Source organism: Cystobacter fuscus DSM 2262, from assembly GCF_000335475.2.
Classification (GTDB): domain Bacteria; phylum Myxococcota; class Myxococcia; order Myxococcales; family Myxococcaceae; genus Cystobacter; species Cystobacter fuscus.
On sequence record NZ_ANAH02000009.1, the window covers coordinates 1 to 57,671 of the forward strand.

Consider the following 57,671-nt stretch of genomic DNA (forward strand, 5'->3'; position numbering starts at 1 on the left):
TCGAAGGTCGGTATGCCCAGAGGCCGGGTCGACTTCCCGTCCCCCTTCGGGATGTGCACACGCCTGACGGGCGGCGCTCGGTAGTCTCCGGACTTCGCGCGGTTGAGCAGCAACTGGAGGTTGGCCTCCAGTGCTTGCGCATACTGCTTCGCTGTCTGTCCGTCGACCCCGACTGCCCCGTCCTTGCGCGTGCGCCGGTAAGCCTCCTGGAGCCACTCCAGGTCGATGTGGTGGGCCAGCGTCGTGAACGCCATGTCCGGCCCCTGCCTCGCCAGCGTCGCTATCCGTTGGAGTTTCGTTGAGACGGTTGTAGGGCTCGGTGTCCCCGCCATCTTTCCCTCCCTCGATTCCATGTTCCGGTGCCCCCTTCCCTCCACAGGGTCCGCCCGGGTGCGTTCCCCTGCTTCGGCGGTACTACCCCAGGTTCCTGGAGGACCCTCTTGTCTGCGTGCCCCGCTCTCAGACCCCGGCGAGACCCCAGGACCTGGCCTGTTTCGGCCCTGGGCTGCTGCCTTCCGCTACTCGTACGGCGTCGGCTCTCGCGACGATTCAGATCTTTCGAGGCTCAATCACGCGGCCCACATACTCGCTGTCTACGCTTCGCAGCCCGGGTTGCCCCGGCACCACGCAAGACTCGCTTCCGGCTGGTGGCCTCCTTTGCCGGGCGGGGTTTGAACCCGCAGGGTCCCTTCGTGAAGTTTCCGCTCCTACATCGCTTCCTCCTCACCCAAGCTTTGCCTGGCGCACACGAGTCGTCTGACACCCTTTCGGAAGGTGATGCGCGGCGAGACCCTGAGCGCCATGCCCTACCTGCTGGGCGTGGCGAGCTGCGGCGCGCTCGCGTTCCTTGCCTGGACCGTGCGCCTGCTCGGGGACGAGCGCATCATCTTCGGCCGGTCGTGAGCCTTTGGCGTGCGGGGGCCTGGCGTTTCTTATCGGGAAATACAGGGCTGCGCGGCAGGGGAAACAATCCGGGTCAACACACCCGGAAGCGCGCTGTCAAAGCGAGTGGACGCTGCTCATGCGTTCGAGCAGCGGGGCTCCGCTCTCAACGGACTCGCGGGCGACACGAGCTGCGCTTGGGGATGCACGGGCTGCAACCTGGGCAGCCCCAAGTGCACCAGAAGGGCGCGCACCCCACCAGGAGCCGTCAGGTCCGCCAGCACCCGCCGCCAGCCCCCACACCGCTCGCAAGTGAAGACGTCGAAGCCGAACGTCCTCCGCAGGGTTGCGCCTGGTCCACTCGCGGCGTCCTCTTCTTCTTCGGCTCCTTGCTGGCCGCTGCCTCAGGCGCCACGCTCGCCTCCTCCGCTCCTGCGGGGACCAGAAATGGCCGCGGTTTCGCGCCTGGAGAGCTTGCGCGCCGCCGGGGGCTCCCGGCCGATGAGGCGGTGGAGCGCCTGAGAGAGGGGAGACCCCGAGCCTTCTCTTCACGTCTTCAGTACTTGCACTGGGGCGCGCCCGTGGCCGCGTCGACAGTGTTTTGGTTGGCGGGATCGAAGAAGTTGGTCGTGACGGCCACGGTGCCGGGACGGGTGCCCTTGCTCACGGTGATTCCGCAGCCATAGCCCCGCTCGAACCGGCTGTTCTTGATGAAGGAGCCAATCTCCCGGCTCACGTTGACATTGCCCGAACCGTAGATGCCTTCAGCGTATAGGCGGGATAGAAGCCATGTGGAGGGTGAGGGCTGGAGCGCAGGAGCCGAGGAGGGCCCGGGCCGGGGCCCGCTTCAGATCCTGCGTTGGAAGTCCCAGGTGCTCCACTATCGAGCGCACCCCTGCCGGGGCCGTCACATACGCCAGCACCTTTCGCCTGCCTCCACAGCGGGCGCAGGCGAACACGTCCAGCGCTGAGCAACTCGGCCCAGTCTCCTCGCGGCGTCTTCTCCTTCATCGGCTCCGTGCTGGCCGCTGCCTGGGGCGCCACGCTCCTCTCCTCCGCTCCGGCTTGGGGGACCAGCCTTTTTCAGCTCCCTGCGCATGTAGTCCACCGCGGAGCGCCGCCCGTACGATTCGTCGAAGGGCAGTGAGTCCGCCAGTTCCGCGCCCCAGTTGGGCGACAGGTAGTTCGTCTTGCCACCTGCGTTTACCGGGCCGGACATGGAGCCGTAGCGATCGGTGAAGCCCCACGTGCCGAAGCTCTCGCAACCCGGGCTGGCTTGGAACTGCAGGCACACGGCGAGCTTGTCGGAGAACAGCGTGGGCCGACTGGAAGCGTCCGATACGTCGAGCTCCGACACGCGCACCTTGACATGCGCCTGCGCGATCACCCTCTGCATGGCCGCCCGTAGATCGGCGGCCAGGGCCGGATCGTCGTCGGGGTCGTAGTTGTGTGATTGGAACCCGATGCCGTCAACCAGCTTGCCATAACCCAGGCCGTTGATGTAGCGCACGAAGGCAATCATGTTGTCGAGTTTGTCAGCCGAACCGGCTTGGTCGATACCGAACTCGTTGATCCAGTTCTCGGCGCTGGGATCGATCTCCTTCACCTTGCGCAGCGCGTCGATGTAGATCTGCAGGCCGAACGCCTTGTACCAGACCGAGAGGTTGTTCTCGTCTTCGGCGCCACTGCGTAGGCCGTAGGGTTCGTCGCTTTCGTACGAGAAGATCTCGTTCAGGGTGTCCCATTCGTGCACACTGCCCTTGTATCGCGTGACCAGGGTAGTGATGTGGTCCATCAGCGCTTGCCGCAGCGCCGGGTAGTTGCGGGCGTCGTACAGGCTCCAGATCCACTGCGGCAGCGCCTCGTGCCACACCAGCGTGTGGCCGTGCACGCGCATGTTGTTCTTCGCCGCAAACGCCACCAGCGCATCGGCCTCGGCGAACGCGTACTGGTCAGGCTGTGGGTGGATGGCCTGGAACTTGAAGTGCATTTCCGGCGTGATCATCGAGTAGTTCTCGGCCAGGACCTGGCCGTACTTCGCATCCGACAGCAGCGCGTCGGCGTTCGCGGCCGCGCCGATCCACAAAGGCTTGGGCAGACCTTGCGCCAGCGAGCGCAGCGAGTCCGCAGGCGGGGTGTAGGCCCGCAGCATATCGGCGCCGTTGTCGGCGATCTGCGCGTCTTGCGCCTGGATGCTGGTGATCGAGAAGCCGCCCCCCAATTCGGCGTCAGCGCCGAAATACAGCTTGCCCTTGCTGAACACCGGGTGGTTGTCGGATTCCTTGAAGCGGCCGATCTCCTTGCCGTTGACACTGAAAATCAGCGCCGTTCCCTGCCGGTTAACGCCGAAGGTGACGCGCGGGCCCAGGCCTTGGGCGCTGAAGTCCTGCTTGATCATGTCGACCCACACCTGGGCCACGCCACGAGTCAGGCCCAGGCGCACGTTGCGGCCGTCGATGCGCCATTCGTCGTAGCCGATCGGCAGGCTGCCGTAAAGGTCGACGAAGGCGCCCTTGTCCGGATGGACGGCTGCGTCGACCTCGATCTCGACGGAGAAATTCGCCGTGAAATCGAGGCGCGGCCCCATCAGGTTGATCGGCGGATTCAGATACCACTTGCCGCTGGTCTTCGGGCGGATCTTGCGGTCGAGGGGAACGACCGTGAGGGTCTTGCCGTCCCAGCCCGTGCCCGAGAACTGGCTCCAGTTGTAAGGCGCTTGCAGCAACTCCACCTTCGCGGTGGCGGCATCGTTGACTCGGGTGAGCTTACGAGACTGGACCGCGGTCGAGTCAGCCGCGCTCCCCCCGCAAGCCGCCAGCGCCGCGCTTAGAAGGAACGCCAAACCCAGGGCTGGCAACAGTTTCATGGCCATTGCAGGCATCTCCTTGTCGATCTTGTTTCAGCCATCTTCACTTCCTCCACAGTTGCACATCATTCGCTGCTCGACCAGTCAGAATCGGGCACACGCGGCGCTTTTCCTAGGGAGTCTTGAATTGCTAGAACGTGAGGTCCTTGGAAAGCCGGTCGCGCTATCCGTACTGGAAACATGCCCCAGTTGAGATTGACAACGGCCGCAGCTATTCAAAGCTGCCGCGTCTCGGCCGGCGCCGCATCCCAATCGTCATTGCGCCCGTCGACGTACGTGATGGGCGCCTCCGCCAGCACCGCATCGTCCACGCAATCCAGGCAAGCCACGTTCACCGCATAAAAGGTCCCGCGGCGCGGCGAATCGCCGATGACGAACGGGCGGATGCCGCACACGGTGCAAGACGGATGCTGCTCGCGCTTGCGGCCGAAGCGGTAGGTCGACAGCATCTCGCTGCCGGCCAGCAGGCGGAACGCGGCGGGGGCGACGACGGCGCCCCAGAACCGGGTCTTGAAGCAGATCGAGCAGTTGCAGCGCGTCGTGCCCTGGCCGAGGTTGATGTCGGCTTGGAAGCGGATGCCTCCGCAGTGGCAACTTCCGTTGTAAGTACTCGTCATCGTTTAATTTTTCCCATGGGGAAGTATTGTCGTGGCAATATCTATAAATTGCCACATTTCAAGTAACAGATGGGGCAGTGTTTGGAATCAGGCAACGGCAGTGCCATCGTCATCACGCAATACACCCATGATCAAATCGTTTTTCCAGCTACGCTACCTCGCGCTACGCGAAGCGCTCGCCTGCATCGGACTCGGCCTGCGCGACGTGCGCCATGGCGGCCTTTGGTGGCGCTCTTCCTTGTGCAGCATCGGAGCGGTCCAGCTTGTGGCTTTGGCTGTACTACCATTTCGGGACGTTCTTCCTGCAACTGAACGGCGGGATCACGCTCGTCTCCGTGGTCGGCTTGTCGATCCTGGGCGCGTTCGATTTCGGACCCGGCATCGCATCCGGTCCGGCGGCGCTGTCGAACATGGGCGGCCTGCAGGGCGTGGGCGGTCTCGCCAAAGGGCTGCTGGGCATCGCCCAGGTGGCGCTGTTCGCGTTGGCCCTGGCCGCCGTGGTCTATGCATTGGTATTCTTCATGAGCGCGCTGTTCACCGCCTGCCTGCCGGCGCGCTGCCAGGGGCTGGAACGCGAGCGCAGGGTCGTCGCGCGGCATTATCCGGCCTGGCGGCCCCACGCCATCGCGCCACGTCCCGCGCTGACAGCCTGGGACTGGGTGCAGAGAGGCTTGGGCCTGCTGGCATTGCTGATTCCGCTCTGGAGCGTCGTACTCCTGCTGCGCCTGCTCGCCGCCTGGAATGTGCGCTTCCTGTACGCACCGGCGGCTGCGGGCGTGCTGTCGAAGGAACAGCGGGGCGACCTGGCTGCGGCGCAAAAGCCGGCCATCTTCATGCTCGGCCTGCTGTGACTGCTCATGATGATGGTGCCGGTACTGAATCTGGTGGTGCCGGCGCTGGCGTGCGTCAGCGTGTGCCACCTGCAGCGGCGGGGGTGGACTGACCAGGCGGCCCTTGCCAGTGCCGCCACGGCGGCGCCAGACGTGGCGCCTGCCTGATACCCGGCTATCGCGTCCAGGCGAGGTTGCCGTATTTATGCGGCATCCAACTGGGCCAGCGCGCGACGATATTTTTCCGTCCTGGCCACGTCGGCAGCCGTGGGGGCCGCAATGCGGGACAAGTCGGCATTGTCCCGGAGGTCCGCATACTTGACGCGGCGGCCAATCGCATTCGCCGCCGCGCGGGCGATGAAAGCTTCGTAGGTTTCTCCATCCCTGCGCGTCACCGAATCCAGCGCTTCGAGCAGGTAGCCGGGAAAGCCTTCGGCCGCGAGTTGGTCGAGCGTCAGGCCCGTATCTTCGATGACGTCGTGCAGGATTGCCACAATGCGCTCGGCATCGTTTTCCATGGCCTGCATGACGCGCTTCGGGTGTTCGATGTAAGGGCGGCCTGCCTTGTCCGTTTGTCCGGCGTGCTGCTGCTCTGCTATCGAGATCGCGCGTTCGAGAAGGCGCTCGAGTGGGATGGGTTGGTTCATGGTTTTCCTTGAGGTCTTCATCAGCGCAGTAGCGTTAGGCCCGGCGGCAGGGCGTCGCCGTACATGCGGGTGGCGCTGGCCTGGTCCAGTTCGACCACGTCGCGCACCATCGCCGCCCAGCCTTCCGGTGCGTTGCTGGCCGCCAGGCGCCGCAGCGTATAGGCGGGATAGAAGCCATGTGGAGGGTGAGGGCTGGAGCGCAGGAGCCGAGGAGGGCCGCTGACGGGGCCAGCAAGGCCGCGCGCCGCGCCGGTACACGGGACGGTACAACCCCTTGGGGCACACCCCTGCCCTGGCCGCCCTCGCTTGAGGAGAGCGGCAGGGAGTTACGGAGGCCGGTGTCCAGCAGGAGGTCTCCGCCAGGGAAACACGCTCACCGGGTTGCTGGGCTTTTTCTTTGCCCTCGTTTCCCCATGTGCCCTCAGGGCGAGGGTGCGCACGGCCCGAGCCCCGTCACCGTAGGCCGCGGCCACTGTGGGGGCGGCCAGCGGACCGGTGCCCCGTCGCCGGGTTGACTCCTTCTCCCGGGGGCATGGCACTTCCGGTTCGCATCCAGAGGCTGTCCAGTCCCTTCAGGATGGAGGATTCCACCGATGGAGGCCGCCGGCCCGGCTTCTGCCCAAGAGCCGCCCACCCGCCTCCCGGTGTTCAGCAGGGGGAACTCCGGGCGAAGGTCGAGAGCCTGGCGTCCGCTCTGCGCTTCCTGCGAGGTCGACTGCGGGACATTCCGGAGGGAGTCCCGAGCCTCGATCATCTCCTCGTGTGTCTGGTACAAGCGAAGGCTTGCATCGCTCAGGACGGCAGGACGCTGCGTCGCTGGAGGGACAACGCCCTGTTCTGGATGCATATCCACGAGGTCTCCGCGGATATGCTGCTCCTCATCCCGATGGACATGCTTGCCGACGAGGTCATGTCGCTGGATGCTCACTTCCGGCGCAACATCCACGAGCCCGTCGCACGCGCGACTTGGCAGGGGGCGGACGAGAGGTCGGGCGCATGCGCCTATAGGCGGAATGGGGGCCTTGTTTGAGTGGGAGGGCTGGTGCAAAGGGGTTGAGAAGGGCCGCTGGAGGGTGACGGGCGGGCTGTGCGCCGGGCCGGAGCAGAGGCGGTGCCGCCCCTCTGGTCACACCTCGGCGGATTGGATCCCCGGTGGGCCCACGTTGACGGGTTCCGACCGCGCTGGAGGCGTCTGAAGGACACAACGCATAGGCGCGAGCGGTTGCGTTGCGACAGGCTCGCGGCGGGCCCCGAACCCGGATGCACGGTGGTGCGCATCCGGGTTCCGTGAGGGGACAGGGGTGCAAGACAGCCACGTCTTGTGCCCAGTCAGCCGCTACTCGGCCTTGCCCTCCGCCTCCTTCTTCAGCCTCGCGGTGAGCCCCTGGTCCGCCCGGTCCGCGTACGCGCGGCACGCCCCCGGGTCGATGAAGGCCTGTCGCCCCTCGCGCTCGCTCCGGGCCCGCAGCTCGAAGAAGCGGCCTGCCCCCGGGTGGGTGGGGATCATCACGTCACACGGCAGGGTTCGGATCTTCTCGATGCTGCCGCGGAACCGCTGCACGCGGGCGGCGTCGGCGCCGTGGCGGAAGCGCGGTGCGGCCACAGGCGTGAGGCTCTCGGCATACACCACGTCCACACAGCGCTCCCCCTCGCAGCTGCGCCACGTCCACGTCGTCGCGCCGGGGGTGTGCCCCGGCGTGTGGTGCGCGGTGACGACGACCTTGCCGAGCGTCACCGTCCCGCCGTCGGCCACCGTCACCACGTCCCGCACGGCCGGGTAGCGCATGGAGGCCCCGTAGCCTGCCAGGGGATCATCCGGGGTGACCGACCCGAGGCGCAGCGCCTTGGCCCCGGCTGGGCTCGCCGCCACCTTGGCGCCGCTCATCCGCCGCAGCGCCGCGATGCCCCCGGCGTGGTCGCAGTGCGCGTGCGAGTTGAGGATCCACTTCACGTCGCGCATCTCAAAGCCCAGGGCGCGCACGCCCTCCGCGATGCGCTCCGCGGACTGGGGCAGTGCGCCGTCGACGAGGATGAGGCCCTCCCCGCTGTCGATGAGGACCGACGACAGCCCCGCGACGCCGACGTAGTACGTGTTCCCGTACACGCGGAACGGCGCCTGCGGCCGGTTCCACTCCGCGCAGTCGCCGCACTCGATGGGCGCGGTGTCGGGCGGGACGGAGGGGGTTGCAGCGGTGACGAGCGGGATGAGCAAGGCGAGCAGTCGCATCGGGGTTGGCTCCGAAAGGGGAGGGAGAGGCCGCCCCCCGTGCAAGGAGCCTGCCGCGAGCTCCAGGCCGTCCGCCCGGATTTCTTCCTTCCGAGGTCGCAGCGGGTCCGTGTGCCGGACACCACAGAGCGCCTCCACTCGACCGCACCCGGCGCGGCTTCGTGGACGCGATCCGCGCGGGTGCACCGGATGCACGGCGGGGTGCATCCGGGCTCCGTGAGGCCAGGACGCCTCAGCCCCGGGGCGGGCCGTAGGAAACGGGCCGGACCGCCGAGCCCGAGCCTCCGCGCTCCTTGAGTGCCAGCACGAGCGTGCAGGACAGCCACGTCTTGTCCGTGGACATCTCCTTCAGGCGCAGGTTCTTTCAGCGACTCGAACGAGGCGGTGCGCCCCCGCATCTGCTCCACGAAGGCCTGCGAGACGCGGAGCATGTTCTCCGGCTGCTGGAAGCCCGCCTTGCGCGTGAAGTCCAGGCGCGCGGCCATCTCCCGGGACACCTCGGCCAGCTCGATGCCCGAGAAGAACTGCACCAGGGTGATGAAGAGGCCGCAGAAGCAGGCGATCTGGAAGTCACCCGCCTGGACCGCTTGATGGAAGGCCCGCTGGTAGAGCTCCATCACGGCCGGCAGCGTATAGGCGGGATAGAAGCCATGTTGAGGGTGAGGGCTGGAGCGGAGAGGCCGAGAAGGGCCGCTGCCGGGGCTAGCAAGGCCGCGCGCCGCGCCGGTACACGGGACGGTGCAACCCCTTGGGGCACACCCCTGCCCTGGCCGCCCTCGCTTGAGGAGAGAGGCAGGGGAGTTGGGGCGTGTTGACAGCAGACGGGGGTGCTCACGCAGATCGATCTGAACATCGCGCCCGATACGCGCTTTCTGTCCACCCTGGAGTGGAGGGGGTGGAGTCCCGACGGCCAGATGCTGTGGCAGCACCGCGCTCCCGGCGTCGCGCCCAACGTCCGCAACGGGGAGTTCCCCTGGTATTACGAGGTCCATCCCCGGGGTGAGGGCTTCCTCATCGTCAACTCCTGGGAGCGTGAATATGGCACCACCAGCATCGACTTCGGCTGTGCCGAGGTGCTCGACGGCAAGCAAGCCAACCGGCTGCTTCTGATGGATGGGCAGGGCGCCTGCACCCGCAGCCTGGGCATCGAATACGTGCCTACAGGAGTCGCCACCTCGGGCGAGGACTTCTGGATCTCGCGCTGCCTCTATCATGGCGCGGGAGTCCAGTGGCCCTCCATGCAGCGCCGCGACGCCATGAACCAGGTGCTGACCGATGTGATGGTGAATCCTCCTCCGCCGTACCTGACGCACGTCAGCCAGTCCACGCTGCTGAGCTGGGGAGACGGCAAGCTCAGCCGGCGGTCCGAGTCCTTCGAGCCGCTCTGGTCGCACGTCCTCCCCATCTTCGGACAGGAGAATCCCGCGGAGCTTCCGGATGGACAGCTGGGAGTGGTGGGACGCCGGAGCCGTTCCGAGGGCTTCACCTTCGGAACGAGTGTCATCCCGCTCGGCGATGACTTCGTCATGGTGCGGTTCTCGGGCCAAGGCAAGCCGCTCGGCGCGGTGGCCACCGGGATTCCTACCCGGGAGATCCCTGGTCAGCCCAGAGCCATCACCACGGACGCTCTGGGGATGATTGTGGCAGGAGGCGAGGCGAACTCGGTGGTGGCCCTGTCCTGGACGGGGAGCAAGCAGTGGGAGCGCGCCGTGAAAGACATGGTCCCGGAGCTGTGCCTGCCGAAGGTGCACTCCGTGGCCTCCCACGCCCGATACGGAGTGCGGGTGGTGGGGCTAGGCTACGTGCCTGCCGTGGATGGCACGTGCGAGGAGACACCCCAGAGCCAGCGCATCTTCGTCATGGCCCTCACGCGCTGAGCCGGTAAATACCTTTTGGGTGCCGCTAGCATGCCTTTTGGTTATGCTGCGATCATGGAACTCAGACACGTGAGGTATTTCGCGGCGGTTGCCGAGCAGATCAGCGTGACCCGCGCGGCGCAACTGCTTCATGTTTCTCAACCTGCGCTCAGCCGGCAAATCCGCGACTTGGAGGAGGAACTCGGAGTCGATCTCCTCGAGCGATATCCCAATTCCATCGCTCTGACGGAAGCGGGCAAGGTGTTTCTCGCCGAATGCAAGGTCATCCTCCGTCGGGTCGAAGACGCCGTCGAGAAGGTGCGACGGAAATCGCCTTCGCATCGGTCCATCCTGAGGATCGGATTCGCCGCCACGCCGGCCGTGGAAATCCTGAAGCAAGCGATGCGGGTTTTCCACAAGCAGCATCCATCGATCCAGATCGAGCTCAAAGACCTGTCGAGCAACGGGATCGTCCGCGGCGTGAGGGATCTGAAGCTGGATCTCGGAATCACCATCGGCGTCGCCCCCCAGTCATTCGAGGGGCTGGCGATGAAAGAGCTCGGAAGCTACGGCGTCACCGTGGCTTTCCCCAAAGAGCACCGTTTCGCGAAGCTGAAGCAAGTGCCGTTGGCCGAAGTCGCGAAGGAAGGGCTGATCACCTTCACGAAGAGCGAGCACCCGGAGGCTCATTCGGCGATCCGGAAGATCCTCTCCGGGTTCACCGAGGAGCCGAACATCGTGATGGAGTGCGACGGGATCTCCAGTCTCTTCGCGGCCGTCGAGTCCGGCAAAGGCGTCGCGATCGGCTTCGAGACGATGGCGAAGCTCGCGGGCAGCCGGCTCAACTTCCGTCCGGTGCTGCCGGCCCCGCCCAGGCTGCCCGTCGTGGTGATCTACGATCAAGCCAAGCTGTCCTCGGCAGGGACCGACTTCCTGGCCACCCTGGCCGCCGTGAAGCTGAAGTCGCTTCGTCCGGCGGCAGGTCTGCTCATCGTCTGACGCCTCTCATCGGAACAGCTCGTCATTTCGCGCCAGAGTAGCCGCCGAAGTACTTGATCGGGGACCACGTCGGGATGATCTTCGGCAGTTCCGGAGCGAGTTTGCTGTATTTGCCCGCACCGAACACGACCTTCCCGTCCACGACGGTCATCACGGAAGTGATGTGCTGGATCTCCCCTTCCGGCACCGAGAAGTAGTCGGTGCTCAGCAGCGCGAAGTCCGCTAGGTTGCCCGGCGCGATCCTCCCGCTCTCGTTCTCGGTCTTGGTGAACCACGCGGCACCCAAAGTATAGAGTTTGAGCGCCTCTTCCCGGCTCAGGCGGTTGTCCTTGGCCAGGATCTCCGAGCCCGACACCGACTTGCCGGTGACCATCCACTGGATAGCCACCCACGGGTTGTAAGAAGAAGCCCTGAATCCGTCGGTGGTCATGGCCAGCGGGATCCCGCTGTCGACGAGCTGACGCAAGCGAGGCGTCTGCAGGGCCACCTCGCGGCCGTGGGTCTTGATGAAGCCGTCTCCGTGGAGCGCCATCTTGTCGTCCAGCGCGATTCCGCCGCCCAGTTTCTTGATCCTTTCGATGTTTTTCGGGCTGATCGTTTCGGCGTGCTCGATGCTCCACCGCAGGCCGTCGAAAGGCATTTTCTTGTTCAGCGATTCCAGAGCATCCAGGAATGGAGAGATGTTCTCGTCGTAGCTGACATGCATCCGGAACGGGCTTCGCCGCTTCACCAGCTTGCCCACGTCCTCTTCGACGGTCTTTCGCATGAGTTCCCGATCGATCACCACCGCCGGCCGGTCGAAGTTCTCATGGTCGTGGAGTTGGGCGTTCAGCACTTCTCCGTTGGTTTGGTATTCGTGACCATGCGCCAGGGTTGGGTGCGTGTTGTCCCCGGGGCTGGTCGGAGACTTCTGGGTGATGGCATCGATCTCGGCGTCCACCATCGAAGCGCCGGGCTCGACGAGCTGGAGATCCATGAAAGGCAAACGAACGTTCAAACGCTGATCCTTGATCAGGGCTTCAATGGGCTTGTGCCCTTCCGGGTAGGGGATGATGCTGCCGGACTCCAGCGCTGATACCACTCCGAACCGGTTCAAGTCGTTGATCGCGTAGGCGAGCGAGTTCACCTTCTCCTCGAAGGAAGGCAACGGGACCACCGCTTCGAGCGCCACGAAGGTCCAGGTGAACCCTCGCACGACGCCGGTGTACTTGCCTTGCTTGTCTTTCTCGAACTCCGTGCCGGGCGGCATCTGGAACTTGGGGGTTCCCACGCCGATCTCCTTCATCGCCAACTCGTTCAAGAACGCCTGGTTGTAGGCGTATTGAACGATGTACGGCCGGTCAGGTACCGCGGCGTTCAGCTCCTCCGGGGTCGGGAACCGGTTCTCCTTGAACTGATACGGCGACCAACCCCCGATCACCTTGACCCATTGGCCCTTGGGCGTTCTTTTGGCCTGTTCCTTCAACATCTCGAGGGCGCGGCTCAAGGTGGGAACCCCGTCCCACCTCACGTTGTAGTTGTAGTTGTTCTCATTCAGCACGTGGACGTGGGCTTCATTGAGGCCCGGGATCAGGCGATGCCCCTCCGCATCGATCAGTTGGGTTTTGCTGTTCTTGAGGGCGAGGATCTCGGCGTCGTCGCCCACTGCGTAGATCCGCCCTCTTTTGATCGCGACCGCGGAAGCCGCCGGCTGCGCCAGGTGCTGAGTGGTGATCTTCGCGTTGAAAACGATCAGATCGGCCCCGGGACGAAGCTCGTCTCCACGCGCAGGGAGGCCGGCGAGCAACAGGTGCGAGAGAGCCAGGAGTCGGAGTGCAGACATGGGTCCTTTTTCACGGCAGAGGGTTGCATGGGGAGGCCAGCAGAGGGCCAAGTGATCTGCCTTGGGTGAGAGTCTCGTACGGAAGAAAATCCCGGAACACTACTTGTTGGTAGGGACTAGCATGCCTATCGGGCATGCTGCGGTTCAGAGCTGGGTCGGCAACAAGCTCGCGGCCCAGCCCCAGAGGCGCTCGGCCCAGCTGCGCGCCTTCCATTCGGCAAGTAAACTTGCGAGAGAGCCTGCCGCCGCAGAAGTGACGCTGCGGCGGCAGGTTGTGCTGAGCCGCCACCCTCTATCGCGCCTCGGCGTATAGGCGGGATAGAAGCCATGTTGAGGGTGAGGGCTGGAGCGGAGAGGCCGAGAAGGGCCGCTGCCGGGGCTAGCAAGGCCGCGCGCCGCGCCGGTACACGGGACGGTACAACCCCTTGGGGCACACCCCTGCCCTGGCCGCCCTCGCTTGAGGAGAGAGGCAGGGAGTTGGGGCGTATTGACAGCGGCTGCGCCAGGTTCAGCACCACGCCCGCACTGGGAGGCCTGGAGTGGCCTGGACGTCCTGCCTTCCCTGGAGCCCGCCCTGCTGGTGCCCGAGGGCCGGCGTGCCGTCATCGTCGCGCCCCATCCGGATGACGAGGTGCTCGGGACCGGAGGGCTGCTCGCGCGGCTTGGCCGGCTCGGGCGGGACGTGTTGGTTCTCGCCGTCACGGATGGGACGGCGAGCCATCCGGGGTCCACCTCCTGGCCGGTGGAGCGGCTCGCGCGGACGCGGCCCCGGGAGACGCAGGAGGCGCTGCACCGGCTCGGGCTGGGCGGGGCGCGGGTGGAGCGGGTGGGGATTCCCGATGGCGCCGTCACCGAGAACGAGGAGCGGCTGGTGGAGTGGTTGGGCGCGCGGCTTCGTCCGGACGACGTGGTGCTGGCCACGTGGCGCCTGGATGGACACCCGGACCATGAGGCGGTGGGGCGGGCGGCGTCGCGGGCGTGTGCGGCGTTGGACGGCCGCTGCGTGGAGTTCCCCATCTGGATGTGGCACTGGGCCCGGCCCGGAGACACGCGGGTGCCCTGGTCCCGGGCGCGGCGCATCGAGTTGGACGAGGCCACGCTCGCGCTCAAGCGCCGGGCCATGGAGGCGTACGTGAGCCAGTTGGAGCCGGATTCCACCACGGGAAACCCGCCCATCGTGCCCCCTTACGCGCTCGAGCGGTTGATGCGGCCCTTCGAGGTGGTGTTCACATGAGCGTGCCCATGGCGCACTTCGAGCGCATGTACGCCGACAGCGAGGACCCCTGGGAGTACCGGCGGCGCTGGTACGAGCGGCGCAAGCGGGCGCTGACGTTGGCGATGTTGCCGCATGCCCGCTATGCGCGTGCGTTCGAGCCGGGGTGTTCGATTGGCGAGCTGAGCGCGGAGCTGGCGGCGCGCTGTGACGCCCTGCTGGTGAGTGACGGCAGCGAGGCGGCGGTGCGCGTGGCCCGGAGGCGCCTGGCGCCCTGGCCGCATGTGCGGGTGGAGCAGCGGCTGCTGCCGGACTCGTGGCCCGAGGGGACCTTCGAGCTCGTGGTGCTCGGCGAGTTTGGCTACTACCTGGACGCGCGTATAGGAGGGATGGGGGCGGTGTGGAGGGAGAGGGCAGGAGCCGAGGGGTCGAGGAGGGCTGCGGACGGGTGCCACGAGGGCTGTGCGCCGGGCCGGTGGAGACGAGGTGCAGCCCCATGGGGCACACGCCGGCCCAGAGGCCTTCCCAGGGGAAGGCAGCAGGGGCGTGGGCGTCTTTGGCACCGTGACGGCTCGAGGCTCAACACCCCGCGTGCTGGGGTGGCCCCTGCGCTGCGGCCAGCGGCAGCAGGCCGCGTGGGCAGTGACAGGTGCTCCAGAATGGGGCGTACTGCGTTGGGTGCCGTCAGGTACGCCAACACTCGGCGCCTGCCTCCACACCCGTCACAGGTGAAGACATCCAAGGCGAACGTTCTGCGCAGCAGCTTCGCGAGAGTCCACTCCCGGCATCCGCTTCTTCTTCGGCTCCTTCCTGACCGCTGCCTGGGGTGCCACGCTCGCCCCCTCCTCACCTGCTTGAGGGACCAGAAATGGCGGATAGGAGGGATAGAGGCCGTGTTGAGGGTGAGGGCTGGTGCAGAGGGGCCGAGAAGGGCCGCTGACGGAGGCCGCCCGAGCACTGCGCCAGGCCAGTGCAGAGGCCGCGCAGCCCCCTTTGGGTACACGCCTGCTCAGGCCGCGCTCCCCTTAGGGGCGAGGCAGTGGGCTTGGGCCTGTGGGCAACTGCGGCCTGGCGCTCAACACCACGCGAGCTGCGCTGGCCCCTACCTTCCGCATCGCGGTCACCCTCGTCAACGAGGGCAAGACGACCTTCGTGGGGGGCATGCACTTCATGCTCACGCACGCGGCGGTGGATCCGAAGGGGTATGCGGATCCCACCTCGCTGGAGCCGCCCGTCAGCGCGAGGGCGCAGCTCGGCGCGGAGACCCTGGTGGGAGGCACGCTGCCGACGCTCCGTCCTGGTGAGAGCACCGTGGTCGAGGCCGCCGGCAAGCTCTTCCGCGAGGACGCCAACCACATCCTCACCCTCGGCTTCCATGACGGCGATCAGAGCCTGCTCGAGCCCGAGCCCGAGCCTTGGTATTGGCTGCGCATCCTCTCGCCCCGCGCCAACCCGAGGGCGTTGGTGATCAGTGAGTCCCTGGTGGATCCAACGAGCTCCAAGCGGGAGGGCTACACGGCCAGCCTGGTCCAGATCTCCCTCAAGAACGTGAGCCGGATCGTCCTGGAGGCCGGAACGCCCATCTCCGTGATTCATGGCTCCAGTGGCTCGGCGGGAGGGTACTGGGGACCGGACGACGAGATTGATCCGAACAACCCCGGCAATCCATACGCCAGCTTCTTCCGCGAACTCGTGTACCGGGGCCGCCTGGAGAAACCGCTGTCCCCGGGCGAGGTGATCCAGCTCGAAGTCGAGGTGAATGTTCCCATGGGCGTCACCGCGATCCAGCAGATGACCGTGGCCGTCGGCAACTGAGAGGAGACAATGCCCATGAAATACATCATGACTGTGGTGGGAAGCCTGGTGCTGGGTTTGCTGGTCGGCTGCGGCCCGGTGGAGATGAACGAGGCCCGCGTATCGGAGGAGCTGGTGGTGCCCGCGGACGGCACCGTGCTCTCGCCAGAGCTGAGGGACGCCATGCTCGCGCGGATCCCGAAGCCGTCCGAGGAGATGCTTCAGGCGGCCGCGGTGGCCTGCCAGCCAGCGAAGACGTGCACCGGTTCTCTCTCCTGCGGAAACTGGTCTCCCCTGTTCAATTGCGGCACCCTGTCGACGTGCAAGGCCTCCAGGACCGAGTGCAAGCATTGTGAGTACATGGAGGACGTTGGCCGAGTGGAGTGCGAGTACTTCGGTGTGCAGAAGCAGTCCAAGAACCGCTACCGTGTCTGCTTCAACGCGGCGGGGGCTTCTTGCACGGAGTATGCGTCCACGGCCTCCTCGGTCTGCGGCTGCATCGGTATCCCGTGAGGGCCCCGCGTCGCTGAGGTTGACTGCCCACAGTCGTGACCAATAGCGTGCATCGCCTCCTACGGAGCTCTGGAGGTGGTTTTGGCGATCGTGGCGGCGGACGTGGTCAAGGGACTCCTCGGCGCGGTGGCGGCGAGCGCGGGGGTCAACCCCTTCTTGAAGTGGATCCTCGACAGCGCGATCTTCCCGGGGCTCCTCAAGGACTGGCTGTTCCCCGTGCCGGCGGAGGACGTCTTCAAGGTCCTCGAGTCGCGCATCACCGCGCTCGTGGACAAGCGGGTGGAGGCCGCGGTGGGGGCGGCGGCATTCGAGCGGGTGAAGGCCGACCTCCAGGGGCTCGGGGCCGCGTTCGCCGACTACGCCAACGTCGTGGACCTGGACGAGCGGCGGTACCGGCTTGCCGTGCTGCTCGTCCAGGCCGATGTCTCGGCCGCGAGCGTGGAGGCGGTGCCCGACCGGTACCTGTACCTGCTGACGGATGCGCTGGTGGTCATCGCCGTGGCGCACACCGCCGCGCTTCTCGACCAGGTGCAGCAGCACCCGGAGCGCTACGAGAACCAGATCGCGCTCGACACGGCGGCCATCCGCTACTCCGAGCTGGCGGGCCGGCTGCGCGACCGCTTCCTCTGGTACCGGATGGGACAGATTGCCGGCGGGGTCGGCGAGGTGATCGAGAAGGAGAGCGACCGGCGCCCGAGCGCGACCGGCGAGCAGAAGATCGTGAAGTTCTCCGCCTATGACGACATGGCGCTCTGGTGGATGAGCCCGAACAAGTACCGGACGGAGTTCCTCGGCGGGCTCGAGACGGGCTGGGTACAGGCCGTCGGGATGGATCGCGCTTACTTCGAGAAGAAGCAGGAGGCCGCGGCGCGCGTCGTGGCCTACGGGGAGGAGCAGAAGAAGAAGGTGTACGACTGGTGGGGCGAGCACCTCACCAACCACACCCAGGAGTTCCTGCATCTCGTCGATTGGAAGGGGCGGGAGAGCGGAAGGAAGCCTCGTGACCGGACGGTGGTGCGCGCCTGGCCGCTGGGGCGTGTGGTGGCGCCTGACGCCTCCGCCACGGCGCTCGACCGCATCGACCTGTTCCTCGCCCAGCAGATGGATACCTTCTCGGTGTCGGGTCCGCGCTACGTCCAGACCTACCGCGTGCCCGGCGAGCCGCGGGTGGGCACCCAATCCAACTTGTTCTACCGCGCGGACACGTACGACACGGCCGTCGCGTCGATCTACTTCGCGGCGCGCGGCGATCTCCGGCGCGCGGGCGACCTCGCTGACGGGCTGTGCATCGCCCTGGAGCACGATCCGATCGGCGGGGGCCGCATCGTCGCGGCGACGCACGCCACCGCGCTCCTCGACCGCGCCGAGGGGTACGCCACGTCGATCTTCCCCGCCGACGGCGCCACCCGCGATGTGGGCAACGCGTGCTGGGCCGGCATCGCGCTGACCCGGATGTACGCGGCCACGCGTCAGTACCGCTACCTGCACCACGCCATCAGCATCGCGGGGTGGGTGTACAAGGAGCACGCGTCCAAGGACGCCTGGCAGGGGTACACCGGCGGCGAGGATGCGTGGGGGCAGAAGCGCGCGTGGCGGTCCGTCGAGCACAACGTCGACGCCTTCGCGCTCTTCACCAACCTGTACCGTCTCACCAGCGAGGCGCGTTGGGTCGCGGCCGCCCAGCGCGCCCAACGCCTGGTGAAGGCCTGTTACGTGCCGGAGGGCTATTACGTGACCGGCACCGGCGTAAGCGATGTGCTCAACGCGGGTGTCGTGCCGGCCGATGTGCAGACGTGGACGGCCCTCGCGGGGGTGAATCCGGCTGGCAACGCGTCGAGCCTCCGCTTCCTGCTCGATCGGCTTTCGACCACCACCGCGGGGTTCGCGGGGTTCAAGTTCGCGCTCGCCGGCGAGGGCGTGCAGAACGAGGTGACGGCGGGGGCTGTGATGGCTCTTCACCTCATGGGCGGCGACCTCCGCGACGGCGCAGAGCCCTACTTCGACAGCCTGGTCCGCCAGCAGCTCGAAGCGCCGGGGACCGTTGGCGCGGGGCTCGTCGCGACCCCCGGGGTCGAGGCGAAGACGGGGGCAGGCCTCGACTGGTCCTACTTCAACTGGCCCCACGCCGCGTCCAGCGCGTGGACCGGCCTCGCGCTTCTCGCGCGGGACGATGCGCGCGCCAACCCGTATGCCCCGGTGGGGTAGCGGAACCGGGGTCGGCTCAGCTGCAGACGTCAGCTCAATAAGCGACGGGTTGGTCGAGGAGCGTGGCGAGGGCGCGGTACTCGGGCCGCAATCCGCGTTCGGCCGCGCTGCCGGCCACGACCACGGGCAGCAACACACCCTCCAGCTCCGGATGGGCCGCGAGCCGCACGGCGATGGGTGCCATGACCTTCGCCTCGATGAGCCGCTTCAAGGGCCGGGCCCCCAGTTGGGGCTCGTACCCGTGCCGGGCCAGCCACGCCCGCGCGTCCGGCTCCACCACCAGCTTCAGCCCGCGTCGCGACAGCCCCGCCCGCGACGCCGCCTTCTCCAGCTCCAGGTCCACGATGCGCAGCACGTCCGCCTCCGTCAGGCGGCGGAACGGGATGATGTGGTCGATCCGGTTGAACAGCTCCGGCCGGAAGGCCTGACGGATGGCCCGCGTGAAGTCCTCCGCGCCCCGCTCCGCTCCGAACCCCGCCGGCTCCGAGTGCGAGACGCCGAGATTGCTCGTCATGCACACCACCGTCATCCGGAAGTCCACCAGGCGCCCCAGCCCATCCGTCAGTCTCCCCTCCCCCAGGATGCCCAGGAGCAGATCGAAGACCTCCGGATGTGCCTTCTCCAGCTCGTCGAAGAGGACGAGCGACAGGGGCTGTTGCCGCACCCGCTCGGCGAGGCTGGTGATGCCCGGGCCCACCTCCATCAACCTCTGGGCCGAGCCGGGCAACATGTACTCGGACATGTCCAGGCGGATCATCCGCTGCTCGTCGCCGAAGAGCGTGCGCGCCAGTTGCTTGGACAGCTCCGTCTTCCCCACCCCCGTGGGCCCGGCGAAGAGCAGCGTGCCCACGGGCTTGTCCGGATCATTCAGCCCGGCCTTGAACCGCGCGAGCACTCCGGCGGCCAGCTCACACGCCCGCTCCTGGCCGATGACGCCCTTCTGGAGCTGCGCCGCGAGCGTGTGGCGCTCGGCGGGGACCTCGTCGCTGATGAGCTGGAGCGGCAGGCCTGAGTAGCGCGCATAGGCCTCGGAGGCATCGCGCGGATAGAGCGTCCGGGACTGGCCGCGCTCGCCCTGCTGCTCCAGCCAGTCGAGGAAGCGGAACGCCTTGCCCGGAAACAGGCTGTCGCGTTGGAACGTGTCCAGGTGGGCCACGAGTTGCCGCAGCCCCACGGGATGGATGCTCACCCGGCTGCGCCGCACGGATTGGTAGCGCTGCATGAGCTCGGGCATCCGCGCGGCCGGGGGCTGCTCGATGCGCAGGACGCGGAAGGGCCGCAGCGCCTCCGGGAAGCGCCGCTGGCAGCGCTCGAGCTCGGCCTCGGTGCACTCGGCGATGAGGGAGAGCTCCCCGCTCATCGCGGCCGGCAGGAGCAGATCTCCAATCGACGAGCCATCCGGCTGGGGCGCGAGCAGGGACGTGAGCCGATCCACGAAGAGGTAGTCCTCCTCGTGCGACAGCGCGTCGATGAGATTCAGGCAGCGCTCCTGCCACATGCCCAGGTACACCATGCCGGCCACAATCCGCTCGGCGCTGGTGCGCCAGATGTCGGGCAGGCGCACCGTCTTGTCCTCGCGCCGCCGCTCGGCGATCCGCCGCGCCAGCATCGACACGTGGCTCGTCTTGCCCGTGCCCGTGCCTCCGACGAGCAACAGCGAGGGAGGGGGCCGGCGCTGGGCGAGCTCCAGCCATTCGCGCATCGCCTCGGCGTCGTACACCAGGGCCGGCTGCCGGCCGCCCAGGGCGCGCGACGTCAATTCCTCGCCCACCTGCTCGAGCACCTCGGGGGGTGGGGGCCGCCGCGCGCCACCGCGGACCTCGCGCCGCGCGCCGAGCGGATCCCACGCCCGGACATACTCCTCGCCCTCGTGGCGGAAGTCATAGAGGCCCTTGGGCTTCTCCCCGAGCAGCGCGGTGCTCAGCGCGTTCTGCAACACATCCCGCGCGATGGAGAGATCCTCCACGACGAAGGACCAGCCGAAGCGCGGCACCCGCACGCGCCAGGCGCCGCCCTCCATCCGGCGGATAGGAGGGATAGAGGCCGTGTTGAGGGTGAGGGCTGGTGCAGAGGGGCCGAGAAGGGCCGCTGACGGAGGCCGCCCGAGCACTGCGCCAGGCCAGTGCAGAGGCCGCGTAGCCCCCTTTGGGTACACGCCTGCTCAGGCCGCGCTCCCCTTAGGGGCGAGGCAGTGGGCTTGGGCCTGTGGGCAACTGCGGCCTGGCGCTCAACACCACGCGAGCTGCGCTGGCCCCTGCGCCGAGGCCCGCTTTGCAGGCCGCGTAGGTAGTTCCATGTGCTCCAAAATCGCGCGCACCCCACCGGGTGCCGTCAGGTACGCCAGCACCTGGCGCCTGCCTCCACAGCTCGCGCAGGCGAACACGTCCAGCGCGAACGTCCTGCGTAGCAGCCCGGCCCAGTCCAATCGTGGCGTGCGCTCCTTCTTCGGCTCCTCCACCGTCACGGCCATTGACGGGCGCTCCTCCTCCGGCTCCGGCTCCGCACCTGCTTGGGGGAACAGAAATGGCCGCAGTCGCGCGCCTGGAGCGAAGACGCCGTGGAACCTCGTGAGGTTTGCCCGAGGCGGAGGCACCAGGGACGCCACACGTCGCCCGAGGCCCGTCCCTCCTCCTTCCTGGCTCAGTGGCTGGCGGGAGGGGCGGAGCGGAACGCGCGGCGGTAGGCCTGGGGGCTCGTGGTGACGAAGCGCTGGAAGTGCTCACGAAAGGCGGTCGCCGAGCCAAAGCCCTGACGGCTCCACGTTGAGTGGCCGGTTGGGGAAGCCGGTGAACAACCCTGGTCCGCGGAGGATGGGCGCCCGACCTCCACGGGAGCGAAAGACGGGTGGCGGTGGTACCGCGCCGGCGAAGGCAACGAAGCCGGGCGGGAAGGTCGTCAGGGAGTCGGAGTGCCTCGTAGTACCGATGAAGCGGGGGAACGCAGCGAGCGGACCCCGTGGAGGGAAGGGGGCAGCGGAACATGGAACCGGGGGAGGGAAAGACGGAGGGGACACCGAGCCCTACAACCGTCTCAACACAACGTCCTCGGATAGTGCTCGCGGCGAAACCATGAGCCGAGGAGCCGGATGCGGGAATTCTGCACGTCCGGATCTGTGGGGGGCCGGGGTGGGCAACTGCCCCGGTCTACCCGACTCCGACACCTCGTCTCCTACGAATCGTCTGACACCCTTCCTGGACACCTTTCCTGGCGCCGCGCTCGCTCGTCTTCTCCCTCTACGGGAGGGTCTCGAAGGAGTCATTCGTGGTCAACTTGACGAAGTGGGCACACTTTGTCAAGTTGACCATATGAGCGCGAAGCCAAGTACGGGATGGAGCTTGTCGGAAGTTCCCACCCAGACGGGAAGGACGGTGCTGGTCACGGGCGCGAACACGGGACTCGGGTTCGAGACCGCACGGATGCTCGCCGGCAAGGGCGCGAAGGTCGTTCTCGCCTGCCGTGACACGCGGAAGGGCGAGCGCGCGGTGGAGCGCATCCGCCAGGAATCACCCGCCGCGGACGTCTCGCTCGCCGGGTTGGATCTCGCCGATCTGGACTCCGTGGCCACGTTCGAGCGCGCATTTCGCGAGAAGCACGAGCGGCTCGATCTGCTCATCAACAACGCGGGCGTCATGGTGCCGCCGTTTTCGCGGACGCAGCAGGGATTCGAGCTCCAGTTCGGCACGAACCACCTCGGACATTTCGCGCTCACGGGACGGCTGATGCCCTTGCTGCTGAAGACCCCGCGGTCGCGTGTCGTCGTCCTTTCCAGCGCGGGCGCTAACTTCGGACACATCGACCTGGAGGATCTCCAGTTCGAGCGCCGGAAGTACCGCGCGTGGATCGCCTATACACAGAGCAAGCTCGCCAACTTGATGTTCGCGCTGGAACTCGCGCGCCGTCTCGATGCGGCGGGCGCGTCCGTGATCGCCACCGCGGCCCATCCTGGAGGGAGCGCGACCGAGCTGCAGCGCAACGCCAGCTTCTTCCAGCGGGTCTACAACCCCCTTCTCGCGTCGACGCCCGCCGAGGGGGCCTTGTCGACGCTCCGGGCCGCTATCGATCCGGCCGCGCGCAATGGCTCCTACTGGGGCCCCACGGGGCTCTTCGAGATGCGGGGCCCGCCGGGTGAAGCCTATCTTCCGCGGCGGGCGAAGAATCCCGCCGTCGCACGCCAGCTCTGGAGCGAGAGCGAGCGATTGACCGGTGTGAGGTTCTCGCTGTTCCCCCGTGAAGACGAGGTGGGCTGAGTGGACACCCGGAAACCCAAGGCCCGTTCGACACAACCGGAAGCCATCGCGGCGGCCGTGCTCAACGTCTTCCTGCGCTATGGCTTCAGGAAGACATCCATGGACGACCTCGCCCGGGCCGCGGGGCTTTCACGCCAGGGGCTCTACCTCTACTTCGCGACCAAGGAGCAGCTCTTCGAGGCTGCGCTGGAACACCTCATCACGCGAACGCTCGACGCGGCACGCCGCATCGCGGACCAGCGCGACCTCGACGTGGAGGAGCAACTGCTTCGCGTCTTCCAGGAACTCCAGGGCGAAACGCTCGACCTCTCATCGCGCGAGCACAGGAATGAATTGATCGAGGTCGCACGGCAGACCTCGGGTTCGCGCGTCGCCAACCTGGAGCGGGGCTTCGTCGAACTCCTCGCCGGGATTCTCGTGCGCGCGGGCGTCGCCGCTTCGTGGAAGGACACCGGCGTGACGGCACTGCAACTCGCCGAGCACCTCTTCGACGCGGCCAATGGAATCAAATCGTCCGTCACCTCACGCGAGGCGTATCTCGTGCGGCTTCGGACCTCCATCCAGATCATCACCCGGGGCGCGTCGCGGCGCGACGCCAAGGAGCCAGGGTCATGAGAATCGCGGTCGTCGGCGCCACGGGCGGAACAGGCCGGAAGGTGGTCGAACTGGCACTCGCGCGGGGTCACGAGGTCGTGGCGGTGGCCCGCTATCCCGAGAGGATCCCGCCGGCCCCTGGCCTCTCGGTCCGTCGAGGAGACGTGCTCGACGAGGAGAGCCTCACCAACGCCCTGAGCGACGTGGAGGCCGTCATCAGTTGTATCGGTCCCACCAGGAACCTCGCGCCGGGAACGATCATGTCCGAGGGCGTCGCGAACATGATCGCCGCCTGCGAACGCGCCGGCGTGAGCCGTTTCGTCCTCCAGAGCGGCATCACGCTCAGCGACGGATCGGAACTCTCCCCGTGGAACCGCTGGGTCATCCGTGTCCTGCGCCGCGTCTTCGCGCAGGCGATCAACGACAAGGCCATCGCCGAGCGCGCCCTGAGGCAAAGCCGTTTGGAATGGGTGATCGTGCGGCCGGCGGGGCTGCGCGATGCACCCGCCACCTCGAACTACGTCGCGGGCCCGAGAGCGCGCATCGATCCACTCCTCCCGCTGCCGTTCGCCGACTGTGCCGGCTGTCTCGTCCGCGCGGCCGTCGCTCCGGAGTGGGTGGGGCAGATCGTCAACGCGGGGCGCCGTCTGGCCACTCGCGGCACGACCCTCCTGGACGTCGATCAGAACGTCCTCCACTGACCCCAACCCAACGGCGGAGCCAACCTGTTCACGTGCGAGCAGTGCGTTTATGGCGAACAGGATGTCGATGGGCCGACGAAGAAGACCTTCTTCGCCGAGTCGGGCTCGCTCTTCCTCGCGCTCAAGGTCTCCCCACGGCAGACCGTCGGGGCGTCGAGAAGTCACTCGGAGCCAAGACGCGAGGGGAGGCGTGTACGTACACGCCGGCGGACAGCGAGGCGCAGCTCGCCTCGACGGACTGCGCCCCGGGCTACGCCTGCTCCGGCGTCTATGATGGAGGGCGGCAATGCCTCGCCACATGCGACTTCATGGCCGCCGATCCGGGTTGCCCCACCGGTACGGTGTGCGGCGTCTATGGAGTGTGCATCCAGCAGTCCGTCATGGAGCCCATCGGCGACCTCTTCGACTCCGCGCGCATCGGAGAGGCCTGCACCGCCAGCTATGCCGAGTTCTGTGGCGTCGAGGGTGCGCGAGGCGTCTGCGTCGACCTGAACCGCTCGGGATATGGCACCTGCTATCGTTATGCGCGCGCTCGCTCGGAGTGCGGCGCCAGCGAGGAGCTCGGCTTCATCTCCTATCCGCTCGCGAACGGCGGGTTCGATAGAACCTACGGGTGGCTCTCGCGCCGGGGCCAGGCTCGCACCTGCCGCAGGCAATCCCAGGTGCTCCAAAAGCGCTCGCACCCCTGCGGCTTGCTTCACGTATGCCAAGACCCGCCGCCTGCCTCCACACCTCACGCAGACGAACATGTCGAAGTCGAACGTCCTCCTGAGCAACCCCGCCCAGTCCACTCGCGGCCTCCTCTCCTTCAGCGGTTGCTTGCTGGCCGCTGCATGGGGCGCCACGCTCGCCTCCTCCTCTCCTGCGTGGGGGAGCAGAAATGGCCGCACTTGCGCGCCTGGAGCGAAGACGCCGTGGAACCTCGTGAGGTTTGCCCGAGGCGGAGGCACCAGGGACGCCACACGTCGCCCGAGGCCCGTCCCTCCTCCTTCCTGGCTCAGTGGCTGGCGGGAGGGGCGGAGCGGAACGCGCGGCGGTAGGCCTGGGGGCTCGTGGTGACGAAGCGCTGGAAGTGCTCACGAAAGGCGGTCGCCGAGCCAAAGCCGACCCGCTCCGCGATGGCCTCCACGGAGTGTCCCGTCGTCTCGAGCAGTTGCTGCGCGCGGCGCACGCGGGCGCGGAGGATCCACTGCAGGGGGGTGGTGCCCATCTGTTCGCGGAAGCGGCGGTTGAGCGTGCGCACGCTCAGCGCCGCGTGACGCGCGATGTCCTCGAGCGTGAGCGGCTCGTGGAGGTTCTCGTCGAGCCAGCGCAGCAGCGGCTCGAGCGACGAGCCATCCGGGGCGGGCGGTGCGTGCAGGATGAACTGTGACTGTCCTCCGTCGCGCTCGAGCGGCATCACCGAGAGCCGGGCCGCATCCGCCGCCACCGCGGCGCCGTGGTCGAGCCGCACCATGTGCAGACAGAGATCCAGCCCCGCCGCGGCGCCCGCCGACGTCAAGAATTGACCCTCATCGACATACAAGACATCCGGGTCGATGTGGATCTCCGGATGGCGGCGCGCCAGCTCGTCCGTCGCCAGCCAATGGGTCGTGGCGCGCCGTCCATCGAGCAGCCCGGTCGCGGCGAGCAGGAAGGCCCCGGAGCAGATGGACGCCACGCGTGTCCCCGAGGCCGCCGCCGCGCGCACCGCCCGCACGAGTTCCTCCGGGATGGGGGCGCTCACATCCCGGATGCCGGGAAGGATGACGGTGTCCGCTCGCGCCAGCTCCTCCAGGCCCCAGCGCGTCCGCAGGGTGAAGGCTCCGGCGTTCACCTCGGACGTCACCCCACAGACCCGGACCTCGTAACCCGCCCGGCCTCCAGGAAGCCGCACGTGTTGGAACACCCCCGTGGGGATCGACAGATCAAACGGGACGACTCCGTCCAGCGCGACGATGGCCACGACGTGCATGGCGCGAAGATGCATGAGCGCCCACTTCCCGCCAAGACACCCGGAGTGGCCGCCGGATGTTTGGCCAGAAGTCGTTGATTCTTGTCGCGATGTCGCTCGTTCCCCGCCGACGGGCCGGGGCTATTGCACCTGCACCTTGAAGGTGAGGGCCACGCTCCGTCCGCGCTCGCCGCCGAGGTCCTGGTGGTAGGCCACGTCGAAGCCGCCTCCGGGGGTGATCAGGCCGAGGCCCACACCCAACTGCGAGGCGCGGGTGAAGCCGTCCCACGTGTAGCCCGCGCGGATGGGGAAGTTCTCCCCGAGGACGTACTCCAGGCCGCCGCTATAGGTGAACGTGGTGCTCGCGTTCGTCGTGAAGTCCGCGCGCGCGTCGGCCGCGAGCGTGAGCATGCCGGCGAGCACCGCGGCGTGGGCCGAGTAGTAGCGGGTGAGCTCGGGGTTCTTCGTGTCGATGAGGTTGTGCGCGGACACGCCCAGGGAGAAGAGCCCCAGGCGCAGCAGCAGGCCGGCGTCGCCCGTGAAGGCATTGGCCTGACGGGCGCCGCGCATGACGAGGTAGCGCGAGGCGACGCCCAGCATGAAGACCTCGCCCAGGGGCAGCGCCAGGGCGACGGTGTTGAGGTGGGCGGTGGCGCGCTCGCTGCCCTTGCCGAGCGTGATGAGCTGCTGGGTCACCCCGCCGGCGAGCGGATTGGTGGCGTCGGCGACGGAGACCGAGCCGAAGGCGTCCTTGCCCACCCAGTCCCAGCCACCCGTCAGCTCGGCGCGGTAGGTGCGGAAGGCGGCGACGGCGGCCGGGTTGCCCGTGCCCGAGTCCCCCCCCATGCCCAGCGCCCGCCAGGCCCCTCCCATGCCCAGCGAACGCGCGCTCGTCAGGTTTCGCAGGTCCTCGGCCCTGGGGGAGACGGCGGGGGCAGGCGGCTCGGCGTCTTCCTGGGCCGCGGCGGACAGGGACAGCAGGAGGGCCAGCAGGAGTGTTGGACGGTGCCACATGCCGTTCTCCTTACTGCCTTGATGGAGGGGAGGGCCACCACTACATTCGCCGCCCCCATGCCCACCCCGTCCGCGACGACACAGCCCCTCCGCCGCACGCGTGCCCTCGCCATGAAGCGGCCCGTCCTTCTTCTCGGCCTCCTGACGGCGCTGAGCGCCGGAGCCTATGTGCTGCCCGGCGGCTCGATCATGCGCCGCATGGTGGGCGCGCGCCATGAGCTGTCCTTCTCCTCGATCAAGGCGGATGGCTCGGTGCACTTCTATGGCGCCGGGGTGAAGGAGGCGGGTGGGGCGCTGGGCCTGCCCACGGATCGCCCGGAGCTGGAGGCGGACGGCACGGTGTACCTGCGCGTGCCGGACCGCTGCCGCTTCGAGGCGAAGGTGGCCGAGGGCAACACGGTGGCCTCGGTGTCCTCCGGGGGCCGCAAGCGCGTGGAGGGCACGGAGATTCCCGCGCTCACCGAGGCGGTGCAGCAGGTGTGCGCGCTGCTGGCGGAGCGCCGGGGCTCGGTGCAGGACGGCCGCGAGGCGCTCGAGGCATACTTGAGCGGACTGGGCATCGAGCCGCGCACCACGTCGCTGGCCCGCTTCGGTGGCGAGGTGGTGTACGTGCTGGGCACGCAGGGCGAGGGCAAGCCCCAGTTCTGGGTGTTCAAGGACAACTTCCGTCCCGCCCGCCTGCTCCACAAGGACGCCAAGGGCACGCAGTGGGACGTGCGCTTCCAGGACTACTCCTCGGCGGCCACGGGCGAGATGCTGCCGCGCACCATCGAGGTGTGGCGCGGAGGCGAGCGCCTGCTGCGCTTCACCGCGCTCGCGGGCGACACCCGGGCGAAGCTCGCCGATACGCTGTTCTGAGCATGTCCGAGGCCGATCGTCAGCGGTGGAACGCGCGCTACCAGGAGGGCGCCGGGGCCCGTGAGCCCTCTCCCTTCCTGTGCTCGCTCGAGCAGCGGCTGCCGCGCACGGGCCGGGCGCTCGACGTGGCGGGAGGCGTGGGGCAGGAGTCGCTCTGGCTCGCCCGCCGGGGCCTGGACGTCACGTGCGTGGATGTCTCGGATACCGCCCTGGAGCGCGCCGCCGCCTCCGCGCGCGAGGCGGGGCTCGCGCTCGGGCTCGAGCGTCTGGACGTCGAACAGGAGCCCCTGCCGCCGGGCCCCTTCGCGCTCGTGCTCTGCTTGAACTATCTCTGGCGGCCCCTGTTCTCCGCGTTCCCCCAGGTGCTCGCGCCGGGAGGCCTGCTCGTCTTCGCCCAGCCCACCCGGAGCAACCTGACGCGGCACGCCCACCCCTCGGCCCGCTTCCTCCTGGAGGACGGGGAGCTGCCCGGGTTGCTCCAGGGCCTGGAGATCCTCTCGTACACCGAGGCGTGGACGGACGAGGGGCGCCACGAGGCGCGGCTGGTGGCGAGGCGCTGAGGGCCCATGTCCTTGCAAAAGCTCACCGTTCCCCGCGACGCCGCCGGTGCGCGGCTCGACAAGTTCCTCGCGGCGCACGTGCCCGGGCTGTCGTTGGAGCGGGCACGAGGCCTCATCGAACAGGGCCACGTGCGCATCCGGGGCAAGCAGTGTCAGCCCACGCGCAAGCTGTGGGGCGGGGAGGAGATCGAGCTCAGCCGCCCCGAGCCCCGCGCTCCGGCGAGGCGCTTCGTCGAGGGACCCGCGCTGCCGGTGCTCCACGATGACGCTTCGTGGGTCGTCGTGAACAAGCCGGCGGGGCTGAGCGTGGAGCCCGCCGGGGGGAATGTGCCCTCGGTGGTGGAGCTGGTGGCGGCGCGGCTGCCGCCCTTCGACGTGGAGGGCCAGGCGCTGCCCGGCGTGGTGCACCGCCTGGACCGGGACACCAGCGGCTGCCTGGCTCTGGCGCGCACGGACGCGGCCGCGGCGGCGCTCGAGCGGGCCTTCCAGGAGAAGCAGGTGGACAAGCGCTACTGGGCGCTGGTGCTCGGGGAGACACCCGAGCGCGAGCGGCTCGAGGGGCCCTACGGGAGGGATCCGAGGGACCCGAGGCGCTTCACCACGAAGGTGCGCTCGGCGCGGCGGGCGGCGCTCTCCTACGAGGTGCGCGAGCGGCTGCGGGGCGCGACGCTGGTGGAGGTGCGGCTGGAGACGGGGCGCACGCACCAGATTCGCGTGCAACTGGCCGAGGCGGGCCACCCGGTGCTCGCCGACGCCCTGTATGGCCCCGACGAGACGCGCACGCACCCGGCGGCGGGCGCGGTGGGCCGGCACGCCCTGCATGCGCTGCGCTTGTCGCTGCCCGGGGTGAGCGTCGAGGCCCCACTGCCCGAGGACTTCCAACGGGCCCTGGCGCTGCTGCGCGGAGTGTAGGCCCGGGACGCGGGCGGGCGGGGGGATGTCGCCTACCGGACGAGTAGGGCGGTGTGCGCGCCCGCGCGGGGAAGGCGCCGCGCAAGTGTCCGGAATCCGGAGGAGAAGTGGAGGCGCCGGACGGGGCGACGGGGAGGCTCCACCGGGGCCGGAGGGACGGGGGATGTCAGACCCCTGGGGTAGTTTCTCTCCTTGCCGCTGAACCGGAACCCCAGCTCCATGTGCGTGAGGGAGGGTCTCGGCGGTGAGGAGGATGCATGCGAATGAGGCTGTGCGTGCTGGGGGCGCTGTTGGCGATGGCGTCGGTCCTGCCGCTCATGGTTCCGGCGGGTCCCGCGCCCCAGGCGCCGAAACACCCGTGTGAACTCGTCACGGTGATGCGGGTGCCGTGTGATGCCGCGACCACCACGTGCGAGTACACCTACTGGGAGTGCCCGCGGAGCGTGAACCCGCTGCGCTCCTGACGGCGTGAGCGGGATCTGTCTTTCCAGAGCGGCGAGCCGGGCTGTTCGAGGCCGGGCTCGCCGCTCTGTCGTTGGGTCGGGGACATTAAGCAAGACAAGAAAATTGAACCCGTCCAGGGCGGAGTCTCGATTTCCCAGGCTCGGGGGGTGATCCCCGCTTGTCTGGCTTTGGTCCTGAAGACGAGAGGGGGTGTTGCTCAAAGGTGAGCAGAAGGCGTAGGTTTTGTTTTGTGGCCCCAGGGTTCGAGTCGTTCTTCCTTGGCGGCATCTCGGGGCTCGCGTTCAATCTCGACGTCAACTGGTTCCGACGAGCGCCTGGGCCAGGGCTCGAACGGAGAGGGAGGCACCACGTGTCGATGCAGCGGATCTCCGAACGGTTTTCTCATGCCGCACGCCAGTTCCACCAGGAGATGTCCGGGGTCGCGGAGCTCGCGCGCACGAAGGGCCCGCGCAGCGCGGCGGAGCGCCTGGCGGAGGCCATGGCCTGGCGCCTGTCTCCGGCGCGGCGTTCCTTCGTGCGGCGTCTGGAACATGAGCGCGCCCTGGCGCGGGAGTTCGACGAGCGATTCGGCGTGGACACCTCGAGCGAGTCCTCGCTCACCGAGGTGGGGGTGCCGGCCGACAAGGCGCATGACGGCAATGGCATCTACCGGGGCATCTGGGCGGATATCTTCCACGAGGCGCTGCGCGGCACCGGGCTGTCCTTGGAGGACCTGACGTTCGTCGACTACGGCGCCGGCAAGGGCAAGGCCATGCTGCTCGCCTCGGCCTATCCCTTCCGCCGCATCGTCGGCGTGGAGTTCGCTCCGGGCTTGTGCGAGGTGGCCCAGCGCAACCTCGCCGTGTTTCGCAGCCCCACCCAGCGCTGCTTCTCCCTGGACGTGGTGGCGGGGGACGCGCTCGAGTGGGAGCCTCCCGCCGAGCCGCTGCTGTGCTTCTTCTTCAACCCCTTCAGCGACGAGGTGATGGCGCGGGTCATCGCCCGGATCTCCGAGTCCTGTCAGCGCATCCCCCGGGACATCTACCTGCTGTACGTCAACATCCGGAACACCGACGAGCAGGCCCGTGTCTTCGAGCGCAGCTCGGAGCTGACCCTGCTGCGCCGCGACCGGCATGCGCTGCTCGCCAAGGTGACGCCCCGCGTCGTCCACGACAGGCGGCCCTGAGCCTGGCGGTGCCGCGCCTCACCCCGGGCCGAGGAGCATCTCGCGCACCTTGTTGGCCAGCACGTCCAGGGCGAAGGGCTTGGTGAGCATGTCCATGCCGGGAGCGAGGAACTCGCCGCGCACCGCCGCCTTCGCGGCATAGCCGGTGATGAACAGCACCTTGAGCTTCGGCCGATGCTGGCGCGCCAGTTCCGCCATCCGTCGGCCGTCCATTCCCGGCAGCCCGATGTCCGACACCAGCAGATCGATGCGCTGGGAGGACTGGAGCAGGGGCAGTCCCTCCTCGGCGCGGTCGGCCTCCAGCACCCGGTAGCCCAGGTCCCCGAGCACCTCGACGACGAGCATCCGCACCGCCGGGTCGTCCTCGACGACGAGCACCGTCTCTCCCGCTCCTCGCGTGGCGTCGCCCCGGGTCTCCTCGTCACTCCCGGCGTCACCCTGGTGGCGCGGCAGGTAGAGCTTGAAGGTGCTGCCCCGGCCCACCTCGCTCTCCAGGCCCAGGTGCCCCGCGGACTGCTTGATGAAGCCGTAGCTCATCGACAGGCCCAGCCCCGTGCCCTGGCCGCTGGGCTTGGTGGTGAAGAAGGGCTCGAAGATGCGCTCGCGCAGCTCGGGAGCTATCCCCGTCCCCGTGTCCGTCACCGACAGGACGGCGTAGTCGCCCGGCGCGAGCCCCTCCTCCCGCTGCGCGAACTGCTCGTCCAGGTGCGCGTTGGACGTCGCGATCGTCAGCGTGCCGCCCTCGGGCATGGCGTCGCGCGCGTTGATGCACAGGTTGAGCAGCGCGTTCTCCAACTGGTGGGGGTCGGTGTACACGCGCCACAGTCCGGTGCCGGGGCGCACCCGGAGGGTGATGCGCTCGCCGAGCGTGCGCAGCAGCAGATCCTCCATTCCACCCACCAGCGCGTTCATGTCCACGGACTTGAGGTCGAGCTCCTGGCGGCGCGAGAAGGCCAGTAGCCGCTGGGTGAGCGCCGAGGCGCGCTGGGTCGAGGCGATGGCGGCGGAGACATAGCGGTCCACCCGCTCGTACTCCCCGCGGGCCACGCGCAGCTTGAGCAACTCCAGCGCGCCGCTGATCCCGGTGAGCAGGTTGTTGAAGTCGTGCGCGATGCCGCCGGTGAGCTTGCCCACCGCCTCCAGCTTCTGGCTCTGGCGCAGCGCCTCCTGGGCCTGCTCGAGCTCCGCCTGACGCGCCTTGTCCTCGGTCACGTCGCGCGCCACGCAGTAGATCCGCCCCTGGTCGGGCACCGCCTTCCACGAGAACCAGTGCCAGGCGCCGTGCACGTCCCGGAAGCGGTTCTCGTAGCGAGCGGTGGTCACGCCCGAGGCCAGCCGGGCGATCTCCTCCCGTGTCCTGGTCAGCTCCTCCGGGTGCTCCATCCACTCGGAGGTGCGGCCCACCAGCTCCTCCTCCCGCCAGCCCAGGGTGCGCCGCCACGAGGGATTCACGCTGAGCCAGACGCCCTGGGTGTCGGTGATGAGCAGGTGATCCGGGCTCACGTTCCAGATGCGGTCGCGCTCGCGCGTGCGCTGCTCGACCCGGGCCTCGAGGCTCTCGTTGGCGCGGCGCAGGGTGTCGTTCGTCTCGCGGCGCAGGCGCGCCAGGCGCAGCGCCCCCTCCACGCGCGCGAGCAGCTCCCGGGCGCTGAAGGGCTTGACCAGGTAGTCATCCGCTCCGGCCTCGAGGCCCTCCACCGAGGACTCCTCACCGGCCCGGGCGCTCAGCAGGATGATGGGCAGCTCCGCGGTGGAGGGATCTCCGCGCAGCGCCTTGATGAGCCCGAAGCCATCCAGCCGGGGCATCATCACGTCCGACAGCAGGAGCGCTGGGGGACGGGCGCGCACGGCGGCCAGGGCCTCGACGCCGTCCGCCGTGGCCTCCACCGAGTAGCCCGCGTCGGTGAGCAGGCGCCGCACGTAGGCGCGCATGTCCGCGTTGTCATCCGCCAGCACCAGCCGCTCCCGGGACGTGTCCCTTGCCACCAGCGCGGCCCCGGCCAGCGCTCCCTCCGGGACGGCGGGCGCGGGGGGGTCGGGCAACAGGCCGAGTGCCTCCTGGACGTAGGCCGCGGCGTGCTTGGACGGAGTCGGGCGGACCACGGGGGCCGGGTGGGGCGAGGGCGAGGCCTGGGGACGCTCGAAGGGCACCTGGACGGTGAAGGTGGAGCCCCGGCCCTCCTCGCTCTCCACGCGCACCGCGCCGTGAAGCAGCCGCATCAGCTCCTGCACCAGCGCCAGGCCGATGCCCGTGCCCTCATGGCTCCGCCCTCGCTGCCCCTCGATGCGGTGGAAGCGCTCGAAGACGCGCGACAACTCCCGGGCGGGGATGCCCACGCCGGTGTCGCTCACGGACAGCTCGGCCCCCGCGTCCACCGCGCGCAGGCGCACCGCCACCTCTCCCTGGAACGTGTACTTGAAGGCGTTGGAGAGCAGGTTGAGCACGACCTTCTCCCACATGTCCCGGTCCACCCAGACGGGCGCGGGCAGCGGCGGACAGTCCACGACGAGGGTGAGCCCCGCGCGCTCCATGGCCGAGCGGAAGGTGCTCGCCAGCTCGGCGGTGTAGGCCGCCAGGTCCACCGGCTCGAACACCGCGCGCACCCGGCCCGCCTCCAGCCGCGAGAAGTCCAACAGCGTGTTGACCAGCTTGAGCAGGCGCAAACCATTGCGGTGCACCCGCTCCAGCCCCTCGCGCTCGACCTGGAGGGGGCCGGCCCCGGGCGGCGCCGTGGCGAGCATGTCCTCCAGGGGCCCGAGCATGAGGGTGAGCGGGGTGCGGAACTCGTGGCTGGCGTTGGAGAAGAAGGCCGTCTTGGCGCGGTCGATCTCCGCGAGCTGCTCGGCTCGCTGGCGCTCCAGCTCGTAGGCCTGGGCGTTGGCGATGGCCGTGGTGATGTGGCCCGCCACTCGCTCGAACAGCGTCCGGTACGCGGCGTCCAGCCGCCGCCGCGGACTGATGCCCGTCACGAGGAAGCCATGGGGCACCTCCGGCCGGGCGCCCTGGATGGGGGTGACGAGCACCTCCTCGACGGGCTCGGGCCAGGGCGTGCCCGGCAGCCGCCGGGCGAGACGCGAGGACAGGTCCCCGACGCTCACCGCCGCGCCACTGGCCAGCACCTCCGCCAGCGGCCAGGGCGTGGTGCCATCCGGGGGCGCCGAGAGATCGATCTCGGCCGGGCGCAGGTCCGCGCGGGACTCGAGGTTCGCCTGGCCCACCAGTCGCGCCCGGCGCGAGCGCTCGTCATGGAGATAGATCAGACAGAAGGGCGCCTCGACGGGAGTGCGTGCGAGCGTGTCGATGGCGGATGCGCAGGACTCCTCCGCCGTGCGGGCCTGGGCCGTGCGCTCGGACACCTCGCGCAGCAGCCGCTCGCGCCGCTCGGCGAGCACGCGGTAGGTGGTCTCGGTGACGGCGGTGAAGATGCCCTCGACCCGGCCGTCCTCGCCGCGCACCGGGCTGTAGGAATAGTAGAAGTAGCACTCCTCCGTGTAGCCGAAGCGGTGCAGCGGCAGGAGCTGGTCATCGGACCATGTCGCCTCGCCGGTGTTCATGACGTGGTCGAACATGGGGCCGATGATGTCCCAGATCTCCGCCCACACCTCCGCGCCCGGACGCCCGAGCGCCCACGGATGCTTCTGGCCGGGCACCGGACTCCAGGCGTCGTTGTAGAGGAGTGCCCGCGTGGGGCCCCAGTACAGGACGATGGGAAAGCGCGACCCCAGGCAGATGCCTACCGCCGAGCGCAGCGCGGGGGACCAGGTCTCGACCGGCCCGAGGGGAGTCTGGGACCAGTCCTTGGCGCGCATGAGCGCGCCCATCTCCCCGCCACCCGCCAGGAACTCGAGGCTGTTGGACATGGACCCTTCATGCATCCACTCCCAGCGGGCATACAAGCGCCGTGGCTTCGGCTGGAATGGAAACCCGTCCGTGGACCGGCCAGGCGGCCTCCGCGAGGTGAGCCCCTGGGGGACGTCAGGCGAGGCGCGGGTAGTCCGTGAAGCCCGCGGGGCCGGGGGTGTAGAAGGTGGCGTGATCGGGCACGTTGAGCGCCGTGCGCCGGGCGAAGCGCTCGGGCAGGTCGGGATTGGCGATGAAGAGCCGCCCATACGCCACGGCATCCACGGTCCCCTCGGCCACGGCGCGCTCGCCGTCCTCGCGCGTGAAGTCGCCGGCGCCGATCAGCTTGCCCGGATAGAGGGCGCGGATGCGCTCGAGCGGGATGCCCGGGCCGGAGCCGTGCCTGCGGTCCTGCTCGGTGGTGCGCGTGGCATGCACGTACGCGAGGCCCAGTGGGGCCAGCCGCTCGAGGAGATAGGCGAAGGTCTCCTCACCGCTCGGGTCCGGCGCCCCGTCCACCGTCGCGCTCGGTGACAGCCGGATGCCCACGCGATCGGCCCCCATGGCCTCGCTCACCGCCGTGACGAGCTCCAGGGCCAGCCGGGTCCGGTTCTCGAGCGAGCCTCCGTGGGCATCCGTGCGCTGGTTGGCACCCGCGCGGAGGAACTGGTCGAGCAGATAGCCATTGCCGTTGTGGATCTCGACGGCGTCGAAGCCGACGGCCCGCGCCATGCGAGCCCCCCGCGCGAACTCCTCGACCATGGCGGCCAGTTCCGCGGGCGTGAGCTCGTGGGGCTTGAGCGGGTTGGCCACGGCCCACCAGCCCGCGGCCCGTTGGGCCTCGTCCGTGGCATACCGTGCCCGGCCGTTATGCGAGAACTGGGCGGCGATCCGCCCGCCCTGCGCGTGCACCGCCTCCACGACGGTGCGCCAGGCCTCGGCCTGCCGGGCGGTGAAGAGGCCGGGAATCGCCGGGTAGCCATCCCCAGAGGGCGCGACCGCGACCGCCTCCGAGATGATCAGCCCGGCACTGGCGCGCTGCGCGTAGTACTCCGCGACGAGCTTCGTCGGCGCGAGCTCCGCATCCGCTCGCAGGCGCGTCAGGGGGGACATGATGACCCGATTGGGTAGTCGCAACGCGCCGAGCGTGACGGGCGTCTGGAGGAGATCCGAGGCGGGCTGGGAGAACATGCGGGCTCCAGTTGGCTGAAGTGTTCTCGTGAGAGATACAGATGCCCTCATTTATGTGCAATAGTGACGGTTGCACTTTCAGACCGGGAAGTGTTCTTCTCATTGTTGCAAAAAACGGGCGCGCTATATTCAGGGCATGACGGATCTACGCTTCCCCACGGCGCTGCAGATGATGCTGGGCCTGGCGCTGGCCGAGCGGGAGGGCGTGGCGACGATGTCCTCGTCGCAGCTGGCCGAGGGGCTGGGTGCCAACCCGAGCCTCGTGCGCAAGCTGCTCGTGCCGCTGGTGCGCGCGGGGCTCGTGCAGTCCTTCATGGGCAAGAGCGGCGGCGTGCGGCTCGGGCGGCCGGCGGGGGAGATCACCCTGCGCGACATCTATTGCTGCGTGACGGATGGCAAGAAGCTCTGGTCGGCGCGGTCGAACGTGCCGCACCGCTGCCTCGTCAGCTCCAACATCGAACACTTCTTCGATGGGCTGGCGGACGAGGCGGAGCAGGCGATGCTCGACACGCTGGGCCGCCGCACGCTCGAGCAGAGCTTCGCCGAGCTGCGGGCGATGGACAAAGCGAGGCCGGCGAAGCGGGGGCCCCACTGGTGAGCCTCGCCTCCTCGCGGGCCCGAGCCATCCCCGCGCCGTGCGGATTCGGGATGTCGGCGGTTCCCCACTCGAGGGTCTACGGTGTGGATACCAGGCGCGCCGCGCGGCCGGACAGGACGCGGCGGTGTGGCATGTTGGTTGGCACCGCCATGCGCTCACGCTAATCGTTCACCGGTTCTGGCCAGGAGTGGCGGCCATGGTGGCGACGCGGTGAGGAACACGCATGTTCGAGTGGTACTACATGGGCGGATATTGGGGGCCTCGCAAGGAGACGCCGCTAGAGTGTGCCCAGCGTGCGGAACTCTTCTTTCACATGCTGGCGCGGTGTGATCCGATGTTCACTCAGTGGTACAGGGGGGGACGTGGCGCTCCCCGCACGCTGCCAGGATACCCTGTCCGACCCGATGCGGCGGAGTGGGAGCAATTGTTTCTGCGCGGAAGGCTCCGCACTGATGTTGGCAAGAAAGTCATCGAGGAGTTTGGCTTCGGCGCGCACGTCTGGAATGCGAAGGGGAGTGAATGGACCCGTATTAGATTGCATTGCGGTTCTTACTCCACTGGGTCAGGGAACATGTGCGTGCTCAATCCTCCCGATGAGGGTCCACTGCGGGAGCGGATATTAAGCGCCCCGCTGCTGGCCGAGGTGCTCACCAGCCTGGCTACGGCCTGGGACCCTGACTTCGCCATCGCCAGTTCCTCCGAGATGGTGGATCTCGTTGAGAAGCGTAATGGGGAGGTGCGGGTGGGCTGGCTGACGTATCTGTCGCGACGGCTGGGCACGGTGCCGCCCCTGCCCGCGCCGGTGCGCATCGAGCCGGTGGGGACCCTGGGCTGGTTGCTCGTTCTCTCGCCCGAGCGCATGACCGCGACCAATCCCGAGCACGTGGCCTTTACCTTGCGTGTGCGCGAGTTGCTCGACCGGGCCGGTCTCCTCCAACGTCCGGACCCCGTGACTGGTGAGGAGTGACCGGGGAGTTGTCTGGCACGTCCTTGCTGGGTCAGTGCCTTCTCCTTCCCCAGGACACTTCGTTTCCTCAGTTGGCTCGTTGCTCTTCCAACGAGATCCCCAGCGTCCGTCTTTGCCCCTCCGTCCAGGTTCCTTCTTTCCGGGGAGTGAGGGGGGGGCTTCATGTTCAAGGGGGTCCGAGTATGCTCACCAGGTGCCGTGACTTTCCTTTAAGGAAGGCTGTTGATGTCTCCCACCATTTCCGAAGACCACGTGCTCCAGCAGATGGAGGTGCCTGGGACGAGAGGCATCTTCATCGTCGGATGCTTTGAAAATCGGGTCACCGTCTTGTCCCAGCAGGTGCGAGCACTCAACCTCGTCTACGCACTTCGTGGCAAGGGTCGTCTGCCTGAAGGCAGCAAGGTCGCGGTCGTGGGTGGGGGCGTCGCGGGCATGACCGCCGCCGCGGCGGCCGCACGAGTCGGATGCGAAGTCACACTGTTGGAAAAGGAGGAGGCACTGCTCCCGCTTTTGCGCGGGAACATGACCCGATGGCTGCACCCTCATATCTACGATTGGCCCCAAGACGGTGCGGAGCAGAGCGAGGCGGGATTGCCATTGCTCACATGGCACGCGGAACCTGCTCGTGATGTCGTGGTGCAACTCGAGCGGCAGTGGGATGCGTTGCCCGAGCAGTCGAGGATTCGAACCCACCTGAATGTTGAATCAGTGGATGTACCCAGCGAAGGTCAGGGGCCGCGGCATCTCGTGACGTGGAACAGTCCCGGTTTGAATGAGGGTCAGTTCGATGCGGTTTTCCTCACGGTGGGGTTCGGTTTCGAGCGGAAGGTCGAGGGTATTCAATGGAGTTCTTACTGGCGTGAAGATCCCCTTCATCAAATAAGCCTTGGCGGAAGTGAACGTTATCTGATCTCTGGTTGCGGAGACGGAGGACTCATTGACTTGCTTCGGGTCAGTCTCCGTGACTTCCGCCATGAAGACGTCCTCCGTGAGTTCCTGAGCGACCCCTCGTTGGGCGATCTAAAAAGCAAGTTGCTCGAGATCGAGGAACAGGCCAAGAACCCGAGGAACGAGGCCAATGAGTATCTTGCCGAGCAGTACCGGTCACTCACGGTCCCCGAGTCTCTTGACCGGGCCATCAAAGCCAGGCTCCGCAAGAGTACATCAGTTGTTCTGAACGGTCTTAAGCCTAGACCTCTGACTCTCCAGTCGAGCATCCTCAATCGGTTGTTGGTTTCACGCCTCCTTTACCACTTCAAGATTCTTCCCTACCGCCCGGGAGAGTTCGACGTCGTCAAGAAGGGTGAGCAATACGAGGTAACATTCAAGACGGGAAAGCCAGAACTCTTCAACCATATCGTTTGCCGCCATGGTCCTCATCCCGGTGCCCTGAAGCAGGAGTTTCAGGATATCTGGAAGAAGTCTGCCGACCTACGGGCGATGAGCCGTCTCGACCTGACGCGCTCGCCGCTTTGGCCTCCCGGTTTCTTCGATGGGAAATCAGGACGTACCACGGGATTGCCGAGCTCGATTTCCGAGCAGCCGACTCCCGATTCATCTGGGGAAACCGTTCGAGCCTCTGCTGGCGACGTGAAGAGTGGACAGCCCGAGTTGTCTCCAGCGCGGGAGACGGAGAGTGGGAGTTCGCGCGTCGAGGAAGTGAACGCGCGGACCGTCAGCGAGGCCGTTATACCCGGGGTGCAGGAGAAAACACCTGATTCTCCCCAGCGGCAGGTGGTGGAGCCTTCTCCGTCGGAGCGGGTTGTTCGAGCCTCCACGAAGACAGGCCGGCCACTCGATGCCGCCGGTATCCTCGTGGTGTTGTTCCTGGTCTGGTTTTTCTTCTTGAAGGACGGGCAAAGACAGAGCCCCCAGGGGAACGTGGTTCGCACTCCGACGAATCTGGTCTCCCCCGAGAGTTCCCGCTCTGCGATCGTGCGTCCGGGAGAGATGAATGGGGATGCTCGCCCCGTGCCGAATGCCACGAAGGCCGTTTCCAAGATGGCGCCAGGAGGGGGGCGTTCGAAAAATCCAGAGGCCAGCACGGCTGGAGGTACTGCTTTCGCGAGCGATCGTATCGGGACGGTCCAACAACTGCGGGAGTCCCATCGGGTCCGGCAACTCTCGTCAGGGGATGGAGATCAACGCACCTTGGATCATGTGCCAGCGGGCGTTTTTGGGTTCATCAGCCCCCATCCGACCTTCCTCTATGGACAGTCGAAGGTCAATCGGGAGCAGGATGCGCAGGGACGCGGTGTGGAAGTCCACAAGCTCGCGGATGGTCAGATGCACCTCGTGGGATACGTGTGGGACGTAGAAGCTCGCGCGGTCGCAACGGGTCGGCCGGTCAGTGTCTCTCTTTCGTCGAGGCCATTTGGTCGAAGCCAGAGTCTGGTCAGTATTCCCTTTGGTCGGATTCGTTCTGGGAGGATTCAGGACGAACAGGGGCAACTGTTAATGGCGCTCGAGTTGGGTGCTTCTTCGGAGATGTAGTTTAAAGGGGAATGAATGAAGATTTCGCGTTTGTTCGTGTTTGCTTTGCTCATGCTTCCGTTGATGGGTGCCGATTGTGGCGAGGGGGAGGACGAGACGCCTGGCGTCGTGACACCTACGGAGCCCAAGTGCTCCCCCAAGAACTGTGAGGATGGTTGCTGCCTCGCGGATGTCTGCTACCGCGTTCAGTCTCGAGAAGTGTGTGGAAGCTTTGGGGCTGATTGCGCGATGTGTAAGCCGCTCGAGAGTTGCCAGAAGGATGCATCCAGTGACTGGGTTTGTCTTGCGGACCCGGCCAGGAACTGGTCGGTTCAGCCTCAGAGCGCATCGGTTCCACTTTTGGATCCCCTGGATGGAGAGTCGTGGGATGCTGATGGCTCGGCTCCTGATGTCGTCATTGAATTGGGGTGCCCCATGGCAGGTGTCGTGGTCAACAGGCGGACCTCCGAGTCCGTCAGCTATATGCCGACGTGGGTCGATGGGGCCTGTGTGACGACGGCAGCGGAGTTGTTGAAGACTCCGGTGAGTATCAATGTCATCGATGTGGATGCCTTTTTCGATGATCCGATCTTCACCACCTCCTACTCCTTCAAGGAGGCGGATTTCGTGAATGGCTCGGTCGAAATTCCCATCTCCTCGGATGGGGTCAGTAAACTGAAGCTGCGGCTCACCCAGGCTCAGTAGCCCGAGCGCTCCTCCATTCGTGGAGACCCATGGCTTGTTGAGGCATGGGTCTCCACTGCTTCGTTCAGGTGGACCCATTACCCGACAAGACCTGTGCTTTGTGTTGACGTGATGGGTCGAATTCGCTCCGCTGGGCGCCGACCTGATTGGAGTGCACGTGGCGAACGAGAAGCGAGGGAAGGGGAGTGGGTGGGGGCCGTTCGAACGGGGCGGTGCCTACGACGAGGTGGGGCCAAGCCTGGGCCGCCTTCACGACGCGTGGGACGTGGAGACGGGAACGCCAGTTCTGCAACTGCTGCCCACGGACCGTGTGGAGTGGCAGCCCGAGGGACCCTGGCGGGTCTCCCTCTTGTGCCAGCCGCAACCCACCTCGGTGACCGTGAGGGTGGAGGAGGCTCCCGCGTCCATGCCTGTGTCGGAACTGGCGGACATCCTCGTGCTCACCTCCGCCGCCGTCTCGCGCGTGGAGGATAGCTCCCGGCTCCGGGCGCACCTCGCTTCGGGCCTGTCTCCGCCTCCCTCCACCTCACGTCAGGGCTCGGGCCGCACGGCCGCGAATTGGACCGGGCTCTCGCTCGCTCTGGGCGTCTGGTTGCTGGTGAGTCTCTCCGCTCCGTCGACTCCTCTCCTGCGCGATGCGCCCTCGGATTCCTTCTCCCAGGAGGACGCCTCGTCCTTCGTCGATCTGGCGGAGTCGGACCCGGTGGCCCTCACCTATCCCATGCCCGACAAGCCCCTCCGCGATCAGGCGGTTCCGCCCTGTAAGCGCAATCGGAGCGTCGTGGAGATCAACGGCGGGTGCTGGGTGCGGTTGGACCAGGAGCCTCCTTGCGATCCGGATACGGCCGAGTACCAGGGCAAGTGCTACATGCCGGGCGCCAAACCCAAGAGGTCGCCTCAGTCCGTCGCTCCCTGATGTCAACATTTCCGACCGAGGGGAAAGGGGCTCCCCTGGCCGGAAACTACCCGTGTCAGGAGCCGCCGCTACAGTGGCCCCTGAGTCACCGTGCCTGCCCCCTCCCTCGCCTCCGTCGCCGTCGGCCGCCCCGTCCGCGGCGAGTACACCTACTCCGTCCCCGAGACCCTGTCCGGCAGGCTCTCGCCGGGCCAGCGCATCCTCGTCCCCTTCGGCCGGAGCATGACGCTCGGCTTCTTCCTCGGCCCCGCCGCTCCCCCCGCCGAGGGCGCCAACGTCAAGCTCAAGCCCATCCTCAAGGTGCTCGAGGACTCGCCCTCCCTCCCGCCCGACCTCATCGCGCTCCTGCGCTTCGCCGCCGAGCACTACCGCTACCCGCTCGGCGAGGTCATCCGGGGCGCTCTTCCCCCCGGGCTCACCAAGGCCGAGGAGGAAAAGGAGGCCAAGCCCGACGTGCAGGAGTTCGCCGAGGCGCTCGTCACCGAGGCCCCCGCCGCCCTGCGCCGCGCCCCCGCCCAGTCCGCCGCCCTGGCCTACCTGCTCACCGTGGGCGGTCGCGTCCCCGTGGAAGAGGTGGCCCACGCCATCCCCGGCGCCCGCGAGACGCTGCGCAAGCTGGCCTCCCGCGGCCTCGTGCGGCTGGAGCAGGTGGTGCTCGCCCCCGGCGTGCGCGAGGGGCTCGGCCAGAACCGTCCCGAGCACCTCACCCCCGAGCAGGACGCCGCGGTGAAGGAACTGCACGTCGCCGTGGACACGGGTGGCTTCCAGCCCTTCCTCCTCCACGGCGTCACCGGCAGCGGCAAGACCGAGGTGTACCTGCGCGCCGTGGAGCGCGCGCTCGAGCAGGGCAAGGGCAGCCTCGTGCTGGTGCCGGAGATCGCCCTCACGCCGCAACTCGTCGGGCGCTTTCGCAGCCGCTTCGGCGCCGACGTGGCCGTGCTGCACTCGGCCCTCAAGGACCGCGAGCGGCTCTTCCACTGGCAGGCCCTGCGCAAGGGCACGGTGCGCATCGCCGTGGGCGTGCGCTCGGCGGTGTTCGCCCCCGTGGAGAACCTCGGCCTCATCGTCGTGGACGAGGAGCACGACCCGTCCTTCAAGCAGGAGGACAAGCTGCGCTACCAGGCGCGCGACCTCGCCGTGGTGCGCGGCAAGCAGGCCGGTGCCGTGGTGGTGCTCGGCTCGGCCACCCCGTCCCTGGAGACGCTGGAGAACACCCGCCGCGGGCGCTACCGCAAGCTCGAGCTCAAGCACCGCGTGGATGACCGGCCCATGCCCACGCTCCAGTGCGTGGACCTGCGCCAGGAGCGCCCGAAGGATCCGCTCCAGACGCAGGAGGCGCCCATCCTCTCCCAGCCCCTGCTCGACGCCATGGCGGAGACCATCGGGCGCGGCCAGCAGGTCATCCTCTTCCTCAACCGCCGCGGCCACAGCACCTTCCTGCTGTGCGAGGTGTGCGGCGCGTCGGTGAAGTGCGGCGACTGCGACGTGTGCCTCACCTACCACCGCTCACAGAATCGCCTGGTGTGCCACTACTGCGGCGAGTCCCACGGCGTGCCCGAGCACTGCCGCGAGTGCACCGGGCCCCTGCTCAAGCTGGGCATCGGCACCGAGCGCGTGGAGGCCGAGGTCGCCGAGCGCATCCCCCAGGCGCGCGTGGCGCGGTTGGACCGGGACTCGGCCACGAGCGCCGAGCGCCTCACCGAGCTGCTCGCCTCCTTCGCCCGCCGGGAGATCGACGTGCTGGTGGGCACGCAGATGGTGGCCAAGGGACATGACTTCCCCGGGGTGACGCTCGTGTGCGTGGTGATGGCGGACACGTCGCTGGCCATCCCCGACTTCCGGGCCTCCGAGCGCACCTTCCACCTGCTCACCCAGGTGGCCGGCCGGGCCGGACGCGGCAAGGATCCGGGGCGGGTGCTCGTGCAGACGTACAACCCGGACGCCGAGCCCGTGCGGCGCATGCTCGCCCACGACTTCGAGGGCTTCTCCGAGGGCGAGCTGGAGCGGCGCCGCGCGCTGTCCTGGCCTCCCTACACGCGCATGGCGGCGGTGCGGCTGGAGGGCGAGAGCCCCGAGCAGACCGCGAGTGTCGCCCGCTTCCTCGGCGACTTCATCGGCCGGCACATGCCTCCGGCCTCCTGGGGGGTGCGCCTGCTCGGGCCCGCCGTGGCGCCCATCTCCCGCATCCGGGGCAAGACGCGCTGGCAATTGCTGCTCAAGGCGCCCACCCACGCCGCGCTCGCGCCCCTGCTGGCCAGGCTGGAGGCGAAACTGGTCGATATTCCCTCCGCGGTGCGCGTGACGATCGACGTGGATCCCGCGGCCATGTTGTAGACTGCTGCCCCCTGCCAATGGCTGAATCGGTTCTCCTCGTCCACGACGACATCGCCATCATCGCCACCGTGCGGCGGTTGCTCACGCGCGAGGGCCATGAGGTCATCCTCGCCACGTCCGTGGCGGATGCGCTCATCGCCTTTGGCCACCACCTGCCCGCGCTCATCGTCCTCGCCCCCGGGGTGGAGGGAGGACGCGGTCCGCTGGTGCTCGAGGAGCTGGGGCTCCACCCGGACATGCGGCTGGCGCGCGTGCTGCTGCTGGGCGAGCCCGTCGCCGGCAGCGCGGCCCCGGTGGCGCCGCTGCCCCTGGACGGGGCCAACTTCGTGGCGCAGGTGTCTACCCTCATCCACTCGCCCTCCGGGCCCGAGGGCTGGTTCGTGGTGAAGGACGAGGAGCCGGAGCCTCCGCTCGAGCCACTGGAGCCGCTCCCGCCGCGCTCGGGTCCTCCGGGGCTCGTTCCCCGGCAGGCCGGGCCGGGCCGCGCCTCCGGGAGCGAGCCCGCGCTCCCCGCGTCCCCGTTCGCGCTCGACGCGGATGAGCTGTTCTCCCACGTGGGGCTGACGGGGGAAGTGCCCCTGCCGCTGCTTCCGCCCGAGGTCTTCGCCCCCGCCCAGCCCGCGCCGGTGCCGGCCGAGCTGGAGCCGGAGGGCGAGGCGGAGTCCCTCTTCGGGCAGACGGAGCAGGCCGTCAGCTCGGGGCGCACCATTCCCACCATCACCGCGGTGAGCCCGGTGGAGATGGGGCCGGTGTCGGCCCCCGTGCTGGCGCCGGATCCGGTCAAGCCCCTGCCGCCGCTGCCTCCGGTGAAGGCCCTCAGCCCGGAGACGGTGGACCTCGAGGCGGAGGCCCGCGCGGAGGCCGAGCGGCTCGCGCAGCTGGAGATCGAATCGGCACGGGCCCGTGCACGCGATGGGCTGGAAGCCTCCGATGACTTCTCGCCGGGCGAGCTCGCCGCCCGGGCCGGGCCCCAACTCGGGGACGAGGGATTCTTCGACGTGGAGCCCACGCCCGTGGCGCCCACGCCGGCCCTGCGCGAGGCGGAGACACGGGCCCTGGCGCCCGAGTCGCCCCGGCTCCTGGAGGGCTCGGACCTGGAGCCCGTCCCGGAGGACGCGCCGCTGCCGACGGAAGGTGACGCGCCCGAGTCCTGGGAGGAACCGCAGCAGGAGAGCGCGGCGGACTGGTTCGACTCCGAGCCGGAGCAGGCCGCATCCGGGCCCGCTCGCGAGGGCGCGCCGAGGGCCGTGGCGGAGCCCGCGCCGGGGCTGGCGGTGGGAGCGCCCGCGAAGGAGGAAGCGCTCCCGGCGGAGGAGGCCCTCGCCGTCCTGGAAGTGCGCCTGATGCGGACGGAGCGGCGGCTCGCGCAGCTCCAGGCCGAACGGGACGCCGCCCAGAAGGCGCTGCAGGAAGCGGAGCGCGACCGGGCGGAAGCCGATGCGTTCGCGGAGGAGCTCCACTTCTCGCTGCAGCAGCACTCGGATGCGCTGGCGGACCGGCAGGCCGCGTTCAATTTGGAGCGGGAGCGCCTGACGCGGGAGGCGGCGGGCCGGGAGGAGTCGCTGCGGCGGGAAGCCGAGGCGCAGCGCGCGCGGCTCGAGGAGCTGTCCGGGGAGCGGGAGCGCGAGGCCACGCTGCGGCGCGAGCTGGAGCGGCGGTTGGAGGAGGCGCGCACGGGGCGGGAGGATGCCGCCGGACTCCACCAGCGGCTCGAGGAGCTGCGAGGCCAGCTCGAGGAGGAGCGGCGACAGCGCCTCGAGGCGGAACGGCGCGTGGCGTCCGCGGCGGAGGCGCGCGCCCGGGCGGAGGCACGAGCCGAGCAGGAGCGGGCGGCGCTGAGGGACGCGGAAGCCCGGGCGGAGTCGGAGCGGGCCGCGCGAACGCGGGCGGAGGCACGGGCGCGGGAGGAGCAGTCGGCGCGAGTGGACGCGCGGGCCCGGGCCGAGGAGGAGCAGGCCGCGCTGCGGGAGGCGGAGGAGCGGGCCGAGCAGGAGCGGGCGGCGCGGGGAGCGGCGGAGGCGCGAGCCGAGGAGGAGCGGGCGGCGCGGGTGGACGCGGAGGCCCAGGCCGAGCAGGAGCGGGCGGCGCGAGCGGAGGCGGAGGCCCGGGCCGAGGCGGAGCGCACGGCGCGGGAGGCGGCGGAAGCGCGGGCCGAGCAGGAGCGGGCGGCGCGGGTGAAAGCGGAGGCGCGCGCCAAGGAGGAGCGGGCGGCGCGCGCGGAGGCGGAGACTCGGGCGGAGGCGGAGCGCAAGGCGCGGGAAGCGGCGGAGGCGCGCGTCGAGGCGGAGACGAAGTCCCGCGGGGAGTGGGAGGCGCGAGCCCACGCGGAGGCGAAGGCGCGCAAGGACTTGTCGGCGCGTGTGGAGAAGGAAGCCAGGGCCCGGGCGGAGGCGGAGGCACGCGCCGCGGCGGAGGCCCAGGCGCGTGCCCAGGCCGAGAGCCGGGTGGAGGCCGAGGCACGGGCCCGGGCGGAGGCCGAGGCGCGCGGCCACGCCGAGAAGAAGGCGCGGATGGACGTGGAGGCGCGGGCCCGCACCACCGCGGAGGCGCGCGTGCAGTCGGAGATGCAGGCCCGGGCGGAGGCGGAGGCACGGGCGGAGGCGGCGGACGCGGCGCGGGCGGAGGCGGAGTCCCAGTCGGAGGCGGAGGCCCGGGAGCGGGCTCGGGCGCAGCAGGGCGCCGAGGCGGCCGACAAGGCCCGGCTGCGCGCGGAGGCGCGTGCCAGCAAGGCGGAGCAGGAGCGCGACGAGGCGCTCGCCCAGGCCGAGAGCCAGCTGCGCGCCCGCGAGGAAGCGGAGATGCGCGAGGTGGCCCTGTCCCGGCGGCATCAGGAATGGGAGGCCCGGTTGGAGGGCGCGACGCAGGCGCGCTCCGAGGCCGAGTCCCAGGCCGAGGAGCTGGAGCGGGCGCGCGTGGACGCGGAGACGCGCGCGGTGACGGCGGAGCGGCTGCGCGTCGAGATGGAGCTCCGGGTGGAGCGCGCGGAGAAGGCGCGTGCCGCGCTGCAGGCCCGCGCCGCCGAGGAGAAGCAGGCCCGGGGTGAAGCGGAGGCCCGGGCCGAGTCCGCCGAGCACGCCCGGGACGAGGCCCTGGCCCGGGTGGAGGCGGGACTCCACGCGCGCGAGGCCTGGTCTCGCGAGTCCGCCGAGCTGTCCGAGCGGCTCTCCCGGCTGGAGGAGTCCCTGGCCGAGCGCGCCACCCAGCTCGACGAGGCCCGGGCGGAGGCGGAGCGGCTGGGGAGCGAGTTGACGGAAGCGCGCCGCGAGGTGGAGCGGCTGGAGCAGGCGCGGGTCCACTCCGGGGCGCAACTCGCCCGCCTCCAGGCGGAGGCCGAGGCCGCGGAGGCTCGCAGCCGCGCGGCGCTCATCTCCTTCGAGGAGCCCGGGGGCTCCCTGGTGGACATCCCCCGGGCGGGCAGCGTCACCCGGGAGGGCCTCGCCTCGCTCCTCACTCGGCTCCAGTCAGCGCGGCTCCAGGCCCGCTTCGAGCTCAAGGGGACCGGGGCCCTGCGCGTGTTGTGGTTGAAGGACGGGCGGCTCGTGGGCGCCCTGTCCTCCGCGCCCGACGAGTCGCTCATCGACCGGGCCCGGGCCGACGCGCTCATCGACGCGCGCCAGGAGAACGAGCTGCGGCTGGTGCGCGGCTCCTCCACCGGCGCGCTCATCGACACCATGCGCGCGCGCGGCCACCTGCTGGAGAACGAGGTCGTCCCGCTCGTGCAGCGCTACACCGAGCAGGTGGCCCTGGACGCGTTCGGCGAGGCCTCCTCGCTCTACCGGCTCGTCGAGGAGCCACCGCCCCACGAGGTGGCGCTCGCCGCTTCCACCCGGCCCCTGCTCCACCTGCTGGCCGAGGCGCTGCGCGACCACGTCTCCGCGGAGTCCTTCCTGTCGGCCGCCGGAGGGCTGCGCGCCGGGGTCTTCCGCGGCGAGTCCGCGCCGGAGGCGTTCGGCCTGTCCGCGCGCGAGCTGCGGCTGCTGTCGGAAGTGGACGGGGAGCAGACGCTCGAGCAGCTCCTGCTGGGCGCGGGCCTGCCCCAGGACACCGCGTTCAAGCTGCTCGCGCTCTTGCACACGCTGGGGCTCATCGTCTTGCGGCCCGCCGTCCCGGTGTCCGGTCAGGAGGCTCCGGGCGAGCTGGAGGTGCGCCGGTTGGAGTCCAAGTTCGAGGAGATCCAGGACGCGGACTACTTCTCGGTGCTGGGGCTGGCGCGCACCGCGGGGAGCGAGGACGTCAAGCGCGCCCATGCGCTGCTGTCCGCCGAGTTCCACCCCCTGCGCTTCGCGGGGCATCCGGATCCGGTGCTCCAGCACCGGGCGCAGCAGATCTCCAACACCCTGAGCGAGGCGGCGCGGGCGCTCGCGGATGATCGGCTGCGCGAGGAGTACGCCCGGAGCCTGCTGGATTGAGGCCCGGCCGGGGGGAGGGGAGGCGTCCGTCCAGGGCCAACGGCCCGGGGGCGGGGGCCTCCAGCGCGGGTTGCCCGTCCGCCCGGGTTGGGATTATGAGAAGCGGATGGTCCGAGAAATCCTCATCTGGCCCGATCCCGTCCTCAAGCAGAAGGCCCGGCCGGTGGCCCGCGTGGACGACACCGTGCGCACGCTGATCCGGGACATGTTCGAGACGATGTACGCCGCCCAGGGCGTGGGGCTCGCCGCGCCGCAGGTGGGCGTGTTGCAGCGGGTCATCGTCCTGGACACGCGTCCGAGCCAGCCCGAGTCCCAGCCGCTGGCGATGATCAACCCGGAGCTCATCGCGCTGGAGGGCAAGGCCACCTACCACGAGAGCTGTCTGTCCATCCCCGGCGAGTCCGAGGACGTGGATCGCGCGGCGGTGGTGACGGTGCGCTACCTCGACGAGGAGGGCCACGAGCAGACGCGCGTGTGCGACGGGCTGCTGGCGATCGCCGTGCAGCACGAGACGGACCACCTCAATGGCACCGTCTACGTGGACCACGTGTCCTCGCTCAAGCGCGAGTTCATCCGCAAGCGGATGAAGCGCGTGAAGGCATCGCGCGAGACCCGGCCGTCGGCTTAAGGCGCCACGCCCTTCACGCCCTTCTTCGGGCAGAGCTCGGCCACGGGACAGCGCTCGCACGCGGGCGAGCGCGCGAAGCACGTCCTGCGCCCATGCCACACGAGGAGCTGGTGGCCCTTCATCCACCGCTCCGAGGGCAGCAGCGCCTGCATGTCCATCTCCACCTTGTCGGGATCCACGTGACGGGTGAACCCGAGCCGGAACGCCAGCCGCTTCACGTGGGTGTCCACGGGGAAGGCGTCATCGCCGCCCAGGTGGATGCACACCACGCCGGCCGTCTTGCGGCCCACGCCGGGCAGCGTCTCCAGGACGGCGCGCGAGCGCGGCACCTCGCCGCCGTGCTCCGCCACCAGCGCCCGGGCCGCCGCGACGAGGTTCTTCGCCTTGGCGCGGTACAGGCCGCACGACTGGATGAAGGGCTCCACCTCTTCCACGCGCGCGCTCGCGTAGGCGGCCGCGTCCGGGAAGCGCTGGAAGAGGGCCGGGGTGACGAGGTTCACCCGCTTGTCCGTGCACTGGGCGGACAGGATGACGGCCACCAACAACTCCAACGGAGTGCGATAGTCCAGCTCGATGCGCACGTCCGGCATGGCGCGCTCCAGCCGCTCCAACACCTCGATCGCCCGCAGGCGCTTGGACTGCGATGATTCGCGTGCCACGCGCACGGCTGTACGTCAGAGCGACCTGTGCCGTAAAGAAGTTTCCACTACCTTTCAGGACACCCTCTCAGGACATTCATGAAGCCCATCGACTTGCGCTCCGATACCGTGACGAAGCCCACCGCCGCCATGCGCCGTGCCATGGCCGAGGCCGACGTCGGGGATGACATCTACGGCGAGGACCCCACGGTGCGCCGGCTGGAGGAGCGCATCGCCGAGGTGCTGGGATTGCCCGCCGCGCTCTACGTGCCCTCGGGGACCCAGGCCAATCAGATCGCCATGGGGCTGCACTGCCGCCAGGGCGACGAGGTGCTCGCCGAGGCCAACAGCCACATCTTCCACTACGAGAGCGGCGCGCTGTCGGGGCTGTGGGGTGTCCAGCCGGCGCCGCTGGCCGGGTCCGAGGGGCTCGTGACCGCCGAGCAGGTGACGGCGGCGGTGCGCACGGACTTCGTCGGTCCGCGCTCGCGGCTGTTGTCGCTGGAGAACACGCACAACCGCAGTGGGGGCCGGGTGTGGCCGCTCGCGCTCTTCCAGAGCGTGGTGGATGCGGGACGCAAGGCGGGGCTGGCGGTGCACCTGGACGGCGCGCGCCTGTTCAACGCCGCGGTGGCCACGGGCATGCCGGCCTCGGCCTGGGCCTCGCTCACCGACACCACGGCGGTGTGCTTCTCCAAGGGCCTGGGCGCGCCGGTGGGCTCGGCCATCCTGGGCTCGCGGGAGTTCATCGAGGAAGCGCGGCGGTTGCGCAAGCGGCTGGGCGGGGCCATGCGCCAGGTGGGCATCCTCGCCGCCGGAGCGCTGTACGGGCTGGAGCACCACGTGGAGCGGCTCGCCGAGGACCATGTCCACGCGCGCCGGCTCGCGGCGGGGCTGGCGGAAATGCCCGGCGTGAAGGTGGTGCCGGGCCAGGTGGAGACGAACATGGTGGTCGCCGAGTTCCCCCTCCCCGTGCGCGAGATGCTCGGCAAGCTGGCGTCCCATGGCGTGCTCGCCGGCTCCACGGGCACGGGGCCTCACACGGTGCGGCTGGTGACCCACCTGGATGTGTCGTCCACGGACATCGACGAGGGCCTCGCGCGCATCCGCCGGGCGCTGGCTGGCTGATTTCCACGGCGTTGGTAGACTGGGGCCCCTTGCGTCGTCTGGCCCCTTTGCTGCTGCTCGTCGCATCGGCGTGCGCCCATCCGGGCGCGCGCGCGAAGATGAGCTTCGATGAGCTGTATTCGGATCCCGCGCCCTATCCCTCGGGCCCGGACCCGGGAGCCGTGTCTCCTCGCCAGGAGGCGGGCACCCGCGGTGGGGCCACTGTCTCGAGGCAGGCGCCCGAGTCCCCCGAGTTGCGGGCCGCGCTGGCCACCTTCGTCGCGCAGGCGCGCGCCGCGCGCATCCAGGTGTCCCAGGGCAGCGCCATGCCGGACGCCCAGGTCGTCAACTGGCGGCGGATGAACGGCTTCCTGGACGAGTTCCTGCGCCGCCCCGCGCGCAAGACGTCCTCGTTGGACGTGGTGCGCACCCGGACGTCGCTGGAGGCCGAGCTGGAGCTGGACGCGCGCGCCTACGGGGACATCCCCGCGGAGCTGGCCGACGCGGTGCTCGCCCGGATGGACGCGCTCGCGATGCGCATGGCCGAGCTGCGCCGCCCCTCCACCCGCGCCGTGCCCAAGCGGCTCTCGCTGAGCTGGCCGGTGGAGCCCGTCGTCGTCACCAGCGTCTTCGGCAGCCGGCTGCACCCCATCCTCGGTACGGAGAGAGATCACCAGGGCGTGGATCTCGCGGCCAAGGCGGGCCAGCTCGTCACCGCCGCGGCCCAGGGCGTGGTGCTGCGCGCCGGGTGGAATGGCGGGCACGGCAACCAGGTCATCGTCCAGCACGATGGCAACGTCACCACCCGCTACAGCCACCTGTCGCGCCTGCTGGTGGTGCCCGGGGACGTGGTGGAGGAGGGCGACGTGCTGGGCGCGGCCGGCAGGACGGGCATGGCCACCGGGGTGCACGTGCACTTCGAGCTGTGGCGTGACGGCGAGCCGAGTGATCCGCTCGATGTCATGGGCCCCACCGAGTCGGGAGAGCTGCCCTCCTTCGTCCACCACGAGTCGCTTCCGGACTCCCGGAAACGACAAGGGCGCCGCCCTCTCGGACGACGCCCACTCTGAGGCCGGAGCGCGCTCGCGGGCCCCTCAAACGACAACGAGGCTACAACGAGTTCTTCAGTTCCTTGGCGGGCCGGAAGCCCACCGTCTTCGACGCCTTGAGCTTCATCATCTCGTTGGTCTGCGGGTTGCGGATCTTCCGCGCCTTGCGAGAACGAACCGACCAGGTGCCGAAGCCCGGGTAGCTGAAGCGCTGGTCCTTCTTCACCGCCTTGCCGATGTTGGCGAAGACGATGTCGAGAATCTCCGCCGCCGACTTTTTCGTCAGTCGCGACTGCGCCGCCACCACCTCCACGAGCTCTGCCTTGGTCATCCGCTCCTCCACCCACGTTGTTCTGCGAAAGCCCGAGGTTGGTAACAAATCGCTCTTTTGTCTGTCAACGCTGACAGGCGTTGCGCGCCGGAAGATCGGCCCCACACCAAGTCTGTGAGGAAGATGTGAGGAATTTGACGGGCCTTGCTCCTCCTCTAGAAGAGCGAGGGGTTGACGCGGTGGGTGTGGCTTCCCGGCGCGGGAATTCCAGGCGGCGTCGGGTGGATGTGATCGATTGGAAGGGTTTTCCTTTGTCATTTCGATCACTTGCGCGGCTTGTCTGATCCAACGGGCGCCGAAGGCTGGCAGGTCGTAGTCTGGGCAACCCATGCCCCGCCTTCCCTGGATGATCGCCTGCCTGGTGTTCTCGGCCTGTCACTCCCGCGCCGATCGGAGTCCCCCGGCGACCCTGGCGGAGGTGTGGGTGGATGGCGCCTCGCCGGTGGGCGGCGACGGCTCCCGGACCCGGCCGTTCCAGACGCTGGGACGGGTCCTCGCACGGGAAGCAGGCGCCCGGCTCCGCGTGCACCTGGCGCCGGGACGCTACCCGGGCCCCCTCGTGCTGCCGGCCGGGTGGGAACTGGTGGGCGGTGGGGAAGGGGTCGTGGTGTACGCGCAGGGGGCGGAGACGGTGGTGCGGGCTCCCGGCGGGGCGCGGCTGCGCGGGGTGGAGCTCGAGGGGGGCGGGTGGGGCCTGGAGGCGGGGGGCGCGGTGCGGGTGGAGGCGGTGCGCTTCACGGCTCAGGGGACGGGGGCCCTGTGGATGGGGGCGGGCGAGCTGACGGTGGAAGGGGGGCGATTCGAGGCGGGAGGCCCGGAGGCAGTAGGCCTGCGGGTGGAGGGCGCGGGCGCGCGGATCCACGAGGCCTCGTTCAGCGGCGGCTTCCGCCGGGCGGTGGAGATCCGGGACGCGCGGGTGGAATTGGAGTCGGTGCGCGTGGGCGCGGCGCGCACGGCGCTGCACCAGGCGCGGGGCGAGGCGCGGCTCGTGCGCGTGACGGTGGCGCACGGCCCCGACGTGGGGCTCTTCGTGCAGCACGGCACGCTGCGGCTCGAGGACGTCACCGTCACCGGCCACGAGTACGGCCTGCAGACCCGGGAGGCCAGGCTGGAGGCGCGCGGCTTCACCTCGGTGCGCTCGGTGCGCGCGGGCGTGGCGTTGCTCGGCACCACGGGGGTGATGGAGGACACTCGGGTGGTGGGCAGTGGCGACTTCGGGGCGGTGTCGTTGCTGGGCTCGGACATGCTGCTGCGCGGCCTCCACGTGGAGGGCGCGGAGTCCTACGGCGTCTCGGCCACGCGCGGGCGGCTGCGGCTGGAGCGGGCCCTGCTCACCGGGCTGACGTCGCGCGAGGGAGACGCCGGCGACGGGCTGCACCTGCGCGACGTGGAGGTGGAGGCGCGCGGGCTCGTCGTGCGCGACGTGGCGGGCGCGGGGGTGCTGGCGGCCCAGGGAGCCCGGGTGGTGCTGCGGGAGACCTCGTTGACGTCGTGCCGGACCGCGGGAGTGTGGGGCGAGACGCTGGCCCGGGTGACGGCCGAGGGCCTCGAGGTGCGGGGCTCCGGTGGACCCGCGCTCGTGGCCCTGGAGAACGGGGTGCTGCGCGTGGAGGATCTCTCGGCCGGGGACAATGCCGGGGGACTCGTGGTGGCCGACTGCGCGGGCGAGACCCGGGTCACCCTGGGCCGCGTGAAGGGCCAGGGCACGCTGGGGCCGGGGGCGCCGTGCGTGACGGGACCGTCACGCTGAGCGGGCGGAGCCGTCCGGGGCCTCCTCCTGCACGCTCAGGCGCGTGGCGTGGGAGATGAGCCAGGCGCGCGCCTCGTAATGGACCTCGTGGGCCACGCCCGTGCCGAAGAGCAGGTCGCCGTGCCCGTAGTCCATCTTGTCGCCGCGCTCGGCGCCGAAGATGTGGAGCTGCTTGTCGGAGGAGCCGAGCAGTTCGTACTGGGCGCGCAGGTTCTTCGGAGGGGCCAGCCGATCCTGGCTCCCGCCCATCACCAGCACCGGCAGCGTCAGCTTCGCCAGCCCCGCGCGCCAGTCCACGCTCCCGTCGAACGAGCGGAACGCGTCATGGTCGATCCAATCCTGGAACTGGCGCAGCACGTTGCGGCTCATCGACGCCATCATGTTGGCGTACACCTTGCGCTGGATGGTCGGGGGGATGTGCTTGGGGTTGATGATGAGGTCCGACAGGGGGATGGGGACGTAGCCGAGGAAGGGCGCCATCGTGCGGCTCAACCACTCGTTGCGCAGGCCACGCGGCCACGCGGCCCGGTTGCCCAGGTGGATGAGCCGGCGGATGAGCTTGTCGGGCGGGAAGAACACCGGGGAGCCGAGCGCGAGCAGGCCCGCGAGCTTGCCGGCGTGGGAGCCCTGCGCCACCGCGTAGCCCACCAGGCCCCCGAGCGAGTGGCCTACCCAGAAGGCCCGCTGGGCGCCCGTCTGGGCGAGCGCCAGGTCGATGAGCGCCGGTCCGTCCTGGGTGACGAGGTCATCCACGGAGGCGTCCGGCCAGCGCTTTCCCGAGGGCGGGCGCCGAGAGCCCCCGATGCCCCGCCACTCCACGATGAAGCAGTCGAAGCCCTCCTCCGCGAGGACGTGCGAGAGGGAGTAGGGGGGCTCGAAGTCGAAGGTATAGCGGTTGGCGGCCAGCCCATGGCACAGCAGGACGGGCTCCTCGAAGCGCCGGGTGGGCGCGCGCCGCAGGTACACGCTCAGCTCCCAGCCGTCCTGGCACCGGATTTTGAGCAACTCGGGCGGGGGGACACGCGGGCGGTACCACCAGCGCACGAGCAGTATCCAGAGGACGTTGAGCGCCCCCAGGACGAGTACGCCTGCCACCACCCATGGGACCCACCGCGCCACGTCCATTGTTCCTCCATTCGAGTCCGGGCAAATAAAACCTTGCTATGGTCCGTTCTCGCTCGGCTTTCACCACAACGGCCAGTGGCCGACACCCGGAGGCGGGAAAGAACAGATGAGTCCTCGCAAGTTGATGTTCGTGCTGCCGAATCTGTTCACGGTCACCTCCATCCTTTGTGGCTTCTACGCCCTGACCCTGTGCGCGGGCGAGGCGGCTCCGGCGCAGCTGAACCAGGCGGCCCTGGCCATCCTCTTCGCCATGTTCTTCGATGGGTGCGATGGCCGGGTGGCCCGCCTCACGCGCACCCAGAGCGACTTCGGCATGCAGCTCGACAGCCTCGCGGATGTCGTCTCCTTCGGTGCCGCTCCGGGCCTGCTCGTCTACAAGTGGGCCCTGGAGCCCCTGGGCTTCGTGGGCCTGCTCATCGCCTTCAGCTTCACCGCCTGCGGCGCCCTGCGGCTCGCGCGCTTCAACGTCCTCGCCATGCGCAGCCCCCAGGGCGGCGGCGGCAACTTCTTCGTCGGCCTGCCCATCCCGCTCGCCGCCAGCGTGCTCGTCTCGATGATCATCGCCCACTACGCCGCCACGGGGGGCGAGCCCCTCGATGGCTCGGCCCGGGGGCCGGTGGTGGTGGCCACGCTCTCGCTGTCGCTGCTGATGGTGTCCACTGTCCGCTACCGGACCTTCAAGGACCTGCGCCTGTCGCCCCGCTCCGCGGCGGTGCTCGCCCTGGTGCTCGCCAGCGGCGTCGTCATCGGCACGCGCTTCCACCCGGCCTATGTGCTGGTGGCCTACTCCTTCGCCTACCTCGGCTTTGGCCTGCTCGAGTCGGCCTTCCTCGTTCGCCACCGGCTCGTCGCCCGCAAGGCGGGACGCGGCGCGGCCCCGGCCATGGTGCTGCTGGACGAGGCGGAGGACGAGGATGACGACGAGGACGACGGGCAGCGGATGGCGTAGTCGCCCCGCGCGGAGGGCGGCTAGGATGCCCGGCCCATGCGCGTCGAGCTGCTGTGCACCGGGGACGAGCTCGTCACCGGACTGACGACCGACACCAACAGTCCCTACCTGGAGGCGCGGCTCTTCGAGCTGGGCGTCAAGGTGGGCCGGGTGGTGCTGGTGGGCGATGTCCGCGAGGACATCACCCGGGGACTCCAGGAGGCCGCGTCCCGGGCGGACGTGGTCATCGTCTCCGGAGGGCTGGGACCCACGGCGGATGACTTCACCGCCGAGTGCGCCGCGGCGGCCGCGGGCGTGCCCCTCGTCGAGGACGCGGGCACCCTGCACTTCTTGCGCGAGCGCGCCGAGAAGCGGGGCCGGGAGCTGACGTCCAACGTGGCGCGCATGGCGCTCGTGCCCCAGGGCGCGGAGGTGGTGCCCAACCCCGTGGGTGCCGCGCCGCTGTTCATCGTCCGGCTGGGTGGCTGCCGCCTCTTCTTCCTGCCCGGGGTGCCGCGCGAGTACCGGGCCCTGGTGGACGGGGTGGTGGTGCCGCGCGTGCGCGAGGAGCTGGAGCGGCGGCCCGGGCGCACCTGGCGCGCCTTCCGCCTGTTGCGCACGGTGGGCCTGCCCGAGTCGGTGCTCGACGCGCGCGTGGCGCCGCTGGCCCGGGCGCACCCGCGCGTGGTGTTCGGCTTTCGCACCCATGCGCCGGAGAACCAGCTCAAGCTGATGGCGGAAGCGCCCTCCCAGGCCGAGGCGGAGGCCGCCCTGGCCGCGGCCGAGGCGGCGTCGCGCGCGGAGCTGGGCCGCTCGGTGTATGGGGCGGACGCGGACACCTACCCCGGCGTGGTGGCGAGGCTCCTGACACAGGCGCGTGCCACGCTGGCGATCGCCGAGAGCTGCACCGGGGGCCTCATCGCCTCGCAGCTCACCGCGGTGCCCGGCGCGAGCGGCTTCCTCATGGGCAGCGCGGTCGTCTACACCGAGCGGATGAAGACGGCCTGGGCGGGAGTGCCCCCCGACATGCTGGAGCGTCACGGGGCCGTGTCGCGTCCGGTGGCGGTGGCCCTGGCCGAGGGCATTCGCGCCTCGTGCCAGACGACCTACGGCCTGTCGGTGACGGGGGTGGCGGGGCCCACGGGGGGCACGCCCGAGGATCCGGTGGGCACCGTCTACTGCGCGCTCGCGGTGGACGGCGGGCCCACGCGCTGCGAGCGCTTCTCGCTCTCCGGGGATCGCGAACTCATCCGCCTCTTCGCCGCCTTCCACACGCTCGAGCTGCTGCGCGAGCACCTGCTGACTGCGCCTTCCTCGCCATGAGCCGCTCCAAGTCCAAACGCGCCAGGCCTTCCGCCACGCCTCCCAAGGGCCCGTCCCGGGAGCCGGCTCCCGCCGCGCCGCCTCCCGCCGAGCCTCCCGCGCGCGGTGCCCCTCCGAGCGATGCTCCCGCCCGGAGTTCCTCTTCGCCCGAGCCTTCGCTGCGGAGTGGGTCTCCGCCGGAGCGGCCTTCCCGGCCCGTGGTACCGGTGTCCACTGGGGAGCAGGAGGGCGGGGTGGTGGGGGCGGCGGTGCGCACGTGGCTCGCGGCGTACCGGGTGGAGGTGGTGCTCTTCCTGGTGAGCTTCGCGGTGCTGGCCAGCTTCAGCTCGCAGCGCTTCCTGCGCCAGAGCGAGGCGCCCCATTTCGTGTACCAGGCGAAGGCGTGGCTGGAGGGCCGGTTGGATCTGGATCCCGAGGTCCTGCCCAACCTGGAGGACTG

The 57,671-nt window shown here is 69.1% G+C and carries 48 protein-coding genes and 2 pseudogenes (1 of these 50 running past the window's edge); 33 read left to right on the plus strand and 17 right to left on the minus strand.

The genetic code is table 11. The features are described 5' to 3' along the window. Positions 1-254: pseudogene (locus D187_RS57075) on the minus strand (group II intron reverse transcriptase/maturase); the annotation flags it as partial. 523 nt (positions 255-777) lie between these two features. Here D187_RS57075 and D187_RS58760 point away from each other — a divergent pair. Next, entirely contained in the window at positions 778-903 is a 126-nt protein-coding gene (locus tag D187_RS58760; protein ID WP_002621865.1) for a hypothetical protein, read from the plus strand. 535 nt (positions 904-1,438) lie between these two features. Here the strand turns inward: D187_RS58760 and D187_RS16315 are convergent. The 3 genes from D187_RS16315 to D187_RS16325 all read right to left on the minus strand — a co-directional run bounded on the left by D187_RS16315 (position 1,439) and on the right by D187_RS16325 (position 4,365). Then, positions 1,439-1,618, minus strand: coding sequence for a hypothetical protein (locus tag D187_RS16315; RefSeq protein WP_002621864.1), 180 nt, complete (start codon positions 1,616-1,618; stop codon positions 1,439-1,441). 171 nt (positions 1,619-1,789) lie between these two features. Then, the gene (locus D187_RS16320; protein WP_020918075.1) at positions 1,790-3,754 is read right to left on the minus strand and encodes an endo-1,4-beta-xylanase; all 1,965 of its coding nucleotides are present in this window, start codon (positions 3,752-3,754) and stop codon (positions 1,790-1,792) included. A 209-nt stretch (positions 3,755-3,963) separates the two neighbouring features. After that, on the minus strand, positions 3,964-4,365 hold the full coding sequence (locus D187_RS16325; RefSeq protein ID WP_002621862.1) for a GFA family protein: 402 nt from the start codon (positions 4,363-4,365) through the stop codon (positions 3,964-3,966). 263 nt (positions 4,366-4,628) lie between these two features. On the opposite strand from D187_RS16325, the gene D187_RS16330 reads away from it, so the two are divergent. After that, on the plus strand, positions 4,629-5,216 hold the full coding sequence (locus tag D187_RS16330) for a hypothetical protein (protein WP_002621861.1): 588 nt from the start codon (positions 4,629-4,631) through the stop codon (positions 5,214-5,216). Positions 5,217-5,398: 182 nt separating this feature from the next. On the opposite strand, the gene D187_RS16335 is transcribed toward D187_RS16330, so the two are convergent. Both D187_RS16335 and D187_RS59220 read right to left on the minus strand, forming a co-directional pair. After that, positions 5,399-5,842, minus strand: coding sequence for an HD domain-containing protein (locus D187_RS16335; protein ID WP_043430163.1), 444 nt, complete (start codon positions 5,840-5,842; stop codon positions 5,399-5,401). A 20-nt stretch (positions 5,843-5,862) separates the two neighbouring features. Beyond that, positions 5,863-6,045: a hypothetical protein gene (locus tag D187_RS59220; protein ID WP_155893412.1), complete on the minus strand. Its 183-nt coding sequence runs from the start codon at positions 6,043-6,045 to the stop codon at positions 5,863-5,865. Between the two features lie 329 nt (positions 6,046-6,374). Between D187_RS59220 and D187_RS16340 the strand changes: the two genes are divergently transcribed. Beyond that, a complete protein-coding gene (locus D187_RS16340; RefSeq protein ID WP_043430165.1) occupies positions 6,375-6,872 on the plus strand; it encodes a hypothetical protein in 498 nt (165 codons plus the stop codon). 306 nt (positions 6,873-7,178) lie between these two features. Here D187_RS16340 and bla read toward each other — a convergent pair whose 3' ends face one another. Then, positions 7,179-8,069, minus strand: a complete 891-nt coding sequence (gene bla / locus D187_RS16345; protein ID WP_002621858.1) for a subclass B3 metallo-beta-lactamase — start codon at positions 8,067-8,069, stop codon at positions 7,179-7,181. A 384-nt stretch (positions 8,070-8,453) separates the two neighbouring features. Here bla and D187_RS16350 point away from each other — a divergent pair, with 384 nt between their 5' ends. The 3 genes from D187_RS16350 to D187_RS16360 all read left to right on the plus strand — a co-directional run bounded on the left by D187_RS16350 (position 8,454) and on the right by D187_RS16360 (position 10,924). Continuing rightward, complete coding sequence (locus D187_RS16350; protein ID WP_043430167.1) at positions 8,454-8,660, plus strand: hypothetical protein; 207 nt, start codon at positions 8,454-8,456, stop codon at positions 8,658-8,660. Between the two features lie 236 nt (positions 8,661-8,896). After that, a complete protein-coding gene (locus D187_RS16355; RefSeq protein ID WP_002632398.1) occupies positions 8,897-9,946 on the plus strand; it encodes a hypothetical protein in 1,050 nt (349 codons plus the stop codon). A 30-nt stretch (positions 9,947-9,976) separates the two neighbouring features. Beyond that, positions 9,977-10,924: a LysR family transcriptional regulator gene (locus tag D187_RS16360; RefSeq protein WP_081713719.1), complete on the plus strand. Its 948-nt coding sequence runs from the start codon at positions 9,977-9,979 to the stop codon at positions 10,922-10,924. Between the two features lie 22 nt (positions 10,925-10,946). Here D187_RS16360 and D187_RS16365 read toward each other — a convergent pair whose 3' ends face one another. Then, on the minus strand, positions 10,947-12,746 hold the full coding sequence (locus D187_RS16365; protein ID WP_002632396.1) for an amidohydrolase: 1,800 nt from the start codon (positions 12,744-12,746) through the stop codon (positions 10,947-10,949). A gap of 487 nt (positions 12,747-13,233) precedes the next feature. Between D187_RS16365 and D187_RS16370 the strand changes: the two genes are divergently transcribed. From D187_RS16370 to D187_RS16385, 5 genes and pseudogenes are all read left to right on the plus strand, one after another. Beyond that, complete coding sequence (locus D187_RS16370; RefSeq protein WP_211241539.1) at positions 13,234-13,980, plus strand: PIG-L deacetylase family protein; 747 nt, start codon at positions 13,234-13,236, stop codon at positions 13,978-13,980. 26 nt (positions 13,981-14,006) lie between these two features. After that, positions 14,007-14,327 (plus strand): annotated as a pseudogene (locus D187_RS59225) (SAM-dependent methyltransferase); the annotation flags it as partial. 685 nt (positions 14,328-15,012) lie between these two features. Further along, positions 15,013-15,774, plus strand: coding sequence for a hypothetical protein (locus tag D187_RS16375; protein WP_002632576.1), 762 nt, complete (start codon positions 15,013-15,015; stop codon positions 15,772-15,774). 15 nt (positions 15,775-15,789) lie between these two features. Further along, the gene (locus D187_RS16380; protein WP_002632575.1) at positions 15,790-16,266 is read left to right on the plus strand and encodes a hypothetical protein; all 477 of its coding nucleotides are present in this window, start codon (positions 15,790-15,792) and stop codon (positions 16,264-16,266) included. A gap of 75 nt (positions 16,267-16,341) precedes the next feature. Continuing rightward, positions 16,342-18,471, plus strand: a complete 2,130-nt coding sequence (locus D187_RS16385) for a hypothetical protein (protein WP_155893392.1) — start codon at positions 16,342-16,344, stop codon at positions 18,469-18,471. A 34-nt stretch (positions 18,472-18,505) separates the two neighbouring features. Here the strand turns inward: D187_RS16385 and D187_RS16390 are convergent, their stop codons facing one another. Together D187_RS16390 and D187_RS55180 are read right to left on the minus strand one after the other, a co-directional pair. Next, positions 18,506-20,470: an AAA family ATPase gene (locus D187_RS16390; RefSeq protein ID WP_245591736.1), complete on the minus strand. Its 1,965-nt coding sequence runs from the start codon at positions 20,468-20,470 to the stop codon at positions 18,506-18,508. Between the two features lie 228 nt (positions 20,471-20,698). Beyond that, entirely contained in the window at positions 20,699-20,941 is a 243-nt protein-coding gene (locus tag D187_RS55180) for a hypothetical protein (protein ID WP_002632572.1), read from the minus strand. 865 nt (positions 20,942-21,806) lie between these two features. On the opposite strand from D187_RS55180, the gene D187_RS16400 reads away from it, so the two are divergent. The 3 genes from D187_RS16400 to D187_RS16410 are packed head-to-tail and all read left to right on the plus strand — an operon-like array spanning position 21,807 to position 24,013. Then, positions 21,807-22,718: an oxidoreductase gene (locus D187_RS16400; protein ID WP_245591737.1), complete on the plus strand. Its 912-nt coding sequence runs from the start codon at positions 21,807-21,809 to the stop codon at positions 22,716-22,718. Continuing rightward, positions 22,719-23,333, plus strand: coding sequence for a TetR/AcrR family transcriptional regulator (locus tag D187_RS49980; RefSeq protein WP_002629210.1), 615 nt, complete (start codon positions 22,719-22,721; stop codon positions 23,331-23,333). Beyond that, positions 23,330-24,013, plus strand: a complete 684-nt coding sequence (locus D187_RS16410; RefSeq protein ID WP_002629209.1) for an NAD(P)-dependent oxidoreductase — start codon at positions 23,330-23,332, stop codon at positions 24,011-24,013. Before D187_RS49980 ends, D187_RS16410 begins: the two co-directional genes overlap by 4 nt. Positions 24,014-25,010: 997 nt before the next feature. Here the strand turns inward: D187_RS16410 and D187_RS16420 are convergent. Continuing rightward, entirely contained in the window at positions 25,011-25,982 is a 972-nt protein-coding gene (locus D187_RS16420; RefSeq protein ID WP_002629207.1) for a GlxA family transcriptional regulator, read from the minus strand. A gap of 105 nt (positions 25,983-26,087) precedes the next feature. Beyond that, a complete protein-coding gene (locus D187_RS16425) occupies positions 26,088-26,960 on the minus strand; it encodes a PorV/PorQ family protein (protein ID WP_002629206.1) in 873 nt (290 codons plus the stop codon). 111 nt (positions 26,961-27,071) lie between these two features. On the opposite strand from D187_RS16425, the gene D187_RS16430 reads away from it, so the two are divergent. The 5 genes from D187_RS16430 to D187_RS16450 all read left to right on the plus strand — a co-directional run bounded on the left by D187_RS16430 (position 27,072) and on the right by D187_RS16450 (position 30,920). Next, positions 27,072-27,818 carry a hypothetical protein gene (locus D187_RS16430; RefSeq protein ID WP_002629205.1) on the plus strand — a complete coding sequence of 249 codons (747 nt, stop codon included), beginning with the start codon at positions 27,072-27,074 and terminating at the stop codon, positions 27,816-27,818. A gap of 2 nt (positions 27,819-27,820) precedes the next feature. Then, positions 27,821-28,378: a class I SAM-dependent methyltransferase gene (locus tag D187_RS16435; protein WP_002629204.1), complete on the plus strand. Its 558-nt coding sequence runs from the start codon at positions 27,821-27,823 to the stop codon at positions 28,376-28,378. 6 nt (positions 28,379-28,384) lie between these two features. Beyond that, positions 28,385-29,290 (plus strand): RluA family pseudouridine synthase, encoded by a 906-nt coding sequence (locus D187_RS16440; RefSeq protein WP_002629203.1) that lies wholly within the window; start codon positions 28,385-28,387, stop codon positions 29,288-29,290. A 257-nt stretch (positions 29,291-29,547) separates the two neighbouring features. Continuing rightward, a complete protein-coding gene (locus D187_RS16445) occupies positions 29,548-29,754 on the plus strand; it encodes a hypothetical protein (protein WP_155893393.1) in 207 nt (68 codons plus the stop codon). Positions 29,755-30,104: 350 nt separating this feature from the next. After that, positions 30,105-30,920 carry a class I SAM-dependent methyltransferase gene (locus D187_RS16450; protein WP_002629201.1) on the plus strand — a complete coding sequence of 272 codons (816 nt, stop codon included), beginning with the start codon at positions 30,105-30,107 and terminating at the stop codon, positions 30,918-30,920. Between the two features lie 18 nt (positions 30,921-30,938). Here the strand turns inward: D187_RS16450 and D187_RS16455 are convergent, their stop codons facing one another. Together D187_RS16455 and D187_RS16460 are read right to left on the minus strand one after the other, a co-directional pair. Further along, complete coding sequence (locus D187_RS16455) at positions 30,939-34,781, minus strand: ATP-binding protein (RefSeq protein WP_002629200.1); 3,843 nt, start codon at positions 34,779-34,781, stop codon at positions 30,939-30,941. A 115-nt stretch (positions 34,782-34,896) separates the two neighbouring features. Continuing rightward, positions 34,897-35,952, minus strand: coding sequence for an alkene reductase (locus D187_RS16460; RefSeq protein ID WP_002629198.1), 1,056 nt, complete (start codon positions 35,950-35,952; stop codon positions 34,897-34,899). Positions 35,953-36,088: 136 nt separating this feature from the next. Here D187_RS16460 and D187_RS16465 point away from each other — a divergent pair, with 136 nt between their 5' ends. The 8 genes from D187_RS16465 (at position 36,089) to def (ending at position 48,981) form a co-directional block, all read left to right on the plus strand. Beyond that, positions 36,089-36,550, plus strand: coding sequence for an Rrf2 family transcriptional regulator (locus tag D187_RS16465; protein WP_002629197.1), 462 nt, complete (start codon positions 36,089-36,091; stop codon positions 36,548-36,550). Between the two features lie 241 nt (positions 36,551-36,791). Continuing rightward, positions 36,792-37,517 (plus strand): Imm52 family immunity protein, encoded by a 726-nt coding sequence (locus D187_RS59230; protein WP_368665046.1) that lies wholly within the window; start codon positions 36,792-36,794, stop codon positions 37,515-37,517. Positions 37,518-37,742: 225 nt separating this feature from the next. After that, positions 37,743-40,010 (plus strand): FAD-dependent oxidoreductase, encoded by a 2,268-nt coding sequence (locus tag D187_RS52395; protein ID WP_076606177.1) that lies wholly within the window; start codon positions 37,743-37,745, stop codon positions 40,008-40,010. A gap of 15 nt (positions 40,011-40,025) precedes the next feature. Beyond that, positions 40,026-40,694: a hypothetical protein gene (locus D187_RS55185; RefSeq protein ID WP_155893394.1), complete on the plus strand. Its 669-nt coding sequence runs from the start codon at positions 40,026-40,028 to the stop codon at positions 40,692-40,694. 157 nt (positions 40,695-40,851) lie between these two features. Continuing rightward, a complete protein-coding gene (locus D187_RS16480; protein WP_002629193.1) occupies positions 40,852-41,610 on the plus strand; it encodes a hypothetical protein in 759 nt (252 codons plus the stop codon). Positions 41,611-41,700: 90 nt separating this feature from the next. Then, a complete protein-coding gene (gene priA / locus D187_RS16485; RefSeq protein WP_002629192.1) occupies positions 41,701-43,944 on the plus strand; it encodes a replication restart helicase PriA in 2,244 nt (747 codons plus the stop codon). 17 nt (positions 43,945-43,961) lie between these two features. Next, entirely contained in the window at positions 43,962-48,353 is a 4,392-nt protein-coding gene (locus D187_RS16490) for a coiled-coil domain-containing protein (RefSeq protein WP_002629191.1), read from the plus strand. Between the two features lie 106 nt (positions 48,354-48,459). Continuing rightward, positions 48,460-48,981: a peptide deformylase gene (def, locus tag D187_RS16495; RefSeq protein ID WP_002629190.1), complete on the plus strand. Its 522-nt coding sequence runs from the start codon at positions 48,460-48,462 to the stop codon at positions 48,979-48,981. On the opposite strand, the gene nth is transcribed toward def, so the two are convergent. Beyond that, the gene (nth, locus tag D187_RS16500) at positions 48,978-49,646 is read right to left on the minus strand and encodes an endonuclease III (protein ID WP_002629189.1); all 669 of its coding nucleotides are present in this window, start codon (positions 49,644-49,646) and stop codon (positions 48,978-48,980) included. The genes def and nth overlap by 4 nt on opposite strands. A 72-nt stretch (positions 49,647-49,718) precedes the next feature. Here nth and D187_RS16505 point away from each other — a divergent pair, with 72 nt between their 5' ends. Beyond that, complete coding sequence (locus tag D187_RS16505) at positions 49,719-50,747, plus strand: threonine aldolase family protein (RefSeq protein ID WP_002629188.1); 1,029 nt, start codon at positions 49,719-49,721, stop codon at positions 50,745-50,747. A gap of 29 nt (positions 50,748-50,776) precedes the next feature. Next, positions 50,777-51,796, plus strand: a complete 1,020-nt coding sequence (locus tag D187_RS16510) for a M23 family metallopeptidase (RefSeq protein WP_245591738.1) — start codon at positions 50,777-50,779, stop codon at positions 51,794-51,796. 40 nt (positions 51,797-51,836) lie between these two features. Here D187_RS16510 and D187_RS16515 read toward each other — a convergent pair whose 3' ends face one another. Continuing rightward, on the minus strand, positions 51,837-52,106 hold the full coding sequence (locus D187_RS16515; protein ID WP_043430183.1) for an HU family DNA-binding protein: 270 nt from the start codon (positions 52,104-52,106) through the stop codon (positions 51,837-51,839). Between the two features lie 328 nt (positions 52,107-52,434). On the opposite strand from D187_RS16515, the gene D187_RS16520 reads away from it, so the two are divergent. Beyond that, positions 52,435-53,856: a hypothetical protein gene (locus D187_RS16520; RefSeq protein WP_020918085.1), complete on the plus strand. Its 1,422-nt coding sequence runs from the start codon at positions 52,435-52,437 to the stop codon at positions 53,854-53,856. Here D187_RS16520 and D187_RS16525 read toward each other — a convergent pair. Further along, on the minus strand, positions 53,848-54,981 hold the full coding sequence (locus D187_RS16525; protein ID WP_020918086.1) for an alpha/beta fold hydrolase: 1,134 nt from the start codon (positions 54,979-54,981) through the stop codon (positions 53,848-53,850). The genes D187_RS16520 and D187_RS16525 overlap by 9 nt on opposite strands. 106 nt (positions 54,982-55,087) lie before the next feature. On the opposite strand from D187_RS16525, the gene pssA reads away from it, so the two are divergent. The 3 genes in view from pssA to D187_RS16540 are tightly spaced (at most 36 nt apart) and all read left to right on the plus strand, a layout consistent with a single transcriptional unit that may run on beyond the window. Continuing rightward, a complete protein-coding gene (gene pssA / locus D187_RS16530; protein ID WP_002629182.1) occupies positions 55,088-55,930 on the plus strand; it encodes a CDP-diacylglycerol--serine O-phosphatidyltransferase in 843 nt (280 codons plus the stop codon). A 36-nt stretch (positions 55,931-55,966) separates the two neighbouring features. Then, positions 55,967-57,232 (plus strand): CinA family nicotinamide mononucleotide deamidase-related protein, encoded by a 1,266-nt coding sequence (locus D187_RS16535; protein ID WP_002629181.1) that lies wholly within the window; start codon positions 55,967-55,969, stop codon positions 57,230-57,232. Next, positions 57,229-57,671: the start of a UbiA prenyltransferase family protein gene (locus tag D187_RS16540; protein ID WP_043430185.1), read on the plus strand. 1,105 nt of this gene lie beyond the right edge of the window; only the first 443 of its 1,548 coding nucleotides appear in the window; the start codon lies at positions 57,229-57,231; the stop codon falls past the right edge of the window. Before D187_RS16535 ends, D187_RS16540 begins: the two co-directional genes overlap by 4 nt.

Bases quoted from the DNA above. Each gene is read 5' to 3' on its own strand.
- D187_RS16365 (WP_002632396.1), bottom strand. From the start codon at position 12,746: ATGTCTGCACTCCGACTCCTGGCTCTCTCGCACCTGTTGCTCGCCGGC.
- D187_RS59230 (WP_368665046.1), top strand. From the start codon at position 36,792: ATGGGCGGATATTGGGGGCCTCGCAAGGAGACGCCGCTAGAGTGTGCC.
- D187_RS16440 (WP_002629203.1), top strand. From the start codon at position 28,385: ATGTCCTTGCAAAAGCTCACCGTTCCCCGCGACGCCGCCGGTGCGCGG.
- bla (WP_002621858.1), bottom strand. From the start codon at position 8,069: ATGCGACTGCTCGCCTTGCTCATCCCGCTCGTCACCGCTGCAACCCCC.
- D187_RS16335 (WP_043430163.1), bottom strand. From the start codon at position 5,842: ATGAACCAACCCATCCCACTCGAGCGCCTTCTCGAACGCGCGATCTCG.
- D187_RS16520 (WP_020918085.1), top strand. From the start codon at position 52,435: ATGCCCCGCCTTCCCTGGATGATCGCCTGCCTGGTGTTCTCGGCCTGT.
- D187_RS16535 (WP_002629181.1), top strand. From the start codon at position 55,967: ATGCGCGTCGAGCTGCTGTGCACCGGGGACGAGCTCGTCACCGGACTG.
- D187_RS52395 (WP_076606177.1), top strand. From the start codon at position 37,743: ATGTCTCCCACCATTTCCGAAGACCACGTGCTCCAGCAGATGGAGGTG.
- pssA (WP_002629182.1), top strand. From the start codon at position 55,088: ATGAGTCCTCGCAAGTTGATGTTCGTGCTGCCGAATCTGTTCACGGTC.
- D187_RS16420 (WP_002629207.1), bottom strand. From the start codon at position 25,982: ATGCATCTTCGCGCCATGCACGTCGTGGCCATCGTCGCGCTGGACGGA.
- D187_RS16425 (WP_002629206.1), bottom strand. From the start codon at position 26,960: ATGTGGCACCGTCCAACACTCCTGCTGGCCCTCCTGCTGTCCCTGTCC.
- D187_RS55185 (WP_155893394.1), top strand. From the start codon at position 40,026: ATGAAGATTTCGCGTTTGTTCGTGTTTGCTTTGCTCATGCTTCCGTTG.
- D187_RS16430 (WP_002629205.1), top strand. From the start codon at position 27,072: ATGAAGCGGCCCGTCCTTCTTCTCGGCCTCCTGACGGCGCTGAGCGCC.
- D187_RS58760 (WP_002621865.1), top strand. From the start codon at position 778: ATGCGCGGCGAGACCCTGAGCGCCATGCCCTACCTGCTGGGCGTGGCG.
- D187_RS55180 (WP_002632572.1), bottom strand. From the start codon at position 20,941: ATGGCCGTGACGGTGGAGGAGCCGAAGAAGGAGCGCACGCCACGATTG.
- def (WP_002629190.1), top strand. From the start codon at position 48,460: ATGGTCCGAGAAATCCTCATCTGGCCCGATCCCGTCCTCAAGCAGAAG.
- D187_RS16410 (WP_002629209.1), top strand. From the start codon at position 23,330: ATGAGAATCGCGGTCGTCGGCGCCACGGGCGGAACAGGCCGGAAGGTG.
- D187_RS16455 (WP_002629200.1), bottom strand. From the start codon at position 34,781: ATGTCCAACAGCCTCGAGTTCCTGGCGGGTGGCGGGGAGATGGGCGCG.
- D187_RS16445 (WP_155893393.1), top strand. From the start codon at position 29,548: ATGCGAATGAGGCTGTGCGTGCTGGGGGCGCTGTTGGCGATGGCGTCG.
- D187_RS16380 (WP_002632575.1), top strand. From the start codon at position 15,790: ATGAAATACATCATGACTGTGGTGGGAAGCCTGGTGCTGGGTTTGCTG.
- D187_RS16360 (WP_081713719.1), top strand. From the start codon at position 9,977: ATGCCTTTTGGTTATGCTGCGATCATGGAACTCAGACACGTGAGGTAT.
- D187_RS16490 (WP_002629191.1), top strand. From the start codon at position 43,962: ATGGCTGAATCGGTTCTCCTCGTCCACGACGACATCGCCATCATCGCC.
- D187_RS16465 (WP_002629197.1), top strand. From the start codon at position 36,089: ATGACGGATCTACGCTTCCCCACGGCGCTGCAGATGATGCTGGGCCTG.
- D187_RS16525 (WP_020918086.1), bottom strand. From the start codon at position 54,981: ATGGACGTGGCGCGGTGGGTCCCATGGGTGGTGGCAGGCGTACTCGTC.
- D187_RS16320 (WP_020918075.1), bottom strand. From the start codon at position 3,754: ATGGCCATGAAACTGTTGCCAGCCCTGGGTTTGGCGTTCCTTCTAAGC.
- D187_RS16460 (WP_002629198.1), bottom strand. From the start codon at position 35,952: ATGTTCTCCCAGCCCGCCTCGGATCTCCTCCAGACGCCCGTCACGCTC.
- D187_RS16325 (WP_002621862.1), bottom strand. From the start codon at position 4,365: ATGACGAGTACTTACAACGGAAGTTGCCACTGCGGAGGCATCCGCTTC.
- D187_RS16505 (WP_002629188.1), top strand. From the start codon at position 49,719: ATGAAGCCCATCGACTTGCGCTCCGATACCGTGACGAAGCCCACCGCC.
- D187_RS16340 (WP_043430165.1), top strand. From the start codon at position 6,375: ATGGCACTTCCGGTTCGCATCCAGAGGCTGTCCAGTCCCTTCAGGATG.
- D187_RS16435 (WP_002629204.1), top strand. From the start codon at position 27,821: ATGTCCGAGGCCGATCGTCAGCGGTGGAACGCGCGCTACCAGGAGGGC.
- D187_RS16515 (WP_043430183.1), bottom strand. From the start codon at position 52,106: ATGACCAAGGCAGAGCTCGTGGAGGTGGTGGCGGCGCAGTCGCGACTG.